Origin of the sequence: Mycobacterium helveticum, from assembly GCF_007714205.1 — a bacterium.
In the GTDB taxonomy this organism is placed as follows: domain Bacteria; phylum Actinomycetota; class Actinomycetes; order Mycobacteriales; family Mycobacteriaceae; genus Mycobacterium; species Mycobacterium helveticum.
Genome location: NZ_VMQU01000039.1, coordinates 1 through 43729 on the forward strand (window position 1 = coordinate 1; position 43729 = coordinate 43729).

A 43729-nucleotide genomic window follows, 5' to 3' on the forward strand; every position below is an offset into this window, starting at 1 on the left:
AAAACACAACAACCCCCCCAGTATTTCAGGTACCCCGGCTGGGCCCCCCCCGTCGTGGGCTAGGCCCCCCCGCTTCCCCCTGCCCACTTGACAAAACCGATTCCATATCAGGGCGAGCAGACGCAAAAGCCCCCAAAACTGCGCGTTTTGGGGTGTTTTTGCGTCTGCTCGCCCCACCTGGCGGGCCACGGTGCAAGATGAGGACATGCGGATCGGAGTTCTCACGGGGGGCGGAGACTGCCCCGGGCTCAACGCCGTGATCCGGGCGGTGGTGCGCACCTGCGACGCCCGGTACGGCTCCTCGGTGGTCGGGTTCCAGGACGGGTGGCGCGGCCTGCTGGAGAACCGGCGCATCCAGCTGCACGACGACGACCGTAACGACCGGCTGCTGGCCAAGGGCGGAACGATGCTGGGCACCGCCCGCGTACACCCCGACAAGCTGCGGGCCGGGCTGGACCAGATCAAGCAGACCCTCGACGACAACGGCATCGACGTGCTGATCCCCATCGGCGGCGAGGGCACCCTGACGGCCGCGCACTGGCTGTCGGAGGAGAACGTCCCCGTGGTCGGTGTGCCGAAGACCATCGACAACGACATCGATTGCACCGACGTCACTTTCGGCCACGACACGGCGCTGACCGTGGCCACCGAGGCCATCGACCGGCTGCACAGCACCGCCGAATCCCACCAGCGGGTGATGCTGGTCGAGGTGATGGGCAGGCATGCGGGCTGGATCGCGCTGAACGCCGGGCTGGCCTCCGGCGCGCACATGACGCTGATCCCCGAGCAGCCCTTCGACATCGAGGAGGTGTGCCGGCTGGTCAAACGTCGTTTCCAGCGGGGCGATTCGCACTTCATCTGCGTGGTGGCCGAAGGCGCCAAACCGGTGGCCGGGTCAATCGCGTTGCGCGAGGGCGGGATCGACGAGTTCGGCCATGAGCGTTTCACCGGTGTGGCCGCCCAGCTGGCGGTCGAGGTGGAAAAGCGGATCAACAAGGAAGTGCGGGTGACGGTGCTCGGCCACGTCCAGCGCGGCGGCACCCCGACGGCCTACGATCGGGTGCTGGCCACCCGGTTCGGCGTCAACGCCGCCGACGCCGCGCACGCCGGCGAATACGGGCAGATGGTGTCGCTGCGCGGGCAGGACATCGGCCGGGTGGCGCTGGCCGACGCGGTGCGCCGGCTCAAGCTGGTGCCTCCCAGCCGCTACGACGACGCCGCGGCTTTCTTCGGCTGAGGCCGGCCGGCTCGGCGAACATCCGGTGGCGCCCGGCTGACGATTGCCTGAATTCGCCGGGGGATCGGGCCGTTCTCGCCGGTCGCGCGCCATGCCGCGGTTTCCCCACCCGCCGAAAGCGGTTATACCGGAGCTATGCGCAACCGCGGTTCGCTTCGCGGAGTCGTTCAGCAGCCGGCCGGACCGGCGGGACCAGCGGGCCCGCCGCCCCGTCCGTCGGTCCCGCCCCGCCCGCCCGCGGGGCCCTCCTCGGCGTCGGCGACCGTCCCGCAGCCCTACCGTCCGGCTGCGGCCGCGCGGCAGCCGTCGGGACCGCCGGCGGGGGCACCGACCCCGGCACGCCAGGCCGCGCCGGTGTTCGGCCGCGAGTGGGTGCCGGGCGGGACGTCGCTCGACGTCCTCGACGAGCGCGACGCCGAGAGCCCGTCGGGGCCCGGCTGGCGACGCCTGGTGCGGCGCATCACCGGAATCGACCTCGGGCCGGGCAGACGCGCCGCCTACGAAGTCCGGCTGCGTGAACGCATCCGGACCCCGGTCTGCGGCGCATTCCCCATCGCCGTCCTCAACCTCAAAGGTGGTGTCGGCAAGACCTCGGTGGTCGAGGCGCTCGGTTCCACCTTCGCCCGGATGCGGGACGACCGCGTCGTCGCCGTCGACCTCGACGCCGGCAGCCTCGCGGAGCGGCACGGCCGCCCGAACACCCTGAGCATGGCGGAGCTGCTCACCCACGGTGCGGCCACCCGGTACCCCGACGTTCGCGCGCACACCTACATGAACAGCGTCGGCCTGGAGGCGCTCGGCCCGCCGGACCCCGCGCGCACCGATTGGCGGCTCGAGCCCGCCGACGTCGTCAAAGCCTTTTCGATCCTGCGCAAGCACTATTCGGTGGTGCTGGTGGACTGCGTCAAGTCGCTCAATTCGCCGGTGATGGAGGCCGTGCTGCCCGAGTCGCGCGCCGTCGTGGTGGTGACCGGGGTGTCCATCGATGCGATACGCAAGACGAAGACCACGCTGGACTGGTTGGGCAACAACGGATATGGGCGATTGCTGAAATCGACGGTGCTCGCGATCAACCATGTGACGAACACCCGGGTGAACGACGTGGCGGTCAAGGAGCTCGACCAGTTGTCGGCCCGCGTCGCCGCCGTGGTGGTGCTGCCGTTCGACCGGCATGTGCAGCAGGGCAGAGCGATCGCGCTGGACCGCCTCAGCGGGCAGAGCAGGCGCAGCTACCTGGAGTTGGCGGCCACGCTGGCCGACATGTTCCCCGGCAGGGGGACTCAGCGCGCGGTGCCGCAGCGCCACTAGGATCGACGCATGACCGTTGCCGCCGGCGCCGAACTGCTGGATTACGACGATGTCGTCGCGCGCTTCGACCCGGTGCTCGGGCTCGAGGTGCACGTCGAGCTGTCCACCGCGACCAAGATGTTCTGCGGCTGCGCCACCGCCTTCGGCGCCGAACCCAACACCCAGGTGTGCCCCGTCTGCCTGGGCCTGCCCGGCTCGCTGCCGGTGCTCAACCGCGCCGCGGTGGACTCGGCGATCCGGATCGGGCTGGCGCTGAACTGCGAGATCGTGCCGTGGTGCCGCTTCGCCCGCAAGAACTACTTCTACCCGGACATGCCGAAGAACTATCAGATCTCGCAGTACGACGAGCCCATCGCCGTCGACGGCTACCTCGAGGCGCCGCTGGAAGACGGCACCACCTGGCGGGTGGCGATCGAGCGCGCGCACATGGAGGAGGACACCGGAAAGCTGACCCACCTGGGCAGCGAGACCGGGCGCATCCACGGGGCGACGACGTCGCTGATCGACTACAACCGGGCCGGCGTGCCGCTGATCGAGATCGTCACCAAGCCGATCGTCGGGGCCGGGGCGCGGGCGCCGCAGATCGCCCGGGCGTACGTGACGGCGCTGCGAGACCTGTTGCGGGCGTTGGACGTTTCCGATGTCCGGATGGACCAGGGCTCGATGCGCTGCGATGCCAACGTGTCGCTGAAACCGGCCGGGAGGGCCGAGTTCGGCACCCGCACCGAGACCAAGAACGTCAACTCGCTGCGCAGCGTCGAGGTCGCCGTGCGCTACGAAATGCAGCGCCAGGGCGCGGTTCTGGCCTCCGGCGGCCGGATCACCCAGGAGACCAGGCACTTTCACGAGGCGGGTTACACCAGCCCGGGCCGTGTCAAGGAGACCGCCGAGGACTACCGCTACTTCCCCGAGCCCGACCTGGAGCCCGTGGCGCCCAGCCGCGAGCTGGTCGAGCAGCTACGGCTAACCATCCCCGAGCTACCGTGGCTGAGCCGCAAGCGGATTCAGCAGGAGTGGGGTGTGTCCGACGAGGTGATGCGCGATCTCGTCAACGCCGGAGCCGTCGAACTGGTCACGGCGACCGTTCGGCACGGCGCCTCCAGCGAGCAGGCGCGCGCCTGGTGGGGCAACTTCCTGGTGCAGAAGGCCAACGAGGCCGGCGTCTCCCTCGACGAGCTCGCCGTCACGCCCGCCCAGGTCGCCGCCGTGGCGGCGCTGGTCGACGAGGGCAAACTGTCCAACAAGCTGGCCCGCCAGGTCGTGGAGGGGGTGCTGGCCGGCGAAGGCGAACCCGAGCAGGTGATGATCGCCCGGGGTCTGGTGCTGGTGCGCGACGACTCGGTGACCCAGGCCGCCGTCGACGAGGCCCTGGCCGCCAACCCCGATGTGGCGGAGAAGATCCGCGGCGGCAAGGTGGCCGCGGCGGGCGCGATCGTCGGCGCGGTCATGAAGGCCACCCGCGGACAGGCCGACGCGGCGCGGGTGCGCGAACTCGTCCTGGCCGCCTGCGGGCAGGGGTAACGCCCCGGGGGCCGGCACGCGAACGGTCACGGGAAAAACCTGGCCAAAGCCCGTCGCGCGCACCCATGATGGTCATGTGGTGGATGAATCGTTCGAAGACCTCATGGCGATGCTGGACCATCCGGTGTTCGTGGTGACGACCCACGACAACGGCCGGCCCTCGGGCTGCCTGGTCAGCTTCGCCAACCAGGCCAGCGTCGACCCGCCCGGGTTTCTGGTCGGCATCGCCAGGAAAAGCCATGGCTTCGAGGCGGCGAGCCGATCGCAGCATCTGGCCGTGCACGTCCTGCCGCGCCAGCAGCGTGGGATCGCCGAACTGTTCGGCGACCAAACCCGTTCGGCGTCGGACAGTTTCGATCGTTGTTCGTGGCGCGCCGGCCCTGCGGGCATGCCGATCCTCGACGCCGCGATCGCCTGGTTCGTCGGCAGGACGGTGGACCGCCTCCCTATCGGGGACCACATGGCGTGCCTGCTGGCGCCCGTCGCAACCTGGGCCCCCGAGTCCTCCGAGGAACCGCTGTACCTGTCCGACTTCGACGACGCCGACCCCGGGCACCAGACGTCGCAGCGGCTTTTCGACAGGGCGCCGGCCGACGCCGCGCGCCGGTACGGCGTCCGGTTCACCCTCGGCGGGCTGTGAGCCGGCCGCCACCCGTCACGTCTTGTCGTCGTTGTTGCGCGGGAAGCCGCCGCCCTGCGGGAACAGCGGAAAGACCACGTCGTCGAGCTTCTGGGCGTCCCCGTCGGTCTTGTTGACGGTCGCGCCCCACACGTTGCCGTCCGGCGACATCCGCAGCGCCCAGGCGTGGGCATGGGTGTCCTTGCGCACGACGTCGGGCTCACCGGTGACCGCGCCCGTGGAGGGGGCCAGCCGCACCGCCACCGTCAGCTTGGGGTTGATCAGGTTGATCAGCACGGTGCCGTCCATCGCCGCGCAGCCGGCCACGCCGGGCTTGTCCGGCCACGTCCACACCGCGGAGACCTCCGAGGTCTTGGTGATGCGCTGCAACCGGTCCGCGGTCGGGGTGCGGTCGGCGACATACAGCGACCCGTCGACGGGGTCGATGCACAGGCCGCCGCCCGAGCCGATGCCCGACAGGGCCGTCGTCGGCGGCGCCTGGCCGACGGTGGTCGGCTGCTCGATGCGCAGCACCTTGCCGGCCAGCGAATTGGGATCGGCGGCCATCGCGGGGTTGCCCGCGTCGCCGGTCATCACGACCAGGGTGGTGGGGCTGGTGAAGACCAGCGCCCCCATGTTGCCCGTCGCCCCCTTGGGGATGCCGGTCAGGATGTCCTTGGGGATGTCGCCGTCGGCGATCCGGATCACCCGGTTGTCGGTGGGCGTGCTGATGTAGGCATACATCAGGCGGTCCTGGCTGTAGGTCGGCGACAGCACGATGTCCATCAGGCCGCCGTCCCCGGACGGGTCGACCGGGATGACGGTCTTCACCTTCGGTTCGGCGCTGACCGAGATGTCCTTGACCGCCCCGGTGAGGCGCTCGGCGACCAGCGCGGTTTTGCTGTCCATGCCCATGATGAGGCCGCTGGTGCTGCCCAGGCAGCCCTGCATCACCCCCGGGGCCGGGCACTCCTTGGGGAACGGCGTGGGCGGCAGCGGCGGCGGCGGGGGAGGCGTCGAGCTGGGCTGCGGCTTGAGCTCCGGGTTGGTGGTGAAGGGCTGGGATTGGGCGTCGTTGAACCGTGCGCAGCCGCTCGACACCAGCACAACCGCGGAAAGTGCGGCGAGCCCGCCCCGCACCAAGCGCCGTAGTCGCATGACCGACAGGCTACGGACAACTCCAGCGCGGTCGCCACAGGCCCGCGCGTGGGGGCGCGTTCCCGCCCTCCGGTGGCCCCCCGACGGGACGATTCGGGTGATTCGGGGGCTCGACGGACCATTTCGGCGGTATGAGCGCCGATTGCCGGGCGAAAGCGCCGCTCAAATCCCCAATTCGGGCATAAATGCCCTTACCCTGACACGCGTGACCAGTCAATCGCATGACGCACCGTGGCAGCGGCCGGACCAATCCCCGGAGCCGATCCCGGGTCGCCCCGCCTCGGCACGCTTGGTCGACCCCGAAGACGACCTGACGCCGGCCGGGTACCCGGGTGACTTCGGCACCACCACCGTCATCCCGTACGCCGACCCGAACCAGGCGGGTGGTCACAGCGCACCGGCGTACAACCTCCTCGACGACCAGGAGCCCCTGCCCTACGTCCAACCTCATGTCCCGGCCCGGCCCGCGTCCGTCGAGCCCGTCCACATCGATGCCGACGAGAGCGACGACCGCGAGCACGCCGTCGGCCGCCGCGGCACCCAGTACCTGGGTCTGCTGGTGCTGCGCGTCGGGCTCGGGGTCGTGCTGGGCGCCCACGGCCTGCAGAAGCTGTTCGGCTGGTGGGGCGGTTCGGGCGTCACGGGGTTCAGGAACTCGCTGTCCGACGTCGGCTACCAGCACGCGGACATCCTGGCCTACGTCAGCGCCGGCGGCGAGGCCGTCGCGGGGGTGCTGCTGGTGCTGGGGTTGTTCACCCCGCTCGCCGCGGCGGGTGCGCTCGCCTTCCTGATCAACGGCCTGTTGGCCACCGTCTCGGCGCGGCCGCATGCTCGCACCTTCTCGTACTTCCTGCCGGACGGGCACGAGTACCAGATCACGCTGATCGTCCTGGCCGTGGCCGTGATCCTGTGCGGACCGGGCCGCTACGGCCTCGACGCCGGCCGGGGCTGGGCGCACCGGCCCTTCATCGGGTCGTTCGTCGCCCTGCTGGCCGGCATCGCCGCCGGCATCGGGGTGTGGGTGCTGCTCAACGGCGTCAATCCGATCACCTGAAACCCCTACCGATAGGGGTTGGGCACCCGCCCGGAGCTGGCCGCGGTCAGCTTGGGCAGCGAAGCGAAGTCGACCGCGGGCAGCCGCAGGTCCGCGCCGCTTTTGAGGTGCGCCCGCGCCCACGAGCCCTTGTGGAAGCGCAGCCCGTCGATCTCCTCCCATCGGACCGTCCGGGTGCCCAGCAGCGTCCGGACGGCGACGCCGCGGTCGTCGGCGACCGTCCGCAGCCGCACGATCAGCGCGGAGAGCACCACCGGGATGGCGAGCAGCGGCGCCGCCGGCGGCCAGGCCAGCACCGGGATCAGCAACCCGAGGGCGAAGAATCCGACGGCCAGGTGTGCCATCGGCGAAATCTTGATCACCACGGGGGTTCGGGAAGACGGTCCAGCAGCCACCCCCGCATCATCCCACCGCACGCTCGGCGGGCTGCCCCGTGCCGCGTGTGACGCCATGGTGACCGGTCACGCCGGGCGATACCGGCGCCCGCCGGATTTGACGGCTGAGCAGTGCGAAGGCTAACGTCGGACGTTATGGATACCGCCGGAAAGCCCGGGATGCTCGTAGTAATTGGTCGGCGCGTTGGGGTCTGACCAGCTTTTCGGCATTTGAAGCGATCCAGCACCAACGCGCAACCCTCGTGCAGCAGCTGAGCTGACGGGGGTTTTTTCTTGCCCCCAGCGAGACCCCCAGCGAGACCCCCAGAGTGAATAAGGACCAGACGACAGTGAGCGCTCCCACCAGGCCGCACACCCCGCAGCCACACAGCGCGGCCGACATCGCCTCGGACGCGGTCAAGCCCGCCGCGAAGAACCCGATCGACGCATCGAAAGATGTTGCGCCGCATCAACTCACCGGCGCGCAGTCGGTGATCCGGTCGCTGGAGGAACTCGGCGTCGAGGTCATCTTCGGGATCCCGGGCGGCGCGGTGCTGCCGGTCTACGACCCGCTGTTCGACTCGAAGAAGCTGCGCCACGTGCTGGTGCGCCACGAGCAGGGCGCCGGGCATGCCGCCAGCGGTTACGCGCACGCCACCGGCAGGGTCGGGGTGTGCATGGCGACCTCGGGCCCGGGCGCGACCAACCTGGTGACCCCGCTGGCCGACGCGCAGATGGACTCGATACCCGTGGTCGCCATCACCGGGCAGGTCGGGCGTTCGCTGATCGGGACCGACGCGTTCCAGGAGGCCGACATCTCGGGCATCACGATGCCGATCACCAAACACAACTTCCTGGTCCGCGCCGGCGACGACATTCCGCGGGTGATCGCCGAGGCGTTCCACATCGCCGCCACCGGACGCCCCGGCGCGGTGCTCGTCGACATCCCCAAGGACGTGCTGCAGGGCCAGTGCACCTTCAGCTGGCCGCCGCGCATGGACCTGCCCGGCTACAAGCCGAACACCAAGCCGCACAACCGGCAGATCCGGGAGGCCGCCAAGCTAATCGCGGCCGCCCGCAAGCCGGTGCTCTACGTGGGCGGCGGCGTCATCCGCGGCGAGGCGACCGAACAGCTGCGCGAGCTGGCCGAGCTGACCGGCATCCCGGTGGTCACCACGCTGATGGCGCGCGGGGCGTTCCCGGACAGCCACCGCCAGCACCTGGGCATGCCGGGCATGCACGGCACGGTCGCGGCGGTGGCGGGTCTGCAGCGCGCCGACCTGCTGATCGCGCTGGGCACCCGGTTCGACGACCGGGTCACCGGCAAGCTCGACACCTTCGCGCCGGAGGCCAAGGTCATCCACGCCGACATCGACCCGGCCGAGATCGGCAAGAACCGGCACGCCGACGTGCCGATCGTCGGCGACGTCAAGGCGGTCATCACCGAGCTGATCGCGATGCTGCGCCACCACAGCGGTGCCGGCACCGCCCCCGTCCCGGACATGACCGACTGGTGGACCTATCTGGACGACGTCAAGTCGACCTACCCACTGAGCTACGGCCCGCAGAGCGACGGCAGCCTGAGCCCGGAACTCGTGATCGAAAAGCTCGGTCAGATCGCCGGACCGGATGCGGTGTACGTCGCCGGCGTTGGGCAACACCAGATGTGGGCGGCGCAGTTCATCTCCTACGAGAAGCCGCGCACCTGGCTCAACTCCGGCGGGTTGGGCACCATGGGGTTCGCCGTCCCGGCGGCCATGGGCGCCAAGATCGCCCGCCCCGACGCCGAGGTGTGGGCGATCGACGGCGACGGCTGCTTCCAGATGACCAACCAGGAGCTGGCCACCTGCGCGATCGAGGGCGTGCCGATCAAGGTGGCGCTGATCAACAACGGCAACCTGGGCATGGTGCGCCAGTGGCAGACCCTGTTCTACGGGGAGCGGTACTCGCAGACCGACCTGGCCACCCACTCGCATCGCATCCCGGACTTCGTCAAGCTGGCCGAGGCGCTGGGCTGCGTCGGATTTCGTTGCGAGCGTTCAGAAGACGTCGCCGACGTCATCGCCGCGGCGCGCGAGATCAACGACCGCCCGGTGGTCATCGACTTCATCGTCGGCGCCGACGCCCAGGTGTGGCCGATGGTGGCCGCCGGGACCAGCAACGACGAGATCCAGGCGGCCCGCGGCATCCGGCCGCTGTTCGACGACGAAAGCGAAGGGCACGCCTGATGACCCCCCCCACCCACACGTTGTCGGTGCTGGTCGAAGACAAGCCCGGCGTGCTCGCCCGCATCGCGGCGCTGTTCTCCCGGCGCGGGTTCAACATCGAGTCGTTGGCCGTCGGCCCGACCGAGTGCAAGGACATGTCGCGGATGACGATCGTGGTCTCCGCCGAGGAGACCCCGCTCGAGCAGGTGACCAAGCAGCTCAACAAGCTGATCAACGTCATCAAGATCGTCGAGCTCGACGACGATAATTCGGTGTCGCGCGAGCTGGCGCTGATCAAGGTGCGGGCCGACGCCGGCACCCGCAGCCAGGTGATCGAAGCGGTGAACCTGTTCCGCGCCAAGGTGATCGACGTATCGCCGGAGGCGCTGACCATCGAGGCCACCGGCAACCGCGGCAAGATCGAGGCGCTGCTGCGGGTGCTGGAGCCGTTCGGTGTCCGCGAGATCGTCCAGTCCGGAGTGGTGTCGCTGTCGCGCGGTCCGCGGGGCTTGGGCACCAAGTAGATTTCAGTTGTTGCGAACACGAAGGAGATAGGGAACGTGCCATCCGAGGCATTGGAGATGTTCTACGACGACGACGCAGATCTGTCGATCATCGCCGGCCGCAAGGTCGGTGTGATCGGTTACGGCAGCCAGGGGCATGCCCACGCGCTGAGCCTGCGCGACTCGGGCGTGCAGGTGAAGGTGGGCCTCAAGGAGGGCTCGAAGTCCCGGGCGAAGGTCGAGGAGCAGGGCCTGGAGGTCGACACCCCCGCGGAGGTCGCCAGGTGGGCCGACGTGATCATGCTGCTGGCCCCCGACACCGCCCAGGCGGAGATCTTCAAAAACGACATCGAGCCCAACCTGAAAGACGGTGACGCGCTGTTCTTCGGGCACGGGCTCAACATCCATTTCGGGCTGATCAAGCCCCCTGCCGAGGTCACCGTCGCCATGGTCGCCCCGAAGGGCCCCGGGCACCTGGTGCGCCGGCAGTTCGTCGACGGCAAGGGCGTGCCGTGCCTGATCGCCGTAGACCAGGACCCGACCGGGAAGGGCGAGGCGCTGGCGCTGTCCTACGCCAAGGGCATCGGCGGCACCCGGGCCGGCGTCATCAAGACCACGTTCAAAGACGAGACGGAGACCGACCTCTTCGGCGAACAGGCCGTGTTGTGCGGCGGCACAGAGGAATTGGTGAAGACCGGATTCGACGTGATGGTGGAGGCGGGCTACCCGCCGGAGATGGCGTACTTCGAGGTGCTGCACGAGCTGAAGCTGATCGTCGACCTGATGTATGAGGGCGGCATCGCCCGGATGAACTACTCGGTGTCCGACACCGCGGAATTCGGCGGGTACCTGTCGGGTCCGCGGGTCATCGACGCCGGCACCAAGGAGCGGATGCGCGAGATCCTGCGCGACATCCAGAACGGCAGCTTCGTCAAGAAGCTGGTCGCCAACGTCGAGGGCGGCAACAAGCAGCTCGAGGAGCTGCGCAGGCAGAACGCCGAGCACCCCATCGAGGTCACCGGCAAGAAGCTGCGCGACCTGATGAGCTGGGTCGACCGCCCGATCACCGAGACCGCCTAGCCGCGCTTCGCGCCGAATGTGCACTCAGGGCGAGTTTTACGCGATTTTCTCGCCGTGAGTGCACGCTCGGTGGCTCAGGACGCCGTGAGGCGTCCCGCCGTGGTGACCACGCGGCGGGCCAGGTGGTCGAGCGCGTCGGCGGTGGCCTTGTCGATGTCCTCGATGTTGTCGTGGGTGGCGACCAGGCTCACCCCGTAGGGGTTGCCGTCGACGAACTTCATCGGATCGGTGTATCCCGGCGGCACGATGATGCCGCCGAAGTGCATCAACGTGATGTACAGCGCGAGCAGCGTCGTCTCCTGGCCGCCGTGCAGGGTGTTGGCGGACGTGAAGGCCGCAGACACCTGGTCCGCGAGCTTGCCCCTGCGACCACAGCCCGCCCGGGGAGTCCCCGAGGAGTAGAGGAAGGCGCGCAATTGCGCTGCGGGGGAGCCGAATCGGGTCGGCGAACCGAAGATCACCGCGTCGGCCCACACGATGTCGTCACCGGTGGCGGCGGGAAGATCCTGGGTCGCTTCGTAGTTCGCGGTCCACGCCGGGCTGTGGGCGAACGACTGCGGGTCGAGGGTCTCGGCGACGTGGCGCACCCGGACCTCGGCGCCCGCGGCCCCGCCCGACGAAGCGCCGACCGTCCGCCGCCCGCGAAAACCGCAGCCGATAGGCTGACCGCGTGAACCTGCCTGTTGTATTGATCGCCGACAAACTCGCCCCGTCAACCGTCGCCGCGCTCGGAGACCAGGTGGAGGTGCGCTGGGTGGACGGCCCCGACCGTGAGAAGCTGTTGGCCGCGGTGGGTGAGGCCGACGCGCTGCTGGTGCGCTCGGCCACCACCGTCGACGCCGAGGTGCTGGCGGCGGCCCCCAAGCTGAAGATCGTGGCCCGCGCCGGCGTGGGGCTGGACAACGTCGACGTCGACGCCGCCACCGAGCGCGGGGTGCTGGTGGTCAACGCCCCGACGTCCAACATCCACAGCGCCGCGGAGCACGCCATGGCCCTGCTGCTGGCCGCCGCCCGCCAGATCCCGGCCGCCGACGCCTCCCTGCGCGCCCACGCCTGGAAACGGTCGTCGTTCTCGGGCACCGAGATCCTCGGCAAGACCGCCGGCATCGTCGGGCTGGGCCGGATCGGGCAACTGGTCGCCCAACGGCTCGCGGCCTTCGGCGCGCACCTCGTCGCCTACGACCCCTACGTGTCGGCGTCCCGCGCCGCCCAGCTCGGCATCGAACTGCTGTCGCTCGACGACCTGCTGGCCCGCGCCGACTTCATCTCGGTGCACCTGCCCAAGACGCCCGAGACGGCGGGGCTGATCGACAAGGAGGCGCTGGCCAAGACCAAGCCGGGCGTCATCATCGTCAACGCCGCGCGCGGTGGCCTGGTGGACGAGGCCGCACTGGCCGATGCCATCAGCAGCGGCCACGTCCGCGGCGCCGGTATCGACGTCTTCGCCAAGGAGCCGTGCACCGAGAGCCCGCTGTTCGAGCTGCCGCAGGTGGTGGTGACGCCGCACCTGGGCGCGTCCACGGCCGAGGCCCAGGACCGGGCCGGCACCGACGTCGCGGAAAGCGTGAAGCTGGCCCTGGCCGGGGAGTTCGTCCCGGACGCGGTCAACGTCGGCGGCGGGGCGGTCAGCGAAGAGGTGGCGCCCTGGCTGGACCTGGTGCGCAAGCTGGGGGTGCTGGCCGCCGCCCTGTCCAGCGGACTGCCGGCGTCGGTGTCGGTGCAGGTGCGCGGCGAGCTGGCCGCCGAAGACGTCGAGGTGCTGCGGCTTTCGGCGCTGCGCGGTCTGTTCTCGGCGGTCATCGAGGACACCGTGACGTTCGTCAACGCGCCCGCGCTGGCCGAGGAGCGCGGCGTGACCGCCCAGATCACGAAGGCCTCGGAGAGCCCCAACCACCGCAGCCTGGTCGACGTGCGGGCGGTCGGGCCGGACGGGTCGACGGTCAACGTGGCCGGCACGTTGTCGGGGCCGCAGCTGACCGAGAAGATCGTGCAGATCAACGGTCGCAACTTCGACCTGCGCGCCGAGGGCACCAACCTGGTGATCAACTACGTCGACCAGCCCGGCGCGCTGGGCAAGATCGGCACCCTGCTGGGCGGGGCCGGGGTGAACATCCACGCCGCGCAGCTGTCCGAGGACGCCGCGGGGCCGGGAGCGACCATCCTGCTGCGCCTGGACCGGGACGTCCCCGCGCAGGTGCGGTCGGCGATCGCGGCCGCCGTGAGCGCCAACAAACTCGAAGTGGTCGACCTGTCGTGAAACTCGCGGTCATCGGCGGCGACGGGATCGGCCCCGAGGTGGTGACCGAGGCGGTCAAGGTGCTCGACGCGGTCCTGCCCGGCGTGCAGAAGACCGACTACGACCTGGGTGCCCGGCGGTACCACGCCACCGGCGAGCTGCTGCCGGACTCGGTGCTGGCCGAACTGCGCGAGCACGACGCTATTCTGCTCGGGGCGATCGGTGACCCCTCGGTGCCCAGCGGGGTGCTGGAGCGAGGACTGTTGCTGCGCATGCGTTTTGAGCTGGACCATCACGTGAACCTGCGGCCGGCCCGGCTCTTTCCAGGCGTGAGCAGCCCGCTCGCCGGAAATCCGGAGATCGATTTCGTGGTGGTGCGTGAGGGAACCGAAGGGCCCTACACGGGTACCGGCGGCGCGATCCGCGCCGGCACGCCCCACGAGGTCGCCACCGAGGTGAGCCTGAACACCGCGTTCGGGGTACGTCGCGTGGTCGCCGACGCGTTCGAGCGTGCCCGGCGGCGGCGCGGACACCTGACATTGGTGCACAAGACCAACGTGCTGACGTTCGCCGGGACGCTGTGGTCGCGGATCGTGGCGCAGGTCGGCGCGGAATACCCCGACGTGGAGGTGGCCTACCAGCACGTCGACGCCGCCACCATCTTCCTGGTCACCGATCCGGGGCGCTTCGACGTGATCGTCACCGACAACCTGTTCGGCGACATCATCACCGACCTGGCCGCGGCGGTGTGTGGCGGAATCGGGCTGGCGGCCAGTGGCAACATCGACGCCACCCGCGCCAACCCGTCGATGTTCGAGCCCGTGCACGGCAGCGCGCCGGATATCGCCGGGCGGGGAGTCGCGGACCCGACCGCGGCGATCATGTCGGTGGCGCTGCTGCTCGCCCATCTGGGGGAAGACGACGCCGCCGTCAGAGTCGATCGGGCGGTCGCGACCTATCTGTCGACTCGCGGGAGGCAACGGCCGGCCACCGGCGAAGTCGGCGAACGGATCGCCGCCGCGCTCTAGCCTCGAGTCCGGGCGGCAGCAGGCGCGCCGGCACCAACGGCACCGCCAGCAACGGGAACAGCCCGCACAGCGCCCAGGCGATGGGATACCTCGACGCCGTGATCAGCGCACCGAACATCGGTGGCGCGGCGGCCGCCATCAGCCGCTGCGTGGTGTTCTGGATGCCCAGGGCGCGGCCGCTCCAGAACGGCCCGGCGAACTCGGTGATCGCGGTCGCCTCCAGCCCGTTGTCGAGGACCGCGATCACCGAGATGGCGATCATCAGCGGCACCTGGTAACGCGAATTCAGATCATCGGCCCACGCCAGCAGGAAGAGGGTCACGGCGGCCGCGCCGGCGATGATTCGGACCGGCCGCATCCGTGAGCCGATCCGGTCCGACCAGCGGCCGACCGTGATGCGGCCCGCGGCGCCCAGGAGCTGCGAGAGGGTGACCATGGCGCCGGCGGCCGCGATCGACCACTTCAGGTTGTTGATCAGCCACACCAGCATGAACGTCACGGTCACCGTCTGCGGCATCATCAGCAGACCGGCCACCGCGTGGATGCGCGGCAGCACCAGCGACCCCCGGTAGGGGCTGGCCAATTCCTGATCGGTGGCCGCCCGCCGGGATTTTCGCGGCGGGTCGACGATCCCGATGGCCGCGGCCACCGCCGCCAGCGTGCACGCGAAGGCCGGAAACATCAGGCCCGATCGCGGGCCGTGTTCGGCGAGCTCGGGAATCACCATCGCGCCCAAGGCGATTCCCAGGGGCTGAGCGGTTTGGCGGATACCCATGGCCATGCCGCGCTGATTCGGCGGGAACCACGCGGAAACCAGCCGTCCGCCGGCGCTGTTGCAGCTCGCGGCGGCCATGCCGCCGAGGAACAGGTACAGGCCGGTCAGGAACATCGAATGGACCGACGCCGCGGAATAGGCCGCCACCGCGGTCAGGGCGGAACCCGCGGTCAGCACGACGCGCTCGCCGACGCGGTCCAGCACATAACCCCAGAGCACCAGGGTGACGACCATGCCCAAGCTGGGCATCGACGACAGCAGACTTGCTTCGGTCAGCGGAATCCCGTTGGCAAGCTCCAGCGAGGGGATCAGAAAGGCGACGCCGTTGATGAACAGGAACGAACTCGCCGTCACCCCCAGCGAAATGGCCATGATCGACCACCGGGCGCCCGCACTGAGTTGGCCCGTAGAGCCCGGGTCGTTCGGCATCTGCTCATGGTTACACACGGGGCGCAGACGTCAATGGAAGCACGGGGCCCGTGACGACGTGACGACCCGCCGCGCCCGGCTGCGCCGCGCTCGCGATCGTCACGGGGCCCGATGGTCTGGCTCCTCCGCGGGCCGTCCCGGCCCGAATCGTCGCCAGACTAGGCCGATGGTGACGACCCGCCACGCCCGGCTGCGCCGCGCTCGCGATCGTCACTAGGCTCAAGCGAATGCGCCTTGGTCGAATCGCCAGCCCGGACGGCCCCTCGAGCAGATTCGCCTTCGTCAGCATCGAGGGCGAAACCGACGATCCCGCCGGAATGACCGTCCGCGAGATCGCCGAGCATCCGTTCGGCACGCCCACCTTCACCGGCCGGTCGTGGCCGCTGGCCGACGTCCGGCTGCTGGCGCCGATCCTGGCCAGCAAGGTGGTCTGCGTCGGCAAGAACTACGCCGACCACATCGCGGAGATGAGCAACATGACCGGCCCGGCGCCCGCGGACCCGGTCATCTTCCTCAAGCCCAGCACGGCGATCATCGGACCGAACGTGCCGATCCGGCTGCCTGCCAATGCATCACCCGTGCACTTCGAGGGCGAGTTGGCGGTGGTGATCGGCCGGGCGTGCAAGGACGTCCCGGCCGCCAAGGCCGCCGAGAACATTCTCGGCTACACGATCGGCAACGACGTCTCGGCGCGCGACCAGCAGCAGGCCGACGGCCAGTGGACCCGGGCCAAGGGGCATGACACGTTCTGCCCGGTCGGGCCCTGGATCGTCACCGACCTCGAGCCGCTGGACGCGGCCGACCTCGAATTGCGCACCGAGGTCAACGGCGAAACCAAGCAACACAGCCGCACCTCGCTGATGATCCACGACATCGGCGCCATCGTGGAGTGGATCTCGGCCGTGATGACTCTGCTGCCCGGCGACCTGATCCTCACCGGGACACCGGCGGGGGTGGGTCCCCTCGAGGATGGCGACACCGTCTCGGTCACCATCGAGGGAATCGGCACCCTGCGCAATCCCGTAGTCCGCAAAGGAAAGTCGTGAATCTTACCACCGATGTCCGAGTCCGGTTCTGCCCATCGCCCACCGGAATCCCGCACGTCGGGATGGTCCGCACCGCGCTGTTCAACTGGGCCTACGCCCGACACACCGGCGGCACCTTCGTGTTTCGCATCGAGGACACCGATGCGCAGCGCGACACCGAGGAAAGCTACCTGGCGCTGCTCGACGCGCTGCGCTGGCTCGGCCTCGACTGGGACGAGGGGCCCGAGGTCGGTGGCCCCTACGGACCGTACCGGCAGTCGCAGCGCAAAGGCATCTACCGCGACGTGGTGGCCCGGCTGCTCGAAGCGGGTGAGGCCTACTACGCCTTCTCCACGCCGGAGGAGGTCGAGGCGCGGCACATCGCCGCCGGCCGCAACCCCAAGCTGGGGTACGACAACTTCGACCGGCAGCTGACCGGCGCGCAGCGCTCGGCGTTTCTGGCCGAGGGCCGTAAGCCCGTGGTGCGGCTGCGGATGCCCGACGAGGACCTCGGCTGGGACGACCTGGTGCGTGGGCCTACCACCTTCGCCGCGGGCAGCGTGCCCGATTTCGCGCTGACCCGCGCCAGCGGAGATCCGTTGTACACCTTGGTCAACCCGTGCGACGACGCGCTGATGAAGATCACCCACGTGCTGCGGGGCGAGGATCTGCTGCCTTCGACTCCCCGCCAGTTGGCGCTGTATCAGGCGCTGATCCGGATCGGTGTCGCCGAGCGGACCCCGGAATTCGCGCACCTGCCAACCGTGTTGGGGGAGGGGACGAAGAAGCTCTCGAAGCGAGACCCGGAGTCGAACCTGTTCACCCACCGGGAGCGCGGCTTCATCCCCGAGGGGCTGCTGAATTACCTGGCGCTGCTCGGCTGGGCGATCGCCGACGACCACGACCTGTTCAGCCTCGACGAGATGGTCGCCGCCTTCGACGTCGTCGACGTCAATTCCAACCCCGCCCGGTTCGACCAGAAGAAAGCCGACGCGCTCAACGCCGAGCACATCCGCATGCTCGACGCGGACGACTTCACCGCCCGGCTGCGCGACTACTTGGGTGCGCACGGCAGTCGCACCGGGCTCGACGACGCCGGCTTCGCCGCGGCGGCCCGGCTGGTGCAGACCCGCATCGTGGTCCTCGGCGACGCGTGGGACCTGCTGAAGTTTCTCAACGACGACGAATACGCCATCGACCCCAAGGCCGCCGCCAAGGAGCTCGGGCCGGACGCCGACGCGGTACTGGACGCGGCTCTGAGTGCGCTGGACAAAGTGCGCGAGTGGACCGCGGCGCACATCGAGGACGCGCTCAAGGGCGCGCTCGTCGAGGGGCTGGGGCTCAAACCGCGCAAGGCGTTCGGCCCGATCCGGGTGGCCGCCACCGGTGCGACGGTCAGCCCGCCGCTGTTCGAGTCGCTCGAACTGCTCGGCCGCGACCGCAGCCTGCTGCGCCTGCGGGGCGCGCGCACCGGCTAGGAACGACGGGCGTGCGCAACGCGCCTGAAGTCTTTGGTAGTCTGCACTGCGGTTTACAAAGGCCGACAACAGCTGGCAGCGGCGGTCCTCCCGAGGTGGTTTCAGCCGCCGAGGATCGCTCGGACCAGCGGTTTCGGGCAGGCCGTGGGGTATGGTGTAATTGGCAACACAGCTGATTCTGGTTCAGCCATTCTAGGTTCGAGTCCTGGTACCCCAGCAAAAGATCCCAGCGAGATATCCCAGCAGGAAATCCCAGCAGGACATCCCAGCAAAACCTGCTCACCGCAAGCGATTAGGTGGGCTTACCAGGTTGAGCTATGCTGACAGCTCGGATCGGTTCTGGCCCCGTCGTCTAGCGGCCTAGGACGCCGCCCTCTCACGGCGGTAGCGTGGGTTCGAATCCCATCGGGGCTACAAAGACCGTTCACCGGTCACTCACCGGCCGGTCTCCAGCACGGCCGGTGCGGTGGAACCGCCCACCGGCATGTGCGGCAACCCGAGCTTGCGGTGGTCCCACGAGCGGGCGCGGCGGGGGACGATGCGCACACAGACCCGCTTGTTCATCATCTGGTCGACGAACGGCTTCATGTCGTCGGTGTAGGGACCCGTATAGCGCTCCCACACGCTGACCCCCACGCGGTGCGAGACCTCGGGGTCGTCGATGATCTCCGCCACGCCCTCGAAGGAAACCCCGCGCAGGGTGTCGTAGGTGTGGCCGTCCTCGATCAGGAAGCTGACCCGCGGATCCCGTCCGAGGTTGACCGCTTTCTGCGACTTGGCTTTGGTTTCCAGCCAGATCTCGCCGTCGACGACGGCGTACCACATGGCGGTCAGGTGCGGCTGGCCGTCGGAGCCGATGGTGGCCAGCGTGCCGGTGCGGCTCTTGACGACGAAGTCGGCGATCTCGTCCGAGGACATGACGATGCTCGCGCGCTGATTGGTTCCCATGGGTAGTCAGTCTGGCAGGCGTCACCGCGCGACCCGCTCCGAGTCTGCGCCGGTGGCGCCGAACCTGCGCTCACCGCGTGCCACCGCGCGATTGCGACGCGCTGGACGCAGGCTCGGCGTGAAGTCAGAGCCGCCGGGTCAGTGCCTCGGCGGCCGACAACAGGTCGGCGGCCCAGCGCGCCCCGGGCCGCCGACCGATCCGGTCGATCGGCCCGGACACCGATATCGCGGCGACGACGACACCGCGCCCGTCGCGCACCGGCGCCGACACGCTGGCCACCCCCGGCTCCCGTTCGGCGACGCTCTGCGCCCAGCCGCGCCGGCGCACCTCGGCCAGCGTCCGGTCGGTGAATTTCGCCATCGGCAGAACGGCCTTCCGGGTCGCCGCGTCGCTATGGGCCAGTAGCACTTTGGCCCCCGAGCCGGCCGTCATCGGCAGCCTCGCCCCGACCGGGACCGTATCGCGAAGGCCGGCAGCCGGTTCCAGAGCGGCCACGCAGACCCGCGACGTGCCCTCGCGGCGGTACAGCTGAACACTTTCGCCGGTCGTCTCGCGCAACTCGGGCAGTACGGCCGCGCCGGCGGCCAGCAGGGGATCGTGCACGCGGGTCGCCAGTTCGCTGACGGCGGGTCCGAGGCACCAGCGGCCGTCGTCGTCGCGCGCCAACAGGCGGTGGACCTCGAGTGCGGCCGCCAGCCGGTACGCGGTGGCCCGCGGCAAGCCGGTGCGCTCGCACAGTTCGGCTAATCCGCACGGCGATTCGGCGACCGTGTGCAGGACGCCCATCGCTTTGTCGAGGACGCCGATGCCGCTATGCTGTCTCACGAAGAGATACTAGCGTCTCGCATAGTGAGATCACCAGTCCTGATCTGCGAGCGGGCCGCAAACAAACGAGGCGAAACGAGGCGAGGTCGAAATGGGATCGCAGCGCAAGGCGTCTGGCACGGGTGCGCCGCGCACCTTGGCCGAAAAGGTGTGGGACGACCACGTTGTGGTACCCGGTGGCGGTCCAGAACAGGCGGGGGCACCCGACTTGATCTATATCGACCTGCATCTGGTGCACGAGGTGACCAGTCCTCAGGCTTTCGACGGCCTGCGCCTGGCCGGGCGCCCGGTGCGCCGGCCCGACCTGACGCTGGCCACCGAGGACCACAACGTGCCCACCGTCGACATCGACAAGCCCATCGCCGATCCGGTGTCGCGCATCCAGGTCGACACATTGCGGCGCAACTGCGAGGAATTCGGTGTCCGGCTCTATCCGATGGGCGACATCGAGCAGGGCATCGTGCACGTCGTCGGACCCCAATTGGGGCTGACGCAACCGGGAATGACGGTCGTCTGTGGCGACAGCCACACCTCCACCCACGGCGCGTTCGGGGCGCTGGCCATGGGCATCGGCACCTCGGAGGTCGAGCACGTGCTGGCCACCCAGACGCTGCCGCTGCGGCCGTTCAAGACGATGGCGGTCAACGTGGATGGGGGGGTCGACGGGCGGCTGCCCGACGGGGTGACCGCAAAAGACGTCATCCTGGCGCTGATCGCCCAGATCGGCACGGGCGGCGGGCAGGGCCACGTCATCGAATACCGGGGCAGCGCCATCGAATCGCTGTCCATGGAGGGCAGGATGACGATCTGCAACATGAGCATCGAAGCGGGCGCCCGGGCCGGGATGGTGGCGCCCGATGACACCACGTACGAATTCCTGCGGGGCCGCCTGCACGCGCCGACCGGCGCGCACTGGGACGCCGCGATGCGGTACTGGCGGCAGCTGCGCACGGACCCCGGCGCCACCTTCGACACCGAGGTCCACCTCGACGCAACCTCGTTGAGCCCGTTCGTCACCTGGGGCACCAACCCCGGCCAGGGGGTGCCGTTGGCGGCGGCCGTCCCGGATCCCGCGCAGATCGCCGACGAGGGCGATCGGAGAGCCGCCGAGAAAGCCCTGGCGTACATGGACCTTCAACCGGGTACTCCCATGCGCGATATCGCGGTCGACGTGGTGTTCGTCGGCTCGTGCACCAACGGCCGTATCGAAGATCTGCGTGCCGTGGCCGAGGTGTTGCGGGGCCGCAGGGTCGCCCACGGGGTCCGGATGCTCGTGGTACCGGGCTCCATGCGGGTGCGCGCACAGGCCGAAGCCGAAGGGCTGAATGAGATTTTCACCACAGCGGGCGCGGAATGGCGGCAGGCCGGATGCTCGATGTGCCTGGGGATGAACCCGGATCAGCTTGCGCCGGGGGAGCGCTGCGCCGCCACGTCCAACCGCAACTTCGAAGGCCGGCAGGGCAAGGGCGGCCGCACACATCTGGTTTCGCCGGCCGTGGCCGCCGCCACGGCGATCCGCGGAAGATTGTCCGCCCCCGCGGACCTGAACTGACCGACTGACAAGGGGATGAGCATGGAAGCCTTTCGCACCCATACCGGTATCGGCGTGCCGCTGCGGCGCTCCAACGTCGACACCGACCAGATCATTCCGGCGGTCTTTTTGAAGCGGGTCACCCGAACCGGTTTCGAGGACGGCCTGTTTGCCACCTGGCGCTCGGATCCCTCATTCGTGCTGAACCTCAGCCCCTTCGACCGAGGCTCGGTCCTGGTCGCCGGGCCCGATTTCGGGACCGGCTCGTCGCGTGAGCACGCGGTGTGGGCGCTCATGGACTACGGCTTCCGGGTGGTCATCTCCTCGCGCTTCGGCGACATCTTCCGGGGCAACGCGGGCAAGGCGGGCCTCCTGGCGGCGGAAGTTTCTCAAGACGGCGTCGAGCTTCTCTGGAAGCTCATCGAGCAGAGTCCGGGCCTGGAAATCACTGCCAACCTTCAAGATCGAAATATCACCGCCGGAACGGCGGTGCTGCCGTTCAACATTGACGATCACACCGCCTGGCGATTGCTCGAGGGACTCGACGATATAGCCCTTACGCTGCGGAAACTCGACGATATCGAGGCTTTCGAGGCGACCCGTCCCGAGTGGAAACCCCGCATTTCGCCCACCCGTTGACGTCCCGCCGGGCACCGAATTGGGGGCCCGGCGGCCGCGGTGGCCCGGCCGATTTCGGGGGCATCCCACGAGTCAAGGGCGGCAACCGGATTGCGAAATTTACGGTTAGCCGGTCCTGAAATTGCGCGTGGCTCTTGGAAATTTGCCGGGTAAAGGTTTACCGTGTGCACTAGTCGGTTCCAAAAAAACGCGGGACCAATGGCTTCGGAGGGTATGGATGAACAAAGCAGAGCTCATTGACGTGCTCACAGAGAAAATGGGCTCGGACCGTCGGCAGGCGACCGCCGCCGTCGAGAATGTCGTCGACACCATCGTGCGTGCGGTGCACAAGGGCGAAAGCGTCACCATCACCGGGTTCGGCGTCTTCGAACAGCGTCGGCGCGCGGCGCGGGTTGCCCGCAACCCGCGTACCGGCGAGACGGTGAAGGTGAAGCCCACGTCCGTTCCGGCATTCCGGCCCGGTGCCCAGTTCAAAGCGGTTGTGTCTGGGGCGCAGCGTCTCCCGGCCGAGGGTCCCGCCGTCAAGCGCGGTGTCGTAGCCGCGAGTGCGGCCAAGAGGGCGGCGAAGAAGGCGCCGGCCCGCAAGACGGCCGCCAAGAAGACCGCCGCGACGAAGGCCCCGGCGAAGAAGGCCGCGACCAAGGCCCCGGCGAAGAAGGCCGTGACCAAGGCCCCGGTCAAGAAGGCCGTGACCAAGGCCCCGGTCAAGAAGGCCGTGACCAAGGCCCCGGTCAAGAAGGCCGCGGCGAAGGCCCCGGCCAAGAAGGCGGCGGCAACGTCGCGACGCGGCCGCAGGTAGGCAGTCCACAGCGAATACCCTTCGGGGGCAGTGATGCCCCCGAAGGGTATTCGCGTGTCAGGTGCGGACGTTGGCGGCCAGCGGGCCGCCGATGTGATCGGCTGCCGTCAGCCGTCCGTCCGACAAGGACAGCACCCAGGCGCTGCCCTTGGTGTTGCGCGACGTGTCGGGGCGCAGGCGGTCGCGTTCGCACCACCAGGCGATCAGGTCGGGAATCACCTTGCCCTGGGTGCAGATGACGGGTGTGCCCGGCTGCGCGGCGATCTGCAGGGTCCGCTCCCGGCCGCGGCTCGGGTCCTCGGCGTAGGCCTCCTCGGTCAGGGCGGTCTCGTTGTGGATCGGCACACCGAGTTCGGCCGCAAGCGGTTCCACCGTCTGGTGGCAGCGGACCCGGTCGGCCGCGTAGACGTCGGTGGCGCCGAAAGCCATCAGCTGCGGAACCAGCGCCTCGGCCTGGGCCCTGCCCCGCTTGTCCAGCGGCCGCAGGGCGTCATCGCCGGAGAACCGTGATCTGCTGCCCGCCGTGCCGTGCCGGACCACGAGGACGGTGTGCGTTTCTGCTGGCCGCTTGGTGAAGCGGCGCAACACTTTCCGGTCGTGCGGGTAGCTCAGCCTGCCCATCGCGTCGGCGACCGGCAACCAGATCAGCTCGTCGACCTCCTTGCCCGGCGCGAATTCGCCGCCGGTGCTGCGTGCCGCCCAGTAGTACACCTTCTTGGTGCCCTGGGCGACGGGGTAACTCACCGAGGTGAGCCGCCTGCCGAGAATGGCGTGGTGACCGGTCTCCTCGCACACCTCGCGCACGGCGGCCACCGGTACCGTCTCACCGGGGTCGACCTTGCCTTTGGGAAGCGACCAGTCGTCGTAGCGGGGGCGGTGGATCACGGCGATCTCGACGGCCGGACCGGCCGGGCCGGACCCGCCGGCCCGCCACAGCACCGCCCCTGCGGCGTAGATGATCCGGCTCCCCGAGCGCCGATCAGCGGGCGGGTTGTGGCTCGGCAACTTGGCTCCTGCAGGTCAATTCGGCCAGGCTTGTCCGCGTCCGGGTGCGAGCTGGAAAGCTACCACACCCCTCAGTGGCTCCGGTGCCGATCCATCAATGAAATCTGGTGGTCGCGCACGATGCGGCCGTCGTGCGGCATCGCCGTCCATTGGCCGTCGGCGTGCAGCTCCCAGCAGCGGGTGGACGGGTCCAGCGCGGACTCGAACAGGTCGTCGAGCTGGGCTGTCAGCTTCGGGTCCTTGACCTGAGCCAGCACCTCCACGCGCCGGTCGAGGTTGCGGTGCATCATGTCGGCGCTGCCGATCCAGAACTCGCTGATGTTGCGGAAATGGATGATCCGCGAATGTTCGAGGAAGCGCCCCAGGATGGAACGGACCACGATGTTCTCGGAGAAGCCTTCCGCGCCGGGGCGCAGCGCGCAGATCCCGCGTACCACGATCTCGACCCGAACCCCGGCCTGCGACGCGCGGTAGAGCGCGTCGATGACCTGCTCGTCGACGAGCGCGTTCATCTTCATCCGGATCCGGCCGCCACCGCGTTCCCGGTGCGCGGCGATTTCGCAGTCGACACGTTCGATGATGCCGGTGCGAATCCCGTGGGGGGCCACCAAAAGGTTGCGGTAGGACAATTTACGCGAATAACCGGTCAGCGAGTTGAAGAGGTCGGTCAGGTCCGCGCCGATATCCGGTGCCGCGGTCAGCAGACCGATGTCCTCGTACAACCGCGCGGTTTTGCTGTTGTAATTGCCCGTCCCGATGTGGCAGTAGCGCCGGATCGCCGGGCCTTCGCGCCGCACCACCAGGCATGTCTTGCAGTGCGTCTTGAGTCCGAGGAGCCCGTACACCACGTGCACGCCCGCCTGCTCGAGTTCGCGGGCCCACCGGATGTTGGCCTGTTCGTCGAAGCGTGCCTTGAGTTCGACCAGTGCCACCACTTGCTTTCCGGCCTCGGCGGCCTCGACCAGCGCCCGGACGATCGGCGAGTCACCCGACGTGCGGTACAGCGTCTGTTTGATCGCCAGCACGTTGGGGTCGGCGGCGGCCTGCTCGACGAACCGTTGCACGCTGGTCGAGAACGAATCGTAGGGATGGTGCACCAGCACGTCACCCTCGCGCAGCGTCGAGAAGATGCTCTTGGGGGTTTCCCGGTCGGCGAACGCGGGATGTGTATCCGGAACGAAGGCCGCGTCTTTGAGCCCCGGGCGGTCCAGCCCGTAGACCTGCCACAACGACGACAGGTCGAGGAGGCCGGGCACCTCGATGACGTCACCGGGGTGCACGTCGAGTTCGCGCAGCAGCAACTCGAGCATGCTCTCGGTCATGTCGTCGGCGATCTCGAGGCGCACCGGCGGACCGAAGCGCCGGCGCGCCAATTCCCGCTCCATCGCCTGCAACAGGTCTTCGTCGCGGTCTTCCTCAACCTCCATGTCGGCGTTGCGGGTGATGCGGAACGCGTGGTGCTCCACGATCTCCATGCCCGGGAAGAGCTCCGGAAGAAAAGCCGCGATCAGTTCCTCCATCGGTAGGTAACGGACCACGGCCGGCCCGTCGATCCCGTCGTCGGGGCCGTCGAGTTCGACGAAGCGGTCGACGTTGTTGGGCACCTTCACCCGGGCGAAGTGCTGGTTGCCGTGCTCGGGTTGCCGCACGCTGACCGCCAGGTTCAGGCTCAACCCGCTGACGAACGGGAACGGGTGAGCGGGGTCGACGGCCAGCGGCGTCAGGACGGGGAAGACCTGCTCGGTGAAATAGGTCGACAACCGTTCTCGTTCAAATTGATCCAGATCGGCCCACGTGACGATGTGGATACCTTCGGCGGCGAGCGCCGGTCGCACCGAATCGAGGAACACCCGTGCGTGCTGGCTGGCGATCTTCTGGGTCTGCTCGCCGATGACGGCCAGTTGCTCGCGCGGCGTCAGGCCGTCGGCGGAACGGACCGACAGCCCCATCTCGTCGCGGCGTTTGAGGCCGGCCACCCGCACCATGTAGAACTCGTCGAGGTTGGAAGCGAAGATCGCCAGGAACTTGGCCCGCTCCAGCAGCGGCAGCGAGCTGTCGGCCGCCAGCGCGAGGACGCGGGAGTTGAAGTCCAGCCAGCTGAGTTCCCGGTTCAGGTAACGGTCTTCCGGCAGGTCGGTGCTGGCGGCCGGAGTGGTCGCGGGTGGTGCCGACACTGCGGGGTCGTCCGCGTGCCATGCGCTCTCGTCGGGACGGGGTTGCGCTTCGGTATCGGTCACGATGTGATCATTGCTCATCACCCCCGTGTGCTGCTACCGGCGGATGGACATCCATCCGCCGTTGGTGTGAAGTTCACCCCGCGGACGGATCCCGCACGGGGCCGGCCGGCCTCAGTGCTGTGCGACGGCACGCGCGGTCGCCGCCCCGACCCCGAGACGTCGGGCGGCCGTCAGGTCGGCGGGGGTGTCCACGTCGCAGCGCAGGCCGGGCCACGCGCCCGTCAGCTCGATTGCGCCCGAACGACGATGCCGCGCAGACGAATCCGGGCCGAACCGCGGATCGAGCGGGGTTCCGAACGCGCACAGCGCGGAGGTTCCCGTCGCCAGCCGGTCGGCGACGAAGCTGCGGCGGTACTGGCGTGCGGCGGCGATCGCCTCGGCCAGTTCGCCGGGCTGCATGGCGGGCAAATCGCCTTGCAGCACAACAATATTGGCGCACTTCTCGGCCACCGACCGTTCGGCGGCGGCGATCGCGTTGTTCAGCGGGTCGGGGTGCCCCGGTGGGGTGGGGTCGGCGAGCACGTCGGCGCCGAGCCCGGCCGCAGCGGCCGCGGCCACCGCGTCGGGCGTGATGACAGTGATCGAACCCAGCGCCGGCACTCCCGCCGCGGCCGTCAGGGTGTCGACGAGCATGGCCAGCACCACCTTCTCGCGGGTAGCCGCCGACAACACCGGGGCCAGCCTGGTCTTGGCGGCGGCCAGCCGCTTGACGGCGATGATCAAAGCGACGTCGCCGCCGTCGTCGCCCCCGATGCCGGTCATGAGGTCATCCTGCCAGGGCGCCCACTCCGGCCGCCCCGCCCGGCATCGCCGCCCGGTTACTGTGAAGCGCCGGCTGGTGGCCCGATGGTGGCCGGACAGCGGCGAACACGGGTGGTCGAGACGACAGACAGGGGTGGCCGATGGCCGGTTCCGGAGGCGACGGCGGCGTCGCGGTGATGGGCGCCGGAGCGTGGGGCACGGCGCTGGCCAAGGTCCTCGTCGACGCCGGGGGGCCGGGGACGGCGGTCACGCTGTGGGCCCGGCGGGCCGACGTGGCCGAGCAGATCAACGCCACCCGGCGCAACGAGGAGTACCTGCCCGGCACGCTGCTCCCGCCGGGCATCCGCGCCACCGCCGACGCGAACGAGGCGCTGGCGGGCGCGTCGACGGTGCTGCTGGGGGTGCCCGCCCAGACGATGCGGGCCAACCTCGGGCAGTGGGGGCCGCTGCTGGGGAGCGGCGCGACCCTGGTCAGCCTGGCCAAGGGCATCGAGCTGGGCACCCTGATGCGGATGAGCCAGGTCATCGTCTCGGTGACCGGTGTGGACCCGGCGCAGGTCGCGGTGATCTCCGGGCCGAACCTGGCCGGTGAGATCGCCGCATGCCAGCCCGCGGCCACGGTGGTGGCGTGCAGCGACTCCGGCCGCGCCGTCGCCCTGCAGCGGATGCTCAACAACGGATACTTCCGCCCCTACACCAACAGCGACGTGGTCGGCACCGAGATCGGGGGCGCCTGCAAGAACGTCATCGCGCTCGCGTGCGGGATGGCGGCAGGCGTCGGGCTGGGCGAGAACACCGCGGCCGCGATCGTCACCCGGGGCCTGGCGGAGATCATGCGGCTGGGGATAGCGCTGGGCGCCAAGGGCGCGACGCTGGCCGGGCTGGCCGGCGTCGGTGACCTGGTGGCCACGTGCACGTCGCCGTACTCGCGCAACCGCTCGTTCGGCGAACGCCTGGGCAGGGGCGCGACCGTGCAGTCGGCGTTGCAGGCCGGCGAGGGGGACCACGTCGTCGAGGGGGTGACGTCGTGCGAGTCGGTGCTGGCGCTGGCGTCCAGTTACGACGTCGAGATGCCGCTCACCGACGCCGTGCACCGGGTGTGCCACAGGGGACTGTCGGTGGACGACGCGATGGCCCTGCTGCTGGGCCGCCGCACCAAGCCCGAGTGAGGGCGACCCGTGCGCCGCGCAGCCGGTAGCCTCTCCATATTGTGGATGCCTCCGACCGGCCGCCAGCTCCGCCACCCGATGGCCGCGTGCGCGTCGCCCTCGTCTTCGGCGGCCGCAGCAACGAGCACGCCATCTCCTGCGTGTCGGCGGGCAGCATCCTGCGCAACCTCGACCGGCGGCGGTTCGACGTGGTCGCGATCGGCATCACCCCGGAAGGTGCCTGGGTGCTCACCGACGGCGATCCCGATGCGTTGGCGATCACCGATCGCCGGCTGCCGGAGGTGACGACCGAATCGGGCACCGAGCTGGCCCTGCCGGCGGATCCGCGGCGCGGCGGCCGCCTGGTGTCGCTGCCCACGGGCGCCGGTGCGGCGCCGGCCCGGTTGCTCGGCGAGGTCGACGTGGTGTTCCCGGTGCTGCACGGCCCCTACGGCGAGGACGGCACCGTCCAGGGGCTGCTCGAACTCGCCGGTGTGCCCTATGTGGGCGCGGGGGTGCTGGCCAGTGCGGCCGGCATGGACAAGGAGTTCACGAAGAAGCTGCTGACGGCCGAGGGACTACCCGTCGGCGCGCACGTCGTGCTGCGCCCGTCGCGCGCGGCCCTGCGGCCCGAGGAACGCGAGCGGCTGGGCCTGCCGGTCTTCGTCAAGCCCGCCCGCGGCGGATCCTCGATCGGTGTCAGCCGGGTGTCGAGCTGGGACGCGCTGCCGGCCGCCGTCGCCGGCGCCCGCCGGCACGACCCGAAGGTGATCGTCGAGGCGGCGGTCAACGGCCGCGAGCTGGAGTGCGGCGTGCTCGAGATGCCGGACGGCACCGTGCGGGCCAGCACGCTGGGGGAGATCCGGGTGGCCGGGGTGCGCGGCCGCGAGGACGGGTTCTACGACTTCGCGACCAAATACCTCGACGACGCAGCCGAATTGGACGTGCCCGCGAAGGTCGACGACGACATCGCCGCCACCGTGCGCGAATTGGCGATCCGGGCGTTCCGGGCCGTCGACTGCCAGGGGTTGGCCCGCGTCGACTTCTTCCTGACCGACGACGGCCCGGTGATCAACGAGATCAACACCATGCCGGGATTCACCACGATCTCGATGTTCCCGCGGATGTGGGCGGCCAGCGGCGTGGACTACCCGACCCTGTTGACGACCATGATCGACACGGCGCTGGCCCGCGGGACGGGCCTGCGCTGAGCGTGCATCCGGCCAACGCCTAGTCCGGGCGGCCCGGGTCGATCGGCACCGCCGCGACGGCGCGGTCGATCACGTCGGAGATCTCCTGGATGGGCGTCGGCCCCGAGTCCGGCGGCAGCGTCAGCGCCACGTACACCGGCCGGTCCACCGTGTACCACGTGAAGGCCGCCGCGTCGGTCGTTGGGAGACCGGGACCGGCGGATTGTTCCCCGGCAGCCGTCTCGAACCACTGCACGCGGTCGACGACCTGGATCGGCGACCCCACCACGAAGCCGGCGGGCCGGTCCAGCCCGCAGCGCAGCACGACGGGTTCGCCCCGGGGGTCGGCGCGCCATGCGGCCGCGCCGTGAGGCGCCGGCTGCGCCAGCGGTGCGCGCCGGTAGGTGCCCAGCCGTTGCGGCAGCGCGCGGTCCAGCGCCCGGCACGCGGGATCGTCGGCATGGGGCGCGGACGTCGACGGAAGGGCGACCGGTGCCGGCGGGCCCTCCCGGTTCGCCGCGATGGCCAGCGCCACCCCGATCGTCACGACGGCCAGTGCCACCGCGGCGATGAGCACCGCGCGCGGCGGTCCCGCGTCGGCACCCGGGTCGTCGGGAGCGGTGGCCGGGTCGGTCGTCAACGCCCCCGTGCCTCCTTCTCGTACACTGGCGCGGTCCGCTCGCGCGGGCAGGTACCGAACTTACCGCAGGTCGCAGGAGGTGCTGTGGGCGACGACCCGTCCGGCACCGCCCCGAGCCTGCGGCAGCTCGGCGAGTTCGCCGTGATCGACCGGTTGGTGCGGGGGCGCCGGCAGCCCGGCGCGGTGCTGCTCGGGCCCGGCGACGACGCGGCGATGGTGTCCGCCGGTGACGGCCGGGTGCTGGCGTCCACCGACATGCTGGTGCAGGACCGGCACTTCCGGCTGGACTGGTCGACGCCGCACGATGTGGGACGCAAGGCGATCGCCCAGAACGCCGCCGACATCGAGGCGATGGGGGCGCGGGCGACGGCCTTCCTCGTCGGCTTCGGCGCGCCCGGCGACACGGCGGCGGCGGACGCCGACGCGCTGGTCGACGGCATGTGGGAGGAGGCGGCACGGGTAGGCGCCGGCATCGTCGGCGGCGACCTCGTCAGCTGCCCGCAATGGGTGCTGTCGGTGACGGTGCTCGGTGACCTGGACGGTCGCCTGCCGGTGCTGCGGTCCGGCGCGAAACCCGGTTCGGTGCTGGCCGTCGCGGGCGACCTCGGCCGGTCGGCGGCCGGATACGCGCTGTGGCACAACGGAACCAGCGGTTTCGAAGACCTCCGCCGCCGGCATCTGGTGCCCCGGCCGCCGTACGGCGCGGGCGCCGCGGCCGCGGCCGCCGGCGCGCAGGCGATGATCGACGTCTCCGACGGCCTGGTCGCCGACCTGCGGCATGTCGCCGAGGCGTCCGGGGTTGGCGTCGACGTGTCCACCGCGGCGCTCGCCGCCGACCACGGCCCGCTGACCGCGGCCGCGGCCGCGGTGGGCGCCGACGCGTGGTCGTGGGTGCTCGGCGGCGGCGAAGACCACGCGCTGGCGGCCTGTTTCGCCGGCGCGGCGCCGCCGGGGTGGCGTGTCGTCGGGCGGGTGCTCGACGGCCCGCCCCGGGTGCTCGTCGACGGCGCGCCGTGGGGCGGGTACGCGGGCTGGCAGTCGTTTCAGGATTAGCCGGGCAACGTGAGTAGGGTGGCGCGGTGACCGTCTACGCGATGACCGGGGGGCGGCGGTGACCGCCCGGCCGTTGCGCGAACTCGTCGAGCCGGGCTGGGCGCGGGCCCTGGAGCCGGTGGCCGATCAGGTGGCCGCGATGGGGCAGTTTCTGAGGGCCGAGGTCGCGGCGGGTCGACGCTATCTGCCGGCAGGGCCGAACGTGTTGCGCGCCTTCGCTTTTCCGTTCGAAAGTGTGCGGGTCCTCATCGTCGGGCAGGACCCGTATCCGACCCCGGGGCATGCGGTGGGCCTGAGCTTCTCGGTCGCCCCGGATGTGCGCCCGCTGCCCCGCAGCCTGGCCAACATCTTCGACGAGTACACCGCGGACCTGGGGCATCCGCAGCCCTCGTGCGGCGATCTGACGCCGTGGGCGCAGCGGGGGGTGCTGTTGCTCAACAGGGTGCTCACGGTGCGCCCGAGCAATCCGGCGTCGCACCGGGGCAAGGGCTGGGAACCGGTGACGGAGTGCGCGATCCGCGCCCTGGCCGAACGCCCGCAGCCGCTGGTGGCAATCCTGTGGGGCCGCGACGCGTCGACGCTCACACCGGTGCTGGCCGCCGGTGACTGCGTGGCGATCGAGTCGCCGCACCCCTCGCCGCTGTCGGCGTCCCGCGGGTTCTTCGGCTCGCGGCCCTTCAGCCGCGCCAACGACCTGCTGAAGGAGCGGGGCGCCGATCCGATCGACTGGCGGTTGCCCTGACCGGAACGACGGCGCTTTGGGTATCGCGCCGGAGCGGACCGTCCGGTGCGGGCGCCAGGTGCGCGCCGCGACCGCGGGAGTTCGGCAGGTGCGCAGGACAGGCGCCGCCGCGGCGGGGTCGGGGCCGCGTCAGCCCCGGACGACCTTGCCGGCCTTGATGCAGGACGCGCACACGTTGAGCCGCTGCTTGTTGCCGCCGGGACGGGTCGCGACGTGCACGGTCTGAACGTTGGGGTCCCACCGGCGGCTGGTGCGGCGGTGGGAGTGCGACACCGACTTGCCGAAGCCGGGGCCCTTCCCGCAGATATCGCACACAGCGGCCATGTCAAAGCTCCTCAAGTCATCGGGGGTCCGGCAAGCTGGCCGGGATAGCGCAGCCGAGATGTCCCTGCAAAACCGGGTCAGGCCAGGATACCGACTGTGGTGGGCAACCACCAAAACGATCGGCGGCCCACGGCCGTCTTACGGCGCGTGGTGTCGGCGCCGGTGGCTAGGCTCAATGGGCCGGTTCCCGAGCTACGCTGGCGCGCATCGGAGGCCGGCGCGGAGGAGGGCGGAGGAGGTGGGTCGCTTGAGCACTTCGCAGGGCACGCTCGAGGGCAGGCCGAACCGTTCGCTGGACGCGTCGGCCCTGCGGGACTGGGCGCACACCGCCGTCGGCGACCTGATCGTCCACATCGACGAGATCAACCGGCTCAACGTGTACCCCGTCGCCGATTCCGACACCGGCGCGAACATGCTGTTCACGATGCGTTCCGCGCTCGCGGAGGCGAACGCGTCGGCGGGTGGTTCGGGGTGCGTCGCCCGGGTCGCGGCCGCCCTGTCGGCCGGTGCGCTCAACGGTGCCCGCGGCAACTCCGGGGTGATCCTGTCGCAGATCCTGCGTGGTGTCGCCGACGTCGCCGCGGCCCGCGCGGCCGACTCCGGCGGTGAGCTGGCCGAGCTGGACGCCGCCGTCCTCGGGGCCGGGCTGCACCGCGCCGTCGACCTGGTGATCGCCTCGATGGGCGGCCAGGAGGTGCCCGGGACCATCGTCTCGGTGTTGCGGGCCGCCGCCGACGCCGTCGCGGGGTGCGCCGGCGAAGGGTTGGCCGCCGCGCTGACCGCGGCGGGCGACGCGGCGGTGGTCGCGCTGGAGAAGACCACGGAGCAACTCGAGGTGCTCGCTGACGCCGGTGCCGTCGACGCGGGGGGACGGGGCCTGCTGGTCCTGCTGGACGCGCTGCGGTCGACGGTCACCGGGCAGACGCCGGCCCGCGAGGTGTACGAGCTGTCGCCGCGCGCGCCGCAGCCCGACGGTCCCGCTCAGCGGCCGTCGCCGCAGTTCGAGGTGATGTACCGGCTGGACGGGTGCGCGGCGGGAGCCGCGGACGCGCTGCGGGAGCGGCTCGGGGAACTCGGCGACTCCGTGGCGATCGCGGCCGCGCGCTCGACCGGGGACGGCTATTCGGTGCACGTGCACACCGACGACGCCGGCGCCGCGATCGAGGCGGGGCTGGCCGCCGGGAGGCCGAGCCGGATCGTGGTGTCGGCCCTGAGCTCGGGTGCCGCGGGGTTGCCGGCGGGCAGCTGGACGCGGGAACGGGCGGTCCTGGCCGTCGTCGACGGCGACGGCGCCGCCGAGTTGTTCGGCAGTGAGGGCGCCTGTGTGCTGCGCTCGGACCCCGCCGACACCGAGCCGCCCGGCCACATCAGCGCCCACCAGCTGGTGCGGGCCGTGGTAGACACCGGCGCCGCGCAGGTGATGGTGCTGCCCAACGGCTTTGTGGCCGCCGAGGAACTGGTGGCCGGCTGCACCGCGGCCATCGGCTGGGGCATCGAGGTGGTCCCGATACCGACCGGGTCGATGGTGCAGGGGCTGGCCGCGCTGGCCGTGCACGAAACCGGCAGGCAGGCCGTCGACGACGGGTACACGATGGCGCGCGCGGCCGGCTCGGCCCGGCACGGCTCGGTGCGCATCGCGACCGAGAGCGCGCTGACGTGGGCGGGTCGCTGCAAACCGGGTGACGGCCTGGGCATCGCGGGCGACGAGGTGCTGATCGTGGCCGCCGACGCGACCACGGCCGCGATCGGCCTGCTCGACCTGCTGCTGGCCGCGGGCGGCGACCTGGTGACGGTGCTGGTGGGCGCCGGCATCGCGACGGCCGGCGGGGATTCCGCGGGTATCGGCGACGTGCTGCAGCGACACGTGCACGACCACCACCCGGGCACCGAGCTGGTGACCTACCACACGGGCCATCACGGTGACGTGCTGCTGATCGGGGTCGAGTAGTCGTGGCGTCGCTCGGCGAACGGCTCACCTTCGTGATCGGCGCCAAGGCCGCCGATCCGCTGGAGGAGGCCTTCGGCATCCGCACCGTCAACGACCTGCTGCGCCACTACCCGCGCAGCTACACCGAGGGCGCGACCCGCTGGGGCGCGGACGGGGACGGGGACGGTCAGCAACGCCCGGAAGCCGGCGAGCACATCACGATCGTCGACACGATCACCGAGACCACGTCGTTCCCGATGCGGACCAACCGCGCCAGGATGTGTCACCGCATCACCCTGGGCTCGGGCCGCAACGCGGTGACCGCGACGTTCTTCAACGCGAACTACATCAAGAAAGACCTCGTCAAGGGCACCAAGGTGATGCTGTCCGGGGAGGTCGGGTTCTTCAAGAACGTCATGCAGCTCACGCACCCGGCGTTTCTCATCCTCGACTCGCCGGACGGCAAGAACCGCGGCACCAGCTCGCTGAAGAACATCGCCATCGCCTCGCAGGCCACCGCCGGCGAGGTGCAGATGTCGGCGTTCGAGCGGGCCTTCTTCCCGATTTACCCGGCAACCACGAAGGTGCAGAGCTGGGACATCTTCCGGTGCGTGCGTCAGGTGCTCGACGTCCTGGACCCCGTCGACGATCCGCTGCCGGCGGCATTGGTCGCCGAGTACGGCCTGGTCTCGCAGGATCGGGCGCTGCGCGACATCCACCTGGCCGAGAGCGAGCCGGAGCGCCGGCGGGCGCGCGAACGCCTGACCTTCGACGAAGCCGTCGGCCTGCAGTGGGGATTGCTCGGCCGCCGGCACGGTGAGCTGTCGGAATCGGGGCCCCCGGCGCCGGCGCGCGGGGGTGGGCTGGTGACAGAACTGTTGCGGCGGTTGCCGTTCGAGCTGACGGCGGGCCAGCGCGAGGTGCTCGACGCGATCTCGCGGGAGCTGTCGGCCACCCGGCCGATGAATCGGCTGCTGCAGGGCGAGGTCGGGTCGGGCAAGACCATCGTCGCCGTGCTGGCGATGCTGCAGCTGGTCGACTCCGGCTACCAGTGCGCGCTGCTTGCGCCAACGGAAGTCCTTGCCGCCCAACATCTGCGATCCATCAGCGACGTTCTCGGCCCGTTGGGCACGGCGGGCCAGCTGGGCGGGACGGACACCGATGACGGGGTGGCCACCCGGGTGGCGCTGCTGAGCGGATCGATGACGGCGGCCCAGAAGAAACGTGTCCGCGCGGAGGTCGCCTCCGGCCAGGCGGGGATCGTCATCGGCACCCACGCGTTGCTCCAGGACGCGGTGGAGTTCCACAAGCTGGGCATGGTGGTGGTCGACGAGCAGCACCGGTTCGGCGTCGAACAGCGAGACCGGTTGCGCGCCAAGGCCCCTGCCGGGATCACGCCGCACCTGCTGGTGATGACGGCCACGCCGATCCCGCGCACCGTCGCGCTGACCGTCTACGGCGACCTGGAAACCTCGACGCTGCGGGAACTTCCGCGCGGACGCCGGCCGATCACCACCAATGCGATCTTCGTCAAGGACAAGCCCGCGTGGCTGGAGCGCGCCTGGCAGCGCATCGGCGAGGAGGTCGCCGAGGGACGCCAGGCCTACGTGGTGGCGCCCCGGATCGACGAGAACGACGGCAAAGAGGAGCAGGACGCCCGGCCGTCGGCGACCGCCGAGGGGCTGTTCGCGCGCTTGCGTTCCCATGAGCTGGCCCACCTGCGGCTGGGTCTGATGCACGGACGGCTGCCGGCCGACGAGAAGGACGCCGTGATGGCGGCCTTCCGCGCGCGTGAGATCGACGTCCTGGTGTGCACCACCGTCATCGAGGTGGGCGTGGACGTACCCAACGCCACCGTGATGCTGGTGATGGACGCCGACCGGTTCGGGATCAGCCAGCTGCACCAGTTGCGGGGACGCATCGGCCGCGGCGAGCACCCCGGTCTGTGCCTGCTGGCCAGCTGGGTGGCGCCGGGATCGCGGGCCGGCCAGCGGCTCACCGCCGTCGCCGGCACGCTGGACGGGTTTGTCCTCGCCGACCTGGACCTCAAAGAACGTCGGGAGGGAGATGTCCTGGGCCGCAACCAGTCCGGCCGTGCTATCAACCTGCGCCTGCTTTCCCTGGCCGAGCATCGCGAGGTCATCGAGGCGGCGCGCGAGTTCTGCGCCCGGGCTTACGAGCAGAACCCCGGGGACGCCGGCCTGGAGTTGCTGGCCGCCACGTTCACCAACACTGACCGCATCGAATACCTGGACAAGTCTTGACCGCCGGCGACGATGCAGAGCGTAGCGATGAGGTGGGGGCACCTCCCGCCTGCGGGGGAGAGCGGCGCAGGTGAACCGCAAAGTGCTGTTGTGGTTGTCGGCGGTCGCGGTGCTCGCGTTGGTCGTCGCCCATCAGACGTTGGGCTCCAAGGCCGCCGAGCGCGCCGAGGTGGCCGCGCGCGCGGACGTGCCCACGGTGCAGCCCGGCACCGACGTGCTCGCCGGCATCGGGGTGCTGCCGCAGCGGCTGCACCGCTACGACTACCGCAGGGCGGCGTTCGGCGACGCGTGGGACGACAACAACGACGCCCCGCTCGGGCACAACGGCTGCGACACCCGCGACGACATCCTCAACCGCGACCTCGTCGACAAGACGTATGTGTCGGTCAAGCGCTGCCCGGACGCGGTGGCCACCGGAACGCTGCACGACCCGTACACCAACAAGACCATCGCCTTCCAGCGCGGTGCGCACACCGGCGAATCGGTGCAGATCGACCACATCGTCCCGCTGGCCTACGCGTGGGACATGGGGGCCTACGCATGGCCGTTCGCCGAGCGGTTGCGATTCGCCAACGACCCGGCGAACCTGCTGGCCGTGGACGGGCGGGCCAATCAGGACAAGGGGGATTCGCCCCCGGCGCGCTGGATGCCGCCGAACACCGCATTCGACTGCCAGTACGCCATGCAGTTCATCGCCGTGCTGCGCGGCTACCAGCTGCCCGTCGACGAGCCTTCCGCCGGGGTTCTGCGGCAGGCCGCGGCCACCTGCCCGGCAGGCTGACGCGGGGGCGCGCCCGGGTGTGAACGTCGCGACGCGACACGCCGCGCAGGCGTCGTGAGATGCGCAGTCGGGACGGAGCGGATCAGGAGTCCGTGCCGTCGAAGGTGTCCGGGTCCGGGCGCAGCCGGGTGCCGTCGTTGAGGCCGTCGAGCGCGTCCATGTGCCCGGAGGCCAGCTCGAAGCCGAAGACGTCGAGGTCGGCGGCCATGTGCTCGGCCTGCGCCGAGCGGAACACCACGGCGTTACCCAGTTGCAGGTTCCACCGCAGCAGCACCTGGGCGGGCGTCCTGCCGTATTCGCCGGCGATCGAGGTCACCGTCGGGTTGTCCATCAGCCTGCCCAGTGCCAGCGGCGTGTGGGACTGCGTCACCACGTTGTGCTGCGCGTTCACCTTGCGCAACTCGGCCTGGTTGAGCAGCGGATGCAGCTCGACCTGGTTGACGACCGGCGTGACGAAGGTCAGGTCGATGACGGTCGACAGGTGCTCCTGGGTGAAGTTGCAGACGCCGATCGAGCGGGCGTGGCCCTCGCCGCGGCACTGGATCAGACCGCCGAAGGAATCCACGTATGTGCCCAGCGACGCGGCCGGCCAGTGGATCAGGTAGAGGTCCACGTAGTCCAGGCCGAGCCGCTCGAGGCTGGCGGTGCAGGCTTTCATGGAATTGGTGAGACCCTGCTCGGCGGTGGCCAGTTTGGTGGTGACGAAAAGCTCGGCGCGCGGAATGCCGGAGGCCGCGATCGCGCGGCCGACGCCGGCCTCGTTGCCGTAGGCCGCGGCGGTGTCGATCAGCCGGCAGCCGATCTCCAGCGCCGCCGACACCGCGCGTTCGGCCTCGTCGTCCGACAAATCCGCGACGCCCAAGCCGAGAACCGGCATCGTGTTTTCGTCATTGAGAGCTATCGAGGGTACGGCTGCGCCCGACTCGCCAGTCACGTTGTTGACCTACCTGTGAAATTGAAAGTTCGCGGATCCGGACCAAGCCGCGTTGAATCCTCCGGCGAAGAGATCCGCGCCGTCTGGCCGGCGCTGAGTTCGAGGTCGAACACGTCGAAGTTACTCGCTATCCGTGAGGGGGTCACCGACTTGGGAATCACGATCTTACCCAGCTGGATGCGCCGAAGGATCAGCACGTGCGCCTCGGTTCGTCCGAAACCGTCGGCGAGGCCGGCCACCGTCGGGTGGGTCGGCAATTCGCGCTGCCCCGGGGGTGCCCCCGCCCCGGTTGCGATGCCGGGCTGCGCGTGCGCCTCCCGCAACTCGTTCCGGGGGGGCATCGCGGATGCAGCTCGATCTGGTTGACCGCCGGGACGGCGCCGGCGAGGTCGATCAGAGTCGATCAGAACGGTCAGGTGCGCGGGTTCGAAGTTGCTCATCCCGATCCGGCGGATCCGGCCCCGAGCGCGCCGGTGGGCGAACGCCTTGCAGGTGTCCACGAACGCGTTCCGCGCGGGCAGCGGCCCGTGATCAGGGTCGAGACAGTCGAGCCCGAGCCGATCCATGCCGGCCTTGAACAGGCCTTGAACAGTCCTTGAACAGGGGGGAACGCCGCCAGCGTGCTGTCATAACCCTGGTCGGCGTTCCACAGTGTGGTCACCACGTACAGTTGATCGCGCGGCACGCCGGACTCGGCCACCGCCGGCCCGGTCTCCCGTCCGTTGCGGTAGGCCGCGACGGTGTCGATATGCCGGTGACCGGCCCGCAGCGCGGCCCCGGCCGCCTGGTCGGTTTCCGCCGGCGGGGCCTCGAACACTCCGAGCCCGACGACGGGGATCGCATTACCGTCATGCAGCGTGACGCAGTTTTTCGCGAGGGAGCGGCCGATGACAAACAGTGCGCCAGGCGCGCAGGAACTCGACCCCGGCGCCAAACGCGTGTCGATGCGCCTGCCCGCTCGTCTGCAGGCCGCAGTCACCACCGTCGGTGTCAAGGTCATCCCGTGGATACCGGACCCGGCCAAGCGGGTGCTGTTCGGCGGCCGTTCGGTCATCATCGACGGCAACACGCTGGACCCCACGCTGCAGCTGATGCTGTCGGGGTTGCGCGCGGTCGGCGTCGACGGCCTGGTCGTCGATGACGATCCGGCGGCCTCCCGGGACCGGATGCACGAGATGACCGTGGGGTTCCCCGGCCCGCAGATCCACGTCGACGTCGCGGACCTCTCGCTGCCCGGGCCGGCCGGTCCGATCCCGGCGCGCCACTACCGGCCCGTCGGCGGCGGGGCCGCGCCGCTGCTGGTCTTCTACCACGGCGGGGGATGGGCGCTCGGCGACCTGGACACCCACGACATGCTGTGCCGGCTGACCTGCCGCGATGCGGGCATCCACGTGTTGTCCGTCGACTACCGGCTGGCCCCCGAGCACGCGGCCCCGGCCGCGATCGAGGACGCCTACGCCGCCTTCGGGTGGGCCTGCGAGCACGCGGGTGAACTCGGTGCGACGCCCGGGCGCGTCGCGGTGGGCGGGGACAGTGCGGGCGGCAACCTGGCCGCGGTGGTGTGCCGGCTGGCCCGTGACGAGGCCGGGCCCGCCCCCGTGCTGCAGTGGCTGCTCTACCCGCGGACCGACTTCACCGCGCGGACCCGCTCGCTGAGCCTGTTCGCCCGCGGGTTTCTGCTCACCAAGCGCGACATGGACTGGTTCCACGCCCAGTACCTGAGGGATTCCGGCCTCGACCCGGCCGATCCGCGCGTGTCACCGCTGCTGGCCGAGTCGCTGTCCGGGCTGGCACCGGCGTTGATCGCGGTCGCGGGCTTCGACCCGTTGCGCGACGAGGGGGAGAGCTACGCGGCGGCGCTCCGGGCGGCCGGCACCCCGGTGGACCTGCGGTCGATGGGTTCGCTGACCCACGGCTTTGCCAACCTGTTCCCGCTGGGGGGCGGCAGCGCGGCCGCGACCAGCGAACTGGTTTCGGCCCTGCGCGCTCACCTGAGCCGGGTATGAGGCGCCCGGTAGTCTAAAGGCGCCGTCGCCCGACCGTGGTCGGGGCGAGCCCCGCACCGCAAGATGCCCCGCACCGAAAGATCAGGGAACCCGTGGCCGACAACTCCAAACGTCCCCCGCGATTCGACATGTCGTCCTCCGGCGGCAAATCCGGCCGCCTCGTGCAGATCGGCGGCACCGCGTTCGTCGTGATCTTCGCGGTCGTCCTGGTCGCCTACATCGTGACCTCGCACCACAAGAAGGACGGCAACACGGGATCGGGCGACACGGTGCGGGTGACGTCGAGCAAGCTGGTCACCCAGCCGGGAACCAGCAACCCCAAGGCGACGGTCTCGTTCTACGAGGACTTTCTGTGCCCGGCCTGCGGCAACTTCGAGCGCACCTTCGGACCGACGGTCTCCAAGCTGATCGACATCGGGGCGATCGAGGCCGACTACTCCATGGTGTCGATCCTGGACAGCCCGAGGAACCAGGACTATCCGTCGCGGGCCGGCGCGGCGGCCCTGTGCGTCGCCGACGAGTCCATCAGCGCGTTCCGCCGCTTCCACGCCGCCCTGTTCAGCACCGATATCCAGCCCAGCGAACGCGGCACCAGTTTTCCCGACAACGCCAAGTTGATCGAGATCGCCCGCGAATCCGGCGTCGTGGGCAAGGTCCCGGACTGCATCAACAGCGGCAAGTACCTGTCCAAGGTGACCGGTGAGGCGGCGGCCGCGCACATCAACGCAACCCCGACCATCAAGATCAACGGCAGCGACTACGACCCGTCGACACCCGACGCGCTGGTCGCCAAGATCAAGACCATCGTCGGCGACGTGCCGGGCATCGACACCGCGGTCACGCCTGCGGCGTCGTGACGACCCCGGTGGCCGCCGAACCCGCCGCGCCGGTGCGCCCGGATCGGCATCCGCGGGAGGGCGTCCCGGCGCCCAGCGCGTGGTGGCTGCTGCTCGGCGGCGCGATCGGGCTGACGGCCTCGCTGACCCTCACGGTGGAAAAGATCCACCTGCTGCGCAACCCGTCGTACGTGCCGTCGTGCAACCTCAACCCGATCCTGTCGTGCGGGTCGGTGATGGTCACGCCGGAGGCGTCGATCATGGGCGTCCCCAACACGCTGCTCGGCATTGTGGGTTTCACCGTGGTCATCGTCACCGGTGTCCTCGCGTTGGCGAAAGTAGCTTTGCCCCAATGGTATTGGACCGGTTTGACGGTGGGGATCCTGGGCGGGGTGGCGTTCGTGCACTGGCTGATCTTCCAGAGTCTCTATCGCATCGGGGCGTTGTGCCCCTACTGCGTGGTGGTCTGGGCGGTGACCGTCTCGCTGCTGGTGGTGTTGGCGTCGGTCGCGGTTCGCCCGGTGCTCGGGCAAGCCGGGACCGCGACGAGGCTGCTCCACCACTGGCGGTGGTCGATCGCCGTGCTGTGGTTCACCGCGGTGTTGCTGCTGATCATGGTGCGGTTCTGGGACTATTGGTCGACGCTGCTGTAGGTGCCCGGTGACCCGGATCATCGGCGGTGTCGCCGGGGGGCGGCGCATCGCCGTCCCGCCGCGGGGAACCAGGCCGACCACCGACCGGGTGCGCGAATCGCTGTTCAACATCCTCGCCGCGCGGCGGGACCTGACCGGCCTGGCCGTGCTGGACCTTTACGCCGGTTCGGGGGCGCTCGGGCTCGAGGCGCTGTCGCGCGGCGCGGGCTCCGCGGTGTTCGTGGAGTCCGAGCAGCGCGCCGCCGGGGTCCTCGCGCGCAACATCGCGACCCTCGGCCTGCCCGGCGCGTCGCTGCGCCGGGGGCCGGTGGCGGCGGTCCTGGCGACCGGTGCGGCCGCTCCGGTCGACCTGGTGCTGGCCGACCCCCCGTATGACGTCGACGCCGCGGACGTCGGGGCCGTGCTGAGCGCCCTGACCGACCACGGGTGGGCGCACGAGGGAACCGTCGTCGTGGTCGAGCGCGCGGCGAACGGCGCGCCGCTGACCTGGCCGGCCGGTTGGCGACCGTGGCCGCCGCGCGGGTACGGCGACACCCGCCTGGAGATCGCCGAAGTGGGCTGAGCGTCCCTGCTAGCGTCATCGGTCATGACGCGCGGCGACGATGCAGAACGAAACGATGATGCAGAACGAAACGATGATGCAGAACGAAACGACGAGGAGCGGGGTTCATGACGGGGGCGGTGTGCCCCGGGTCGTTCGACCCGGTGACGTTGGGCCACATCGACGTTTTCGAGCGGGCCGCGGCCCAGTTCGACGAGGTGGTGGTCGCGATCCTGGCGAACCCCGCCAAGGCGGGCATGTTCGACCTCGACGAGCGGATCGCCATGATCGAGGAGTCGACGACACACCTGCCCAACCTGCGGGTGGCGGCCGGAAAGGGGCTGGTGGTCGACTTCGTCACGGCCCGCGGGATGACGGCCATCGTCAAGGGGCTGCGCACCGACACCGACTTCGACTACGAGCTGCAGATGGCGCAGATGAACAAGCACATCGCCGGTGTCGACACCTTCTTCGTCGCGACCGCCCCGGAGTTCTCGTTCGTCTCGTCGTCGCTGGCCAAGGAGGTCGCGACGCTGGGCGGTGACGTGTCCCGGCTGCTGCCCGAACCGGTGAACCGCCGCATGCGCGAGAAGCTGCCCGGCCGTCACTGAAAGGCATTCCACCGCAACGATTCACAGAAAGGGGACACGGTGAGGTACATCGCCCTGGAAGAGGCCTTCTCGATCCCCGGGATCGCCGATCCGATGTCCCAGTTGGCTTCTCGGGCAACGCCGTACGCAGAAGAATGGCTGCGCAAATTGCCCGACTTCACCGAGTACCGGCTCCCGGAGATGGACGCCGCCGGCATCGACGTCCAGGTGTTGTCGCTGACCGTTCCCGGCCTGCAGGTCGACATCGACGCCGACACCGCGCGCGACAGCGCCCGACGCGCCAACGACTTTTTGGCCGACGTGGTGTCCCGGCACCCGACCCGCTTCCGCGGCTTCGCCGCCCTCCCGCTGCAGGACCCCCGGGCGGCGGTCGCCGAATTGGGGCGCTGCAGTAACGAACTGGGCTTCTGCGGTGCGCTGGTCAACGACCAGCTGGGTGGTCACTACCTCGACGAGCCGGTCTTCGAACCGCTGTGGGAAGCGCTGGAATCCCTGGCCGTACCGCTGTATCTGCACCCCGGGGCCCCACCGGTCGACCACTGGTACGTGCTCAACGGCCACCCGGAACTGTATGGCGCCATGTGGAGCTGGGCGGCCGAGGTGTCCGGGCACGCGTTGCGGATCCTGTGCGGCGGGGTGTTCGACCGCCATCCGTCCGCGACGCTGATTCTCGGCCACATGGGCGAGTTCCTGCCGTTCCAGCGCAGCCGCCTGGACTCGCGCTATGCCACCACCGTCACCGGCTACCGGCTGCAGCGCCCCCCGTCGGCCTACCTGGGCACCAATATCGTCTTCACGACCAGCGGCGTGTTCTCCCCGGCGGCGCTCACCGGTGCCGTGCTGGAGGTCGGGGCGGATGCCATCATGTTCTCCGTCGACTATCCCTACGAGTCGTCGCAGGCGGCCGTCGACGGGTTCGAGCGCACCACGCTGAGCTCGGGTGACCGCGAGAAGATCGCCCACGCCAATGCCGAACGCATCCTGAGGATCTGAGTCATCCGATGGCCGCCCCGATCCGGTCGGTCACCTTCGGCTTGGCCCAACCCGCGGACGGATGGGAGGATGGCAGGTGTGACGGCAGCCAATCCCCGTCAAGCACCGGAGGCCGCGGCCGACCTGCTCGCCGAGACCGGCCAAGTCCGTTGCGCGGTGCGCGATGTCCGTCTGCCCCAGCCGTGACGGCCGAGCGCCTACGGCTCGTCGTCCTTGTCGTCGTCGTTGCGGCGCAGCAGTTTTTCGGGGTGCCAGTAGGTGTTGGTGCGGGGTTGGCCGCGTTGTAGGTGTGGGGGTGGGATCCATT

General features: G+C 70.0%; 40 protein-coding genes, 2 tRNA genes and 2 pseudogenes. 30 read left to right on the forward strand and 14 right to left on the reverse strand.

Going from position 1 to position 43729, the window contains the following annotated elements:
- The first annotated feature begins 205 nt into the window (after positions 1-205).
- From FPZ47_RS11260 to FPZ47_RS11275, 4 genes are all read left to right on the forward strand, one after another.
- The gene (locus tag FPZ47_RS11260; protein ID WP_144957429.1) at positions 206-1237 is read left to right on the forward strand and encodes an ATP-dependent 6-phosphofructokinase; all 1032 of its coding nucleotides are present in this window, start codon (positions 206-208) and stop codon (positions 1235-1237) included.
- Between the two features lie 354 nt (positions 1238-1591).
- Complete coding sequence (locus FPZ47_RS11265) at positions 1592-2545, forward strand: MinD/ParA family ATP-binding protein (protein ID WP_246133395.1); 954 nt, start codon at positions 1592-1594, stop codon at positions 2543-2545.
- 9 nt (positions 2546-2554) lie between these two features.
- The gene (gene gatB, locus FPZ47_RS11270) at positions 2555-4066 is read left to right on the forward strand and encodes an Asp-tRNA(Asn)/Glu-tRNA(Gln) amidotransferase subunit GatB (protein WP_144951386.1); all 1512 of its coding nucleotides are present in this window, start codon (positions 2555-2557) and stop codon (positions 4064-4066) included.
- Between the two features lie 76 nt (positions 4067-4142).
- Entirely contained in the window at positions 4143-4706 is a 564-nt protein-coding gene (locus FPZ47_RS11275; protein ID WP_425461776.1) for a flavin reductase family protein, read from the forward strand.
- Between the two features lie 15 nt (positions 4707-4721).
- On the opposite strand, the gene FPZ47_RS11280 is transcribed toward FPZ47_RS11275, so the two are convergent.
- Complete coding sequence (locus tag FPZ47_RS11280; RefSeq protein WP_144951384.1) at positions 4722-5843, reverse strand: PQQ-dependent sugar dehydrogenase; 1122 nt, start codon at positions 5841-5843, stop codon at positions 4722-4724.
- Between the two features lie 205 nt (positions 5844-6048).
- Between FPZ47_RS11280 and FPZ47_RS11285 the strand changes: the two genes are divergently transcribed.
- Complete coding sequence (locus FPZ47_RS11285) at positions 6049-6897, forward strand: DoxX family protein (RefSeq protein WP_144951382.1); 849 nt, start codon at positions 6049-6051, stop codon at positions 6895-6897.
- Positions 6898-6902: 5 nt separating this feature from the next.
- Here the strand turns inward: FPZ47_RS11285 and FPZ47_RS11290 are convergent, their stop codons facing one another.
- The gene (locus FPZ47_RS11290) at positions 6903-7241 is read right to left on the reverse strand and encodes a PH domain-containing protein (RefSeq protein ID WP_144951380.1); all 339 of its coding nucleotides are present in this window, start codon (positions 7239-7241) and stop codon (positions 6903-6905) included.
- A 380-nt stretch (positions 7242-7621) separates the two neighbouring features.
- Here FPZ47_RS11290 and FPZ47_RS11295 point away from each other — a divergent pair, with 380 nt between their 5' ends.
- Genes FPZ47_RS11295 through ilvC form a run of 3 tightly spaced genes read left to right on the forward strand, consistent with a single transcriptional unit; the run spans position 7622 to position 11061 of the window.
- Complete coding sequence (locus FPZ47_RS11295; RefSeq protein WP_144951378.1) at positions 7622-9499, forward strand: acetolactate synthase large subunit; 1878 nt, start codon at positions 7622-7624, stop codon at positions 9497-9499.
- On the forward strand, positions 9499-10002 hold the full coding sequence (gene ilvN / locus FPZ47_RS11300; protein WP_144951375.1) for an acetolactate synthase small subunit: 504 nt from the start codon (positions 9499-9501) through the stop codon (positions 10000-10002). The genes FPZ47_RS11295 and ilvN overlap by 1 nt, the downstream gene beginning before the upstream one ends.
- 57 nt (positions 10003-10059) lie before the next feature.
- Positions 10060-11061 carry a ketol-acid reductoisomerase gene (ilvC, locus tag FPZ47_RS11305; RefSeq protein ID WP_144951390.1) on the forward strand — a complete coding sequence of 334 codons (1002 nt, stop codon included), beginning with the start codon at positions 10060-10062 and terminating at the stop codon, positions 11059-11061.
- Positions 11062-11135: 74 nt separating this feature from the next.
- Here the strand turns inward: ilvC and FPZ47_RS11310 are convergent, their stop codons facing one another.
- Positions 11136-11720, reverse strand: a complete 585-nt coding sequence (locus FPZ47_RS11310; protein WP_246133394.1) for an NAD(P)H-dependent oxidoreductase — start codon at positions 11718-11720, stop codon at positions 11136-11138.
- A gap of 11 nt (positions 11721-11731) precedes the next feature.
- On the opposite strand from FPZ47_RS11310, the gene serA reads away from it, so the two are divergent.
- Positions 11732-13318: a phosphoglycerate dehydrogenase gene (serA, locus tag FPZ47_RS11315; protein WP_144951373.1), complete on the forward strand. Its 1587-nt coding sequence runs from the start codon at positions 11732-11734 to the stop codon at positions 13316-13318.
- Positions 13315-14325, forward strand: a complete 1011-nt coding sequence (locus tag FPZ47_RS11320) for a 3-isopropylmalate dehydrogenase (RefSeq protein WP_144951371.1) — start codon at positions 13315-13317, stop codon at positions 14323-14325. Before serA ends, FPZ47_RS11320 begins: the two co-directional genes overlap by 4 nt.
- Here FPZ47_RS11320 and FPZ47_RS11325 read toward each other — a convergent pair.
- Positions 14228-15529, reverse strand: a complete 1302-nt coding sequence (locus FPZ47_RS11325; RefSeq protein WP_144951369.1) for an MFS transporter — start codon at positions 15527-15529, stop codon at positions 14228-14230. The genes FPZ47_RS11320 and FPZ47_RS11325 overlap by 98 nt on opposite strands.
- 227 nt (positions 15530-15756) lie before the next feature.
- Here FPZ47_RS11325 and FPZ47_RS11330 point away from each other — a divergent pair, with 227 nt between their 5' ends.
- From FPZ47_RS11330 to FPZ47_RS11345, 4 genes are all read left to right on the forward strand, one after another.
- Positions 15757-16575: a fumarylacetoacetate hydrolase family protein gene (locus tag FPZ47_RS11330; RefSeq protein WP_144951367.1), complete on the forward strand. Its 819-nt coding sequence runs from the start codon at positions 15757-15759 to the stop codon at positions 16573-16575.
- Positions 16572-18032 carry a glutamate--tRNA ligase gene (gene gltX / locus FPZ47_RS11335; RefSeq protein WP_144951364.1) on the forward strand — a complete coding sequence of 487 codons (1461 nt, stop codon included), beginning with the start codon at positions 16572-16574 and terminating at the stop codon, positions 18030-18032. The genes FPZ47_RS11330 and gltX overlap by 4 nt, the downstream gene beginning before the upstream one ends.
- 145 nt (positions 18033-18177) lie before the next feature.
- Positions 18178-18249 (forward strand) — tRNA-Gln (locus FPZ47_RS11340).
- Between the two features lie 124 nt (positions 18250-18373).
- Positions 18374-18446 (forward strand) — tRNA-Glu (locus FPZ47_RS11345).
- Positions 18447-18467: 21 nt separating this feature from the next.
- Here the strand turns inward: FPZ47_RS11345 and FPZ47_RS11350 are convergent.
- Positions 18468-18980, reverse strand: coding sequence for a pyridoxamine 5'-phosphate oxidase family protein (locus tag FPZ47_RS11350; protein ID WP_144951362.1), 513 nt, complete (start codon positions 18978-18980; stop codon positions 18468-18470).
- Between the two features lie 124 nt (positions 18981-19104).
- Positions 19105-19806: an IclR family transcriptional regulator gene (locus FPZ47_RS11355; protein ID WP_144951360.1), complete on the reverse strand. Its 702-nt coding sequence runs from the start codon at positions 19804-19806 to the stop codon at positions 19105-19107.
- A gap of 91 nt (positions 19807-19897) precedes the next feature.
- Between FPZ47_RS11355 and leuC the strand changes: the two genes are divergently transcribed.
- The 3 genes from leuC (at position 19898) to FPZ47_RS11370 (ending at position 22775) form a co-directional block, all read left to right on the forward strand.
- Positions 19898-21358 (forward strand): 3-isopropylmalate dehydratase large subunit, encoded by a 1461-nt coding sequence (gene leuC / locus FPZ47_RS11360; protein ID WP_144951358.1) that lies wholly within the window; start codon positions 19898-19900, stop codon positions 21356-21358.
- Positions 21359-21379: 21 nt separating this feature from the next.
- Positions 21380-21976 (forward strand): 3-isopropylmalate dehydratase small subunit, encoded by a 597-nt coding sequence (gene leuD, locus FPZ47_RS11365; protein ID WP_144951356.1) that lies wholly within the window; start codon positions 21380-21382, stop codon positions 21974-21976.
- Positions 21977-22193: 217 nt separating this feature from the next.
- Positions 22194-22775, forward strand: coding sequence for an HU family DNA-binding protein (locus FPZ47_RS11370; RefSeq protein ID WP_144951355.1), 582 nt, complete (start codon positions 22194-22196; stop codon positions 22773-22775).
- Positions 22776-22832: 57 nt separating this feature from the next.
- Here the strand turns inward: FPZ47_RS11370 and mutT1 are convergent, their stop codons facing one another.
- The 3 genes from mutT1 to cofC all read right to left on the reverse strand — a co-directional run bounded on the left by mutT1 (position 22833) and on the right by cofC (position 26779).
- Positions 22833-23780 (reverse strand): 8-oxo-(d)GTP phosphatase MutT1, encoded by a 948-nt coding sequence (gene mutT1 / locus FPZ47_RS11375; RefSeq protein WP_144951353.1) that lies wholly within the window; start codon positions 23778-23780, stop codon positions 22833-22835.
- A gap of 71 nt (positions 23781-23851) precedes the next feature.
- The gene (locus FPZ47_RS11380; RefSeq protein WP_144951351.1) at positions 23852-26038 is read right to left on the reverse strand and encodes an RNA degradosome polyphosphate kinase; all 2187 of its coding nucleotides are present in this window, start codon (positions 26036-26038) and stop codon (positions 23852-23854) included.
- Between the two features lie 90 nt (positions 26039-26128).
- Positions 26129-26779, reverse strand: coding sequence for a 2-phospho-L-lactate guanylyltransferase (gene cofC / locus FPZ47_RS11385; RefSeq protein ID WP_144951349.1), 651 nt, complete (start codon positions 26777-26779; stop codon positions 26129-26131).
- A gap of 140 nt (positions 26780-26919) precedes the next feature.
- On the opposite strand from cofC, the gene FPZ47_RS11390 reads away from it, so the two are divergent.
- Both FPZ47_RS11390 and FPZ47_RS11395 read left to right on the forward strand, forming a co-directional pair.
- A complete protein-coding gene (locus FPZ47_RS11390) occupies positions 26920-27948 on the forward strand; it encodes an NAD(P)H-dependent glycerol-3-phosphate dehydrogenase (RefSeq protein WP_144951347.1) in 1029 nt (342 codons plus the stop codon).
- Positions 27949-27989: 41 nt separating this feature from the next.
- Entirely contained in the window at positions 27990-29138 is a 1149-nt protein-coding gene (locus tag FPZ47_RS11395; protein WP_144951345.1) for a D-alanine--D-alanine ligase family protein, read from the forward strand.
- A gap of 19 nt (positions 29139-29157) precedes the next feature.
- On the opposite strand, the gene FPZ47_RS11400 is transcribed toward FPZ47_RS11395, so the two are convergent.
- Positions 29158-29757 carry a DUF3515 domain-containing protein gene (locus FPZ47_RS11400; RefSeq protein WP_144951343.1) on the reverse strand — a complete coding sequence of 200 codons (600 nt, stop codon included), beginning with the start codon at positions 29755-29757 and terminating at the stop codon, positions 29158-29160.
- Positions 29758-29841: 84 nt separating this feature from the next.
- Between FPZ47_RS11400 and FPZ47_RS11405 the strand changes: the two genes are divergently transcribed.
- Entirely contained in the window at positions 29842-30810 is a 969-nt protein-coding gene (locus FPZ47_RS11405) for a thiamine-phosphate kinase (RefSeq protein ID WP_144951341.1), read from the forward strand.
- A 58-nt stretch (positions 30811-30868) separates the two neighbouring features.
- On the forward strand, positions 30869-31552 hold the full coding sequence (locus tag FPZ47_RS11410; RefSeq protein WP_144951339.1) for a uracil-DNA glycosylase: 684 nt from the start codon (positions 30869-30871) through the stop codon (positions 31550-31552).
- A 129-nt stretch (positions 31553-31681) separates the two neighbouring features.
- On the opposite strand, the gene rpmB is transcribed toward FPZ47_RS11410, so the two are convergent.
- Positions 31682-31876 carry a 50S ribosomal protein L28 gene (rpmB, locus tag FPZ47_RS11415; RefSeq protein ID WP_144951337.1) on the reverse strand — a complete coding sequence of 65 codons (195 nt, stop codon included), beginning with the start codon at positions 31874-31876 and terminating at the stop codon, positions 31682-31684.
- A 292-nt stretch (positions 31877-32168) separates the two neighbouring features.
- Between rpmB and FPZ47_RS11420 the strand changes: the two genes are divergently transcribed.
- From FPZ47_RS11420 to FPZ47_RS11430, 3 genes are all read left to right on the forward strand, one after another.
- Positions 32169-33824, forward strand: a complete 1656-nt coding sequence (locus tag FPZ47_RS11420) for a DAK2 domain-containing protein (RefSeq protein ID WP_246133392.1) — start codon at positions 32169-32171, stop codon at positions 33822-33824.
- Between the two features lie 2 nt (positions 33825-33826).
- The gene (gene recG, locus FPZ47_RS11425; RefSeq protein ID WP_144951334.1) at positions 33827-36067 is read left to right on the forward strand and encodes an ATP-dependent DNA helicase RecG; all 2241 of its coding nucleotides are present in this window, start codon (positions 33827-33829) and stop codon (positions 36065-36067) included.
- A gap of 70 nt (positions 36068-36137) precedes the next feature.
- A complete protein-coding gene (locus FPZ47_RS11430; RefSeq protein WP_144951332.1) occupies positions 36138-36848 on the forward strand; it encodes an HNH endonuclease family protein in 711 nt (236 codons plus the stop codon).
- 82 nt (positions 36849-36930) lie between these two features.
- Here FPZ47_RS11430 and FPZ47_RS11435 read toward each other — a convergent pair whose 3' ends face one another.
- Together FPZ47_RS11435 and FPZ47_RS11440 are read right to left on the reverse strand one after the other, a co-directional pair.
- A complete protein-coding gene (locus FPZ47_RS11435; protein ID WP_168209424.1) occupies positions 36931-37782 on the reverse strand; it encodes an aldo/keto reductase in 852 nt (283 codons plus the stop codon).
- A pseudogene (locus FPZ47_RS11440) lies at positions 37779-38671 on the reverse strand (aldo/keto reductase). Before FPZ47_RS11440 ends, FPZ47_RS11435 begins: the two are co-directional and overlap by 4 nt.
- On the opposite strand from FPZ47_RS11440, the gene FPZ47_RS11445 reads away from it, so the two are divergent.
- The 6 genes from FPZ47_RS11445 (at position 38670) to FPZ47_RS11470 (ending at position 43422) form a co-directional block, all read left to right on the forward strand.
- The gene (locus FPZ47_RS11445) at positions 38670-39788 is read left to right on the forward strand and encodes an alpha/beta hydrolase (protein WP_144951327.1); all 1119 of its coding nucleotides are present in this window, start codon (positions 38670-38672) and stop codon (positions 39786-39788) included. The pseudogene FPZ47_RS11440 and the gene FPZ47_RS11445 sit on opposite strands and share 2 nt — an antisense overlap.
- A 92-nt stretch (positions 39789-39880) precedes the next feature.
- Complete coding sequence (locus FPZ47_RS11450) at positions 39881-40645, forward strand: DsbA family protein (protein ID WP_144951326.1); 765 nt, start codon at positions 39881-39883, stop codon at positions 40643-40645.
- A gap of 8 nt (positions 40646-40653) precedes the next feature.
- Entirely contained in the window at positions 40654-41277 is a 624-nt protein-coding gene (locus tag FPZ47_RS11455; RefSeq protein WP_425461777.1) for a vitamin K epoxide reductase family protein, read from the forward strand.
- A gap of 7 nt (positions 41278-41284) precedes the next feature.
- Entirely contained in the window at positions 41285-41839 is a 555-nt protein-coding gene (gene rsmD / locus FPZ47_RS11460; protein ID WP_144951322.1) for a 16S rRNA (guanine(966)-N(2))-methyltransferase RsmD, read from the forward strand.
- Between the two features lie 107 nt (positions 41840-41946).
- Positions 41947-42429 (forward strand): pantetheine-phosphate adenylyltransferase, encoded by a 483-nt coding sequence (gene coaD, locus FPZ47_RS11465; RefSeq protein WP_144951320.1) that lies wholly within the window; start codon positions 41947-41949, stop codon positions 42427-42429.
- Positions 42430-42468: 39 nt separating this feature from the next.
- Positions 42469-43422 carry an amidohydrolase family protein gene (locus FPZ47_RS11470; protein WP_144951318.1) on the forward strand — a complete coding sequence of 318 codons (954 nt, stop codon included), beginning with the start codon at positions 42469-42471 and terminating at the stop codon, positions 43420-43422.
- Positions 43423-43619: 197 nt separating this feature from the next.
- Here the strand turns inward: FPZ47_RS11470 and FPZ47_RS29375 are convergent.
- Positions 43620-43729 (reverse strand): annotated as a pseudogene (locus FPZ47_RS29375) (HNH endonuclease signature motif containing protein); the annotation flags it as partial.

Excerpts from the sequence above, each read along its gene's own strand:
- FPZ47_RS11260 (WP_144957429.1), top strand. The coding sequence starts at position 206 with ATGCGGATCGGAGTTCTCACGGGGGGCGGAGACTGCCCCGGGCTCAAC.
- gatB (WP_144951386.1), top strand. The coding sequence starts at position 2,555 with ATGACCGTTGCCGCCGGCGCCGAACTGCTGGATTACGACGATGTCGTC.
- FPZ47_RS11280 (WP_144951384.1), bottom strand. The coding sequence starts at position 5,843 with ATGCGACTACGGCGCTTGGTGCGGGGCGGGCTCGCCGCACTTTCCGCG.
- FPZ47_RS11290 (WP_144951380.1), bottom strand. The coding sequence starts at position 7,241 with ATGGCACACCTGGCCGTCGGATTCTTCGCCCTCGGGTTGCTGATCCCG.
- ilvN (WP_144951375.1), top strand. The coding sequence starts at position 9,499 with ATGACCCCCCCCACCCACACGTTGTCGGTGCTGGTCGAAGACAAGCCC.
- ilvC (WP_144951390.1), top strand. The coding sequence starts at position 10,060 with ATGTTCTACGACGACGACGCAGATCTGTCGATCATCGCCGGCCGCAAG.
- FPZ47_RS11325 (WP_144951369.1), bottom strand. The coding sequence starts at position 15,529 with ATGCCGAACGACCCGGGCTCTACGGGCCAACTCAGTGCGGGCGCCCGG.
- FPZ47_RS11330 (WP_144951367.1), top strand. The coding sequence starts at position 15,757 with ATGCGCCTTGGTCGAATCGCCAGCCCGGACGGCCCCTCGAGCAGATTC.
- FPZ47_RS11350 (WP_144951362.1), bottom strand. The coding sequence starts at position 18,980 with ATGGGAACCAATCAGCGCGCGAGCATCGTCATGTCCTCGGACGAGATC.
- leuC (WP_144951358.1), top strand. The coding sequence starts at position 19,898 with ATGGGATCGCAGCGCAAGGCGTCTGGCACGGGTGCGCCGCGCACCTTG.
- leuD (WP_144951356.1), top strand. The coding sequence starts at position 21,380 with ATGGAAGCCTTTCGCACCCATACCGGTATCGGCGTGCCGCTGCGGCGC.
- FPZ47_RS11370 (WP_144951355.1), top strand. The coding sequence starts at position 22,194 with ATGAACAAAGCAGAGCTCATTGACGTGCTCACAGAGAAAATGGGCTCG.
- cofC (WP_144951349.1), bottom strand. The coding sequence starts at position 26,779 with ATGACCGGCATCGGGGGCGACGACGGCGGCGACGTCGCTTTGATCATC.
- FPZ47_RS11390 (WP_144951347.1), top strand. The coding sequence starts at position 26,920 with ATGGCCGGTTCCGGAGGCGACGGCGGCGTCGCGGTGATGGGCGCCGGA.
- rpmB (WP_144951337.1), bottom strand. The coding sequence starts at position 31,876 with ATGGCCGCTGTGTGCGATATCTGCGGGAAGGGCCCCGGCTTCGGCAAG.
- FPZ47_RS11445 (WP_144951327.1), top strand. The coding sequence starts at position 38,670 with ATGACAAACAGTGCGCCAGGCGCGCAGGAACTCGACCCCGGCGCCAAA.
- coaD (WP_144951320.1), top strand. The coding sequence starts at position 41,947 with ATGACGGGGGCGGTGTGCCCCGGGTCGTTCGACCCGGTGACGTTGGGC.